We start from the raw sequence: 57,671 nt of genomic DNA on the forward strand, positions 1-57,671 counted from the left end.
ACCGTCCGGACTTCCAGTGGTGGGACGTTCGGTGAACGATCACGCGGACGCGAGCGTGATCGCGGGAAGGGCGGGTACGGCAGGTCAGATTGAGCCACTCGGCCCGGCCTCGCGCTGTGTATGGGGCCCACTGGTTCGGCGTCGTCGGGACGCCTTGATACCAGGTTTCCCAGATTGGTCGGGCGAGCAGTGGGGGGGCGGTCGTCTCCGCCGTCGGTGAGCGTGATGTCGATCAACGTGCCCCCAGCACGGATGGGCGCGCACAGGTGATGCCCAGCCCGACGATGTGGCCTGCCCGGCTCGCCCGGGATTCACCGGCCGGGCGGCCCGGCTCCGGGAGGGGTAGCCGGAGATCGCCGGAACCGGTGGTGGCCGCCGTCCTCGCCGGGTTAGATGAGCGGAAGGACACGGACGGCGGGAGGCCGGCGGGTGGACGGCGAGGTCGGCAGGGCGGAGCTGCAGGGCCGGGCACGTGACGTGCTGGCCTCGGTCGAACGACTCGACGGGCTGGCCGAGGCGCTGCGCCGGTGGCTGCCCCGCCTGGCCGACCCCCGTGACGAGGCCGACTTCCAGGAGGCGGTCGAAGGGCTGGCCGGTTCCCTCGACGAGGCGGCGGTGCGCCGGCTCGGCATGCTGGCGGCCGAGCTGTGGCTGTACCGCGATGCGGCGGCCAGGCAACCGGCACCCCAGCCGCCGCCGGTGGTTCAGCCGGTGCCACCGTCGGTGCCGCTGGAGCCGTCGCCCGCCGCACCTGCCGAGCTGCTCGACATGGTCGTGGACATAGCCTCCTACTTGGCAGCGGCCGCGGCCGGGGGCGTGATCGGCAACCGTACCGACGCCGTGGTCCGCCGCCTGATCGGCAAGGTACGGGTGCGCCTGCGCAAGCGCACCGACGACCGCCAGGCGCCCCTCGACGCCGAGGAGGCGGCCGACGTGGCCAGGGCCGCCGCGCTGGTCCAGGGGTACTCGCTGGACAGGATCACGGAGCTCGGGGCGGAGCCGCTGGCCGACGGCTCGTGGCTGGTCCGGCTGTCCGCCGGCCGCGAGACGTTGCGGGTCACGGTGCCACCGGGCGATCCCGCGCGCGCCCGCATCCTGATCTACTGACCGGTCACTCCCCGATGGTCGGCGTCGCGCTCCATCCACGCTCCTTCGGTAGCGAGCACCAAACAGGAACGATCGGCGTCCAGACCATCGCGTGCCCAGCCGGTGAGGTGCGACGTGCAGATGTGCGATTCCACCCGCAGCCGGGACGCTGTGTCTTCCCGGTCAGCCGTGACGCTCATGAGAGCACAGGTCCGCTTCCGTCCGAATGTCCACATCCGCGAAGCCGGCCGAGCACGGCGAGCACGTCGGTGTCGAGAGCCTGAGGCTCGGTCAGCGTTGACTCGACGAAGGTCCACGTGCCGGGCAGGGCGACGAGGTCGGCCGCTGCCAGTACGGCTCGCAGGCGGCTCTCGGGCTGCTCGGCCGTCTCGTGGCTGATGCTCAACATCGTCGTTCTCCCTCTCTGTACACTGCGCCGTTCACTCGTGCACGTGACGTCCCGGTCATGCTTGGCGGGTGGCGTAGTAGGCGTGCACGCGTGCGGCATGGCCGCCGGCGTCGAGTTCGACCGCGTCGATGACGCGGTTCCCGTTCTCCCTCCGGTAGATGACCGCATATCCGTCCGGCGACAGCAGGATGTCCTCGAGGGCGAACCGCAGGTCTGGGACGAGCGCCAGACCGCGGCTGAAATGTTCGCGCAGCTCGTCTTTGCCGCGGAGCGTCCCGTCGGGGCGGCCCCATCGGGCGACGACGGTGGAGGCGTGGAACTCCACGTCGTCGGCGTAGTGCTCCAGGATCGCGTCGAGGTCGCGACGATTCCACGCCTCGACCCAACGCCGCGCGGCCGCGATCTTGTCAGTGTCGGTGAGCATGTCGGTCGGCCTTTCGCCGGAATCGGACGCCCCCAGCGGATGCCCGTCTCGCCACGGATGTCGCATCGTCGATCATGACAGGTAGAGTCGGGGCTGTGAACGTTGCGGTCGCAGCCGGTGTCACCATCCGCTACGACGACTTCGGTCCGCCCGACGGGATACCGGTGCTGGTGGTCCACGGCCATCCGTTCAACCGCAGCATGTGGGCGCCGCAGGTCGCCGCGCTGGCTCGGGCGGGGTACCGGGTAATCGCCCCGGACCTGCGCGGTTACGGGGACAGCGACGTTGTGCCCGGCAAGACGCTGCTGTCGGACTTCGCGAATGACCTCAGGGCCCTGCTCGACCACCTGGCCCGGCCGCGGGCCGTGGTGGTCGGCCTGTCCATGGGCGGCCAGATCGCCATGGAGTTCCACCGGCTGTACCCGCGGCGGGTGTCGGCGCTGGTGCTGGCCGATACCTCCCCGATCGGCGAGACCGACGAGGGCAAGGCGTTCCGCAGCGCCCTCGCCGACCGGCTGCTCGCCGAGGGGATGGGCGGGTACGCCGCCGAGGTGATCGACAAGATGATCGCGCCCCACCACGTCGGGGGACTGCCAGAGGTCGCCGAGCACGTGCTGGGCATGATGCGGAGCACATCGCCGGAGGGCGCCGCCGCGGCCCTGCGCGGGAGGGCCGAGCGACCGGACTACTGCGAGACGCTGCGCACCGTCCGCGTTCCGACCCTGATCGTGGTCGGCGCGGACGACCTGTACACGCCGGTGGAGCAAGCGGAGCTCATGCATACGCTGGTCGCCGGTTCCGCCCTCGCCGTCATCGACGACGCGGCCCACCTGCCCAACCTGGAACAGCCGGAGCGGTTCAACGCCGCGCTGCTGCGGTTCCTGGACGCCCACCGGTCCACGCTCACACCACCCCATCCGCTGCTCGGTTACCTCCTCGACGCCGTTGACGGGCGCTTCCCACCCGTCAACGGGGGCGTCACCGTGCTGCCGGGTCTGCCCGGCGGCCTGGAATGCTCGGTTGCGTTCACCGGCCACGCGGTCGTCGCCACCACGCTGGCCGCCGTGGACGTGCACGTCCACCAGCCGGACGGCTTCGGCGGATCCCTGGCCCCGGACTTTCTGCGTGCCCTTGCCGGTCCCACCGGGTGGATCGGCGTCATCGACGCCACCCTGGTCCACCGCGGCACTGGCGGAACCCCGCGCCTGCAACCGCTCGCCGACGCCGACGACCACCCGCGAGTACGGCACGCCCGGGAGTTGCGTACCCAGGTGCGGACGTTCGGCGACGACCGCGGACTGGTGACGCTGGCCGCCGGGCTCGCCGGACGTGCCGAGCTGAGCATCGAACTGCGCCGTCCGCAGGACGGCAGCCACGGACACGGCCGCTCACTCATCACCGACGCACTGACCCTGGTCCCCGACGGCGAACCCATCTTCGCTGCCGTCTCCCCGGGCAACGCCCGATCCCTGCGGGCTTTCCTCGCCGCGGGATTCAACCCGGTCGGCGCGGAGGTGATCCTGCGGCCCGATCCGGCCCGGGCATGACGCCGCAGCTGCCCGCCGCCGGCTCGCCGTACTGCCACAGCTCCATCGGCGCTTCGCGTTCCCAACGGACATACGACGAGCGGGGATGGCAACCCTTCCTCCCGCGCGTGTGTCGTGCACTGTGATCATTCACGGCTTGGCCGGGTCGGACTTGAGCGCCGGGTCTGGATTTCCCTGGCAGGTCCATTCGGTCGCTTCGGGGTCCTGGTCCACGGGCCACCAGTCGTCGAGGATCGATGGGCCCAAGCAGACCGGACTTGGCGGCTCTTGTGTGGTCGCAGTCTCGGGCTCCGTATCGGATTCGCCGCCGAGCATCTGTGCGGTGTCGGGCTCGCCGGCAAGCACCTGATCTGACTGTTCGGTCGCCGTGGCCGGGACTTGATCGGTGTTCCTCAACCACTTCACCTTGGTCACGGTGGTGACGGGGTGAGGGGTCTGCGTGCCGGTGGACGGTGGCCTGGCCAATGGTGAGGGGGACGAGGTGCCGATTGGCGCGACCTTGGAAGCGGGCTGACTGGTGGGCGGTGTGAGACCGGCCGACGTGACAGGCCGACTGAAGGTCGCGCCGAGGACCAATCCCGCGGGCGCCGCAATCGCGGTACCACCGATGATGAGGAACTGCCACCAGGCCAACCGGCGGCGGGTGGGCGGCGGTGAGCCGGTGTCCATGCGTTCCTCCGGATGGAGGACTGGACGAATCGGCCCAGCCCTGACAGTCGGCGAGCCGCCAGGAACCGGCGGCGCGGAGCCGCGGAAGACTGGGCTCGCTTCCTCTACCTTGGCGGTCGCGGCGCTCAGTGGCTGCTTGCGACACGCGCAGGACCCGCTTCGCGCGCGATCGGCGATGGCCGTGATCAGCGGCTGCATCAGGCGGGCGGCCGGCGGCCGAACGCTGCGAGGATGCCGCGGCGAGCGCCATCACCAACCGTGTCCGCGAAAGCGGAGCAAGCTCACGTTTCCCGTCCCTGTGTCGGCCTGCGGTGCCATTGAGATGGTTCAGACTTGGTCACGTGAACCATGTTGACCTTCAGGGCGAGTTGCGCTTCGGCCCTGCCTTCAGGCGAACAACACGAGGACCCGTGGGGGGTTGATGTCCTGATGAGCGCTGAACCTGCCTTCGAGGATCGGGCGAACCCGACCGCTGCAGAGATCCGCAGGTGGGCCTTCTCCGCCGACGCGGAGCACCCGATGCAGGACTGGGATCTGATGGTCGCCACCCCTGACTTGGCCCCGCACCTGCTCATCCTTGTCGCCGACCGGAAGTGTCCCCAGCGCACGTTCCTGCTCGGCTGCCTCTACCTCCTGGCGGGGGACGCCGTGCGTACTCAATACCGCACTCTTGCGAAGGACCGTCTGGCCAAGCTCACCCGCGAGGCGGACGAACTCGGCGACTCTTGGACCCGGACCTGGGCACGGCGGACTCGTGCACTCGTTGAAAAGCCTGCGACATTCGACTACGACGCATGGTGCGGTCGCGGCTTGGCAAGAGTCCCGATTGAGAAATCCACCCACTGCTGAGGAACATCGGAGTGCTGTACGGCACCCCGTACAGCGACGTCGCCTCACACGGTCACGCGCCACCGGTCACCATCCGCCGTCCCGTAGGAAGGTGACGGGTGCGGAGATCCCGTCGTCTCAGTTGGATTGGTCGTACCCCGACCCTCGGTGTGGATTCCTCCATATTGTCAGTTCGCCTTGTTCCCGGTGCCCCGTCTCTACGGCGGCGGCATCTACTTCCCCGGTGAGCGGATGGCCGACGTGCTGCGAGCCTGGACCGCCTGGCACCCGGGCACACCGGAGACCATGATCTCGTCGTTCGCCGTGCTGCGGCTGCCACCGTTGCCCGAACTGCCCGAACCACTGCGCGGGGCGTTCGTGGTGCATCTGCGGATCGCCTACAGCGGCACGGCCGCGGACGGCGAGCGGATGATAGCGCCGCTGCGGGCGGTGGCTCCGGCAGTCCTGGACACCGTGGCGGATATGCCGTACACCGAGGCCGGGTCGATCCACAGCGACCCGGCCGGACCGGTGCCCTTCTACGAACGGCACATCATGCTGCGGGAGTTCCCCGCTGAGGCGCTGGACAAGCTGGTCGAGCTCGTCGGCCCGGACTCCGGAAGCACCCTGACGGTCGTCGAGCTGCGTGCCCTGGGCGGGGCGTGGGACCGGGAGCCGGCGGTGCCCAACGCCGTGGCGACCAGAGGCCTGCCGTACGTCGTGTTGGGCGTCGCGGGCGGTCCGGTGTCGGAGGAGCAGCAGCTCAAGGAGTCGGTCGCCGTGCTGCTCGACGGCTTGGAGCCCTGGCGGGGCGACCGGCGGTTGGTGAACTTCCTCGCGCCGGAAGAGGCAGACCGAGGCCGCCGCGGTGTACGGACCGGAGCGCTACGAGCGCCTGGCGGCCGTCAAGAAGACCTACGACCCGGCCAACATGTTCCGGATCAACCACAACGTGGTGCCGGCCGCCTGATCAGCGGCGATTCCATAAACGGCGCGCCGGGCAAGAGTGGTCCTGGCCCCCGCGGGTCCTGCCAACCGGAGTGTGAGGAAGGCACATACTGGATACATGGACCGCCTCGTGGGGTTGGGGGACTTCCTCCGCTCCCGCCGGGCCCGCCTCAATCCTGAAGACGTCGGGATAAAGGGTGGAGGGCATAGACGCGTTCCAGGGCTGCGTCGCGAGGAGCTCGCACGACTCGCCGGCGTCAGCGTCGAGTACTACACCCGGCTGGAACAGGGCCGCAGCAAGAACGCCTCTCCGGTAGTCCTCGACGCGCTCGCCGGCGCACTCCGGCTGGACCAGACCGAACGTGATCACCTGTTTGCGCTGGCCAGCCCCATCATCGTTCTCGGCCATGGTGGCCCCGAGGGCGCCTGGCAGCGGGTATCACCCCTGACCTATGAGCTGCTCGACGCCCTGAAGGCCGACATCCCGGCGTGCGTGTTCAGCTATTGCCTGGACATCCTGGCAGCCAACCAGCCGTTCAGGGCCCTGCACATGTGGCATGACCACAGACCGGCACGGGACGACAGCCTCCCGAGATTCTTCTTCCTGGACCCGAACTCACGCGCGCTGTATCTCGACTGGGAGCGCGTGGCGACCGACGTCACCGCCATGCTCCATTTCGCCCACGGGCGTCATCCCGGCGATCCGAGGCTCAACGAGCTGATCGGGGAGTTACTGGAAAACAAGGACTTCAGGAGACTATGGGCTGCTCACCATGTATATGAGCGTGCCTCGGGAACGATTGCCTTTCACCATCCGATCGTCGGGGACTTCTCGCTCCACTACCAACTTCTGCGGCTCCCCGGAGACCCCGAGCAGTTCCTGTTCGTCTGCACCGCCGCACAGGGATCTCTGTCCGCCTCTGCCCTGGAACGGCTGGCCGAATGGGCCCACAACACAGGTCCATCCTTCCCATGACTGAAAGGGGCGAACTCCGGCAGTGAGCTCCGCTCGTCCGGTCATCCGTCATGAACTTTGGCCAGGACCCGCTGCATCAGCACGGTGTCGACCCAGCGGCCGTGCTTGAATCCCACGCTCGTCAGCCGACCGACGTGGGTGAACCCGAAGCGGCGGTGCAGCGCGGCGGATGCATCGCTGCCGGTATCGGCGATGACCGCGATCATCTGACGTGCACCGGCCTCTGCGCACCGGGTCACCAGCGCGCCCAGCAGTGCGCTGCCCAGCCCCTGGCCGGTCCAGCCCGGGGCGAGATAGATCGAGTCTTCCACGGTGTATCGGTAGGCCGGTTTCGGGCGCCATGGCCCGGCGTAGGCATACCCGGCCACTTCGCCGGCCACCTCGGCGACCAGGAATGGAAGGCCCAGGCTGGATAGGTCGCCGAGCCGCCCCTGCCACTCGGCGACGGTCGGTGGTGCCTCCTCGAATGTGATCACTGTGTCGGTGACGTAGTGCGCGTAGATCTCGGTCACGGCTTTCAGGTCTGCGGACAGCGCTGGGCGGGTGAGCGCATGTGGAGCCGACACGCGACCTCGTTTCTCTATAGTGGAATTTGTCCTATTATAGAGGAATGTTCGATCTTGTGGCATTGGGCAGCCACATCCAGGCATTGCGACACAGCCGGACCCTGACTCTTCAGCAGTTGGCCGGGGCGGCGGACGTGAGCGTGAGCATGCTGTCCTCGGTTGAGCGCGGCCAGAAGGCTCCGACGGTTGTCGTGCTTGCCCGCATCGCGGAGGGGCTCGGTGTACCGCTTGCTCAGCTGGTCGCCCTGCCCGACGACAATCGCGTCATCGTGCGCCGCGCTGCTGACCAGGACAGCGTCGATGAACCCGGAGGATGGCGGCGGGTCATCCTCACGCCGGTCGTGCCCGGAGTGAACTTCGAATGGATCCGCTCCACCTTGCCGCCGGACTGTGACGCGGGCCGGTTTCCGGCTTACGCCCCCGGCTCGCACGAGTATGTCGTCGTCGAGTCCGGAACCCTCCGGCTGACCATCGGAGATGAATCCGTGGACCTGAACGACGGAGACTCGGCGTACTTCGCTGCCGACGTCACCCACGGTTATGCCAACGTCGGCCCCGGGCCGTGCACGTACTACGTCGCGGCGCTCATCATGCGGTCCCGCGCGGTCCAACCACGCGCCTGACAAGTCACAGCCGGATGGACAGTTGGTTGCGGCGCATTGTCGCCTGTGCCTCCGGCGTCAGAGATCGTCCTGCCCGAGGCCGACACGGCCGTCGAGGAGCTCACGAGCCACGTCGAGGTGGCCGAGGTGGCGGGCCGTCTCCTCGATCATGTGCATCACGATGAAGCGGAGGTCGGTGACTTGGTCGGCACTTCCTTGGTTGTGCCGTCCCCTGGGTGGAGTCGACAGTGGTGTCGAGGCCAGAACGGCGTTCGCTCGCTCGATCTGATCGCGGTAGAACGCGAACACCACATCGGCCTGCCGAGTGGTCGTGAACGGCCCGTCATCTGCCTCGTCCGGGTCGTCAGGCCAGGGCAGCGGCACCGCGGACCCTAAGGCGACTTCCTGGAACCAATGCCGCTCGGCATGTCCAAGGTGTTCGATCATCCCAAGCGGCGTCCACCCCGACGGCACCACCGGCGTTGCCAGCCGGTCGGAATCGAGATCGGCGACGATGGCCAACGCTCTGGCCCGTTGGGCGTCTAGGAAGGCGACCAGCGTCTTGTCCACTACATCCGCAGGCATGGCCTGATTCTGCCGCCCACGCCACGATCCCGCTACACGTCACGTGCGGGGCGGACGTCGTCAACGGCCGGGGACAGATCCGACGGTGCACGACTGATGAGGCGGCGGCTTGGTTCGGCGCTGTGGCCGCGGTCCTTGGCCTACGCGGAGTCGGCCCTCAGGCCCACATGGCCGGCCAGGGCCGTACCGTCTGCGCGCGGCACTGCCTGGCATCCTCGGATCAGGCAGGGGCCTTTCGGGTGCGGCGCGGTGGCGTGGAGATGTACAGGGCGAGGATGTCGGGCGGTTCGGCCAGGCCCGGGCCTCCGGCGCGGATCCAGGTGGCGATGTCGTCGATCGCTTCAGGCTGGTTGACGAGGCCGAGCCAGACGGGGCGACCGCCTGCGGCGCGTCCGGCGGGTGAGGGCTGGACGACGATGACGTTGGCCTGTTCGCACACGTCGAGGCAGTCGGTGATGCGGACCTCGGTGATTCGGGCCAGCCGGCGGACCTGCTCGTCGTGATCCAGCGTCGGGACTTTTCTGCTTGTGCCACAACAGCAGCCGCGGCACACGATGATCCTGGTCATTGGTGGGCGAGGCCCTTTCCCGTACGGTCTAGCGGATCCGGTTCCAGACTGAGGTAAGCGGCGCACAGTTCGTCCCAGACGGCCAGACGGCCAGACGGGTGAAGTCGGGCGGTGCGAGGACGTGTTGCCGATCGGTGAGGAACGGGTTGGGCGGCCGCTTCAAGATCATCAGTCTGAATGTTACCTCTCCGCGTACAGAGACGGCTGTACGCAGAGATGTAACTGAGGCTCGGGACCGACGCGCGGAGTCATACCCGGACGAGTGACGGTGACCGCAAGGGGCTATGCGTCGACGAGGTCGCCGGGACCTTTGCTCATCGTGACGGCGGCGGCCGCTGCGGTCCGACTCCGGGCGATGCGCCCGGACACACGGTAGCCGCCGACCATGACGACGATGACGGCGAGGGTCTCGGCGGTGCCCCAGGTCCAGGTGGATGCGCTGACCTGCTTGGCGGGAATCTTCGGTAGCTCCGCTGACGGCGAGGTGGCGTGCTTGGCGGCCTCGGCCTGGTATGCCTGGTTACGGGCGGAGCCGTGGAGGAAGGGCGCGACGAACAGTACCGTCATGCCGAGGAGCAACTCGACTGCGAGCAGGGCGGGGAACTGCCGGAGGAGGATGGTCCGCAGGCTCCGCTGGTCACCGCCGGCACGCAGAGCGTCGATGCGGGGATGCAGCCAGAACTGGTTGAAGACGCCGAGCAACAGCATGGTGCCGAAGATGAGGATCTTCACGCCGAGCACCCGGCCGTACATGGTGGTGAACAGCTGCGCGGGGCCGTCGACATGCTCCCAGTACAGGAACAGGCCGGACAGCGTGATCGCTGCCACACAGCTCATCGCCAGTACGGAGAATCGGCGGATGGCCGCAGACCAGAACGCAGCCCGCGCTGTCTCGGGGACGGCGCCGGGCAGGGCGAGGAGCAGCAGCCCTGCCAGCCCGCCGATCCAGACCGAGCCGCCGAGCAGGTGCACCATCCAGATCACTGTCTCGAAACCGGTCCGGCCCCAGTCGTCGGGTGCTTCGGTCGGAAACTTGGTCGTGCCGAGCGCCACTGCGCCCGCCGCCAGGCCGATGCCGAGCAGCCACGATCTCGCACGGCCGCCGGCCACGGCCCGGTACGCGAGCGGGGCGACCGATGCGGCGCCCACCAATGCGAGGGTGACCTCCAGCCCGGACAACCGTCCGGCGTTGCTGCCGTCATACAGCGAGTTCCAGGCCGCGGCGTAGTCGTATCCACCGGACTCGGAGGCTCCGTGCGCGAGGTCGGTCAGCACCGCGGGCACCGCCAGCACACCGAGGACGAGGGCGGCTCGCGCCAGGCGTGCGGTGACGGAGGCGAGCGCGTCGGAGCCGATCCGCCGGACCGCGGGCCCTGCGGCGAAAAGCGCCAGCGCGGTCAGACCGACGAATCCCATGAGGGTGGTCCATGTCGTCCATGCCACCGCGGAGTCAGAGAAGGGACCCAGCGGCGTTGAGGGCGGCGGAGCCGCCGCGACGGTGGGGAAAGGCACGGTTCACCTCGGGCGATAGGCCAAGTAAATAGAGATTTACTTAGGTTAGGCATAGCTAAGTTCCTGGACAACGTGATGAAGTTCACCGCCCGATCAGTGAGCCGATGGCCGCCTTCTTACGTACGGCCCGGATCGCCGAGCAGGGGGGCGACCGCTGAGTCCGGGCGCCAGGCCTGTTTTCGGGAGGACGACGGCCAGGACGACCACGATGCGGACGACGTCAGGCGAGCGACGGTGACAGGACCCGGTCGGAGCCGATGATGTCGGCGACGCTCGACATGTGGTGGTCGTAGGTGTCGATCCGCCAGCGGGCTCGCAAGAGGTCCTCGACCGCCGGATGAGGGCCGGGCAGGCAGAGCCGTACCGTCGGGGCGTCGAAGACGGTGAGGGCGCTCCGCAGGGCGGCGGCGGGGTCGTGGCTGCCGGCGGTGGTCAGGTGGATCAGGTTGTCGGGCCCGGCCACTCCCGCGGCGGCGACCGCGCCGTCGTCGTCGTGCACGAGCACTCCGGTCGTCCCCGGTGTGACGGCCCAGTAGGCGTAGTCGGCCGTGCGGTCCACACCGGTGAGCAGCGACTCGGCGGCGCCCGCGTCGACGACGTCGACTCTGCGCGCGGACGTCTCCGCGCCCCGGCCGGGCGGGCCGCTGAGATAGAGCAGCGGCCATCGCGGCCGCATGCCGTGACGCACGTACAGGGGCATCGCCCGAGGGTCCTGCGAGGCGAAGGTGAACCTCGCTCCTGAGCCGGGAAATGCCGACTCGAGCAGCCTGCGGCCCACGCCGCCGCCGTGCCGGGCGGGGTCGACGAACAGGTCGCACAACATCGTCGCCCCGGCGAACCGGCGGGTGGCGCAGTATCCGGCCACCTCGCCCCCGGTCACCGCGACCAGGAACCCGCCGTTACCGCGGAGATGGGCGACATACTGCGGATTCGCGCCGTCGCGGTCTCCGTTGGCGGTCGCGATGCGGGCGATTTCGGCGAGGTCACCGTCACCGGCCGGGCGTATCTCCATCCTCCGGACGCTATCGCGGGCCACGCCGTCACCCTCCGCGGGGCCGAACGTGCGCAACCTTGTGGCGGGGGGAGAGCGGGTGGGACCCGCCGGTTGACCGTGCGTTCGATCAAGCCCAGTGGCCGTGGTGGGCCGATCACCTGCGGGCGGGCCCGTTGGGCTCGCCCGTACGGCGAGCCGGGGTCAGCGGAAGGAGCGGAAGAAGGTGCGCACGTCCTGGACGAGCAGGTCGGGTGCTTCCATGGCGGCGAAGTGTCCGCCTCGGTCGAACTCTGACCAGTGCACGATGGTGTTGCCGCGTTCGGCATAGTGGCGGATGGCGATGTCCTCGGCGAACACCGCGACGCCGGTGGGCACGTCGCTGGGGGTGGGCCAGTTGCGGGTGTGCATGCTCTCGTAGTAGAGGTTCGCGGCGGAGCCGGCAGTGCCGGTCAGCCAGTACAGCATGACGTTGGTGAGCATCTGGTCCCGGTCGACCGATCGCTCGGGCAGGTCGCCGTGGGTCCATTCCTTGAACTTCTCGACGATCCAGGCCAGTTGCCCGGCCGGCGAGTCGACCAGTGCGTGTGCGAGGGTCTGCGGACGGGTCGCCTGGATCTGGAAGTATCCGTTGCCTTCCCCGAGGAATGCCCGCATCCGCGCCACGCGGGCCCGCTCGGCGTCGGTGAGGGCGGCCAGTTCGTCCTCGCCGAGCTCGCCGAACGGGATGAAGCCCATGGTGGCGGCGTTGACGTGCACGCCGACGACGTGCTGCGGGTCGACCCGGCCGAGGTCGGGCGCGACGAACGCGCCGAAGTCGCCACCCTGCGCGCCGTACCGGTGGTAGCCGAGGCGGTGCATCAGCTCGGCGAACGCGGACGCGATCCGTCGGCTGTCCCAGCCCGGCCCGGACAGCGGCCCGGAGAACCCGAACCCGGGCAGTGACGGGATCACCAGGTCGAACGCGTCGGCCGGGTCGCCGCCATGCGCCCTCGGGTCACTCAGCGGGCCGATCACGTCGAGGAATTCCACGATCGAGCCCGGCCATCCGTGCACGAGCACCAGCGGCAGCGCGTCGGGTTCGGGGGATTTCACGTGTAGGAAATGCAGTCGCTGTCCGTCGATGTCGGTGACGTACTGCGGGTAGGCGTTGAGCTCGGCCTCGTGCACGCGCCAGTCGTACTTGGCGGCCCAGTATTCGGTCAGCTCCTTGAGGTAACCGACCGGCACGCCCCGCTCCCACTCGGCACCCGGCAGTTGTGCCCCCCACCGGGTGTGGGCGAGCCGCCGGCGCAGGTCGTCGAGGTCGCTCTGAGGAATGTCGATACGGAACTCGTTGATCGCTGTCATGGACCCTACGCTAGGGACCATTGCGGACAGGTTCTGTCCGCAGTGCCGGACGATGTTTCGGAAATCGTGGCGGCGGGCCGTACAAGCCGACGAGCCCGCCATCGTCCATGGGGGACGGTGGCGGGCTCGGCCAGGGAGCTTGTCGGCGGTCAGGACTTGTCCTCGATCTCCCAGACGTGATCGAGGACGTGCCAGGCGAACCGGCGGGCGGCGTAGGCCAGTGGCCATCCGTCGCGGCTGAGCGGTGCGCCATCGGCCGGGCTGCCCAGGACGTCGAGGATCGCGGTGCGCAGTGCGGTCAGCGCGGTCCGGTCGTGGGCCGCGAACGGCCGGTGCCGGATGCCGATTTTGCGGGCATAGGCGCGTTCGGTGTCGACGACGTGGGTGACAATCTCGTCGCGGTCGCGTCCGCCGCCGCGGGGCCCTTTCCGGAGAGTCTCCGGGGCGGTCGTGGCGAGGTCGTCGAGGGCCCGCCATGCGGTCCGCAGAATCGCGGCGGTGCGCTCCGCCGCCGCGGCGCCGTACGGCCGGCTGTCCTCGGCGACGGGTACGCCGGGCGCACCCCAGTCGGTGGTGTTGACGCCGGTCACCGTCTCGACGATCTCGATCGGGCCGGGGTCGAAGGACAGCCCGGCACCGGCGGTTATGAGCCGGTACCGGTCGGCGTAAGTCGTCAGCGCGGCCAGGGCGCGGTCCTCGGTGGTGCCGATGCGCGCCCAGCCGGGCCAGTCCAGCGCGCAGGCGACGATTTTCGTTCGGCCCTTTTCCAGGTAGACGCGGGTCATCTCTCGGTTGCTCCTCGACGCGGGACGGTGGTTGGGGACTAGAACGCGGCGGCGTGGTCGAGGACCCAGTCGTGGTAGCTCCGCGCGGGACGACCGGTGACCTTCTCGATGTCGATGGTGGTGGGTGCGGTGCGGCCGACGGAGGCGGCCCAGGTGGTGAAGATGTTGTCCAGGATGGGGCCCGGCACGTGGGCGCTCATCGCCTGACGCACGGCCTCGGCGGGTAGTTCGGCGTAGCGGATGGGCCGGCCGAGCGCGCGGCCGAGGATGGCTGCCTGGTCGGCATGGCTGAGCGACTGCGGCCCGGTCAGCCGGTAGACCTGGCCGGCATGCCCGTCCTCGGTGAGGGCGGCCACGGCGACCGCGGCGATGTCAGCCTCGTGCACCGGCGCGGACGCCGCCTCGGCGTAGGCACCGCGGATCACGTCGCCGGACCTGGTCTGCCCGGCCCACATCAGGCTGTTGGCGGCGAACACGTCCGGGCGCAGGAACGTCCACGCCAGGCCGGAGCCGCGCAGGGCTTGCTCAATCTCGGCGTGGTAGGTGGCGATCGGCCCGTCCTGGACCTCCGCTTCGTCGTCGACCCCGCCGGAGGACAGCAGCACGACCCGACGCACGCCGGCCCGCTGGGCGGCGGCGACGAAGGCGGGCCCGCTGCCCGGGACGGCGAACAGGAACACCGACTCCACGCCGGCCAGGGCCGCGTCCAGCGACGCCGGGGCGGCCAGGTCGCCGGCGACGACATCGATCTCGGCCGGCCACACCGTCTCCAGCGGAGACCGGCTCAGGGCACGCACGGCGTGGCCGCCGGCGACCAGCAGGCCGAGCACGTGGCGGCCGACGTTTCCAGTGGCGCCGGTGACGAGGATCATGACGTTCTCCTTGGCTTCGAGGGGTTCCCGGGGTGACCCGGTACGAGCCACACTAGAAACGCTTGAGGACAGGTACGGTCCTCAAGCTGAAGGGAGCGCGCGCGGATGCTGGAAACCTCGGCACGGTTGTTGCGGCTGCTGTCCCTGCTCCAATCCCGCCGCGACTGGCCCGGCGCCGAACTGGCTGAGCGCCTTGGCGTCACCACCCGCACCGTCCGCCGCGACGTCGACCGGCTCCGCGACCTCGGCTACCCCGTCGAGTCCGCCACCGGCACCACCGGCGGGTACCGGCTCGGGGTCGGGGCCGCCCTGCCGCCACTGCTGCTCGACGACGACGAAGCCGTCGCGGTGGCCATCGGCCTGCGCGCCGCCGCCACGGGCACGGTCACCGGGATCGAGGAGACCTCGCTGCGTGCTCTCGCCAAGCTCGAGCAGGTCCTGCCCTCCCGGCTGCGCCACCGTGTGGGCGCGATGCAGTCGGCCATCCTGCCGCTGACCGGCCCCGGCCCCACCGTGGACCCCGACCTGCTCACCGCCCTGGCCGCCGCCTGCCGCGCCCACGAAGGCATCCGCTTCGGCTATCAGCAACGCACCCGGCGCGTCGAGCCGTACCGGCTCATCCACACCAGCCGTCGCTGGTACCTGCTCGCCTTCGACCTCGACCGCGACGACTGGCGCACCTTCCGCCTCGACCGCATGGACCGGGCCCCGCAACCCGGGCCGCGCTTCACGCCCCGGCCCGAACCCGCCGAGGGGGTGCGCACCTACGTCTCCAACGCCCTTACCGCTTCCCCATACCGGTACCGCGCGACCATCCTGTTCCACGCGCCGCTCGACATCGTCGCCGAACACACGTCGCCCACCGCGGGCCGTCTCGAACACCGCGACGCCGACAGTTGCCTCTTCCACGCCGGCGGCGACTCCCTCGACAAAATCGCCCTCTTCGTCGCGCTCAAGGGCATCGACTTCGAGGTCCTCGATCCACCCGAACTCAAACACCACATCCGAGCGCTCGCCCATCGGCTCACCCACGCGAGCCGTGACGACTGATCGGCACGAAACCGTCTCGGGTCCGTTGAGCCGCCGAGGTCACCGGGCCTTTGGCGGATTCGGAGGCAGCCAGACGGCGACGGCCGTGAGGAAGTCGTCGAAGCCCGGACTGAGGCCGCCGGTGTTGACAGTCGGGCCTCCGGTCCGTCGTACGAACGCTCTCCACCGCGAGTGCACGTTCCGCTCCTGCGCCTCGGGGGTCATGAGCAACCTCAGAATCCGCTGGTGCTGGATGCGCTGGACGTAGTAGCCGTCGATGTCGTCCCAGGGGATCGGGTCGCGTGACAGGCGCCGATCGTGGAGACCGAGAGGTCCCACGCGGATGACGACCGGGTCGCGGCTCAGGATCTGCCGGACCCCCAGGATCCCGGCGAAGGAGAAGCAGACCATCGCCACCCAGCCGACGACTTCGACCGTGATGCTGTCGTCGTCACCTAGCGGGCCGAACGCCATGGCGGCTCCCACGGCGACGAACGCCGCGGCCCCGAGCACCATCAGCGACGTCTTCGGCACGGACCTGCGCCATTCCCGCACACTGTCGTCCGACGGCTCCATCGCGGCCTCCCGTTCGCTACCCAGAAGACGCCGGTCCCCGCGGTGTCCGTCTGGTGCCTTGTGGACCGATCGTGTGTTGGGTGCGGCGGTTCGTCAACAGCGCGTGGGGCGGCCGTTCCCCCGGCTGGGTACGGGGAGGGCCGCCCGCGACATCGGGCCGGCGGGCCCCGAGGCGGTGCTGTTCGACTCGCTCCAGCAATTGCTCAGTATCGTGTAGATCGTGTCATTCATGTTCGACCATGTGACTTTGGGGCAGCGCGTCCTGTTCGGCACGGGCGCAGCCGCCGACAACGCGGTCGCGGCGGTGGAGGAACTCGGGGCGCGGCGGATCCTGCTCGTCCATGATGCCTTCGCCGTCGCGCTCGCCGACGCCGTCGCCGAGCGTGCCCCGGTGGTGTGGCGCATCGATGAGATCGTGCAGCACGTCCCGGTCGAGAACGCCGAGAGGGCGACGGAGGCTGCGGTCGCCGCCGACATCGACGCGATCGTCGTCATCGGCGGGGGCTCGGCGACCGGTCTGGCGAAGGCGGTGGCGCTGAGGACCGGAGCCCCGATCGTGGCGATACCGACGACGTTCGCCGGGTCCGAGGCCACCGACGTGTGGGGGATGACCGAGGGACGGCGCAAGACGACGGGAACGGACCCCAGGGTGCTGCCGAAGGTCGTCGTCTACGACGCCGCGCTGAGCGCCGGCCTGCCGGCGACCCTGGCGGTGGCGTCCGGCCTCAATGCGGTGGCGCACGCCGTCGACGGGTTCTGGGCGCCGCGCGCCGACCCGATCAACCGCGCGCTGGGCACCGAGGGGCTGCGGGCGCTCTTCCCCGGACTGCGCGGCCTGATCGCCGACCCCGGTGACCTCGGCGCGCGCGAGCAGACCCTGTACGGTGCCTACCTCGCCGCGGTCGCATTCGCCTCGGCCGGCTCCGGGCTGCACCACAAGATCTGCCACACCCTCGGCGGGGCGTACAACCTGCCGCACGCCGAGACGCACGCGATCGTGCTGCCGTACGTCACCGCGTTCAACGCCCCCTTCGCGCCGGATGCCGCCGAGCGCGTCCAGGAGTCGCTCGGCGTGCGGAACGCCGCGGCCGGGCTCGACGCGCTGCGCGCTGAGCTCGGCGCACCGGCTTCACTCGCCGCCGTCGGGCTGGAGAAGTCCGATATCCGCCGGGCGGCGGAGCTGGCCATGCCCGCGGTGCCGCCGTCCAACCCCCGGCCGGTGACGGTGTCCGACCTGGAAGGCATTTTGCGTGCCGCATGGGTCGGCGAGCAGATCGTATGAAGGAAGCTGGAGACCATGGCCGACCAGATTTCGCCCGAGCAGACCGCTCGCGAAGAAGACCTCATCGCCCAAGTCGTGCAGTCGTTCGAGAACACCCCCGACGAGCGCATGAAATATCTGCTGCAGGAGCTTGTGAAGCACGTCCACTCGTACGTGCGCACGGTGCGGCTCACCGAGGCCGAGTGGAACACCGCCATTGAGTTCCTCACCCGCGTCGGCCACGCCACCACCCGGCACCGGCAGGAGTTCGTGCTGCTCAGCGACGTGCTAGGTGTCTCCATGCAGACCGTTGCCGTCAACAACGAGGTTTACGGGAACGCCACCGAGGCCACCGTCTTCGGCCCCTTCTTCGTCAACGGCGCCCCGCTCATCGAGAACGGCGGCGACATGTCCGGCGGCGCCCCCGGTGAGCCGGCCTGGGTCGAGGGCACCATCAGGGGCGCCGATGGCGAGCCCGTCCCCGGTGCCCGCATCGAGGTGTGGGAGGCCGACGCCGAAGGCTTCTACGACGTGCAGCACGAGGGCGGCCGCGTCTACGGCCGCGCCCACCTGTTCGCCGACGAGGAAGGCGAGTTCCGCTTCTGGGGGATCTTCCCGACTCCGTATGCCATCGCGGACGACGGGCCGGTCGGCGACCTGCTCACGGCCACGGAGCGCAGCCCGTACCGGCCGGCACACCTGCACTTCATGGTCACCGCGCCCGGCTACCGCACCCTCGTCACGCACGTCTTCGTCCGCGGCGATGAGCATCTCGGCAAGGCGACCAAGGACGCGGTCTTCGGCGTCAAGGACTCCCTGATCTACGACTGGTCCCGCCACTCCGCCGATGAGCCCACCCCGGACGGACGCGACCTGCAGGGCAAGCCGTGGGCCGGCCTCCACTTCGACGTCGTCCTCGCCCCCGGCCAGGCCGTCGACTACGCCGCCCTCATGGAATAGCGCGACCCGCACCGCCGTTCACCTTGCGCCCCCGCGAGGGGCGCTCACGGCCGTGTGGCTGATCGGCATCGGGCGCACGCCCGCGTGTCATGACATCCACCAGGATGTGCGCATGAATTCCGCCCGTGCCTTCTGGGAGCAGCACGCCTGCCTGCCCCTCACGCTCGACGCCGACGTGACCGACCTGCTGCGCTACCGCCGTGCCGGCGGGGCATACGTGTGTGTCAACGTCGGCTACGCGCCGCATTCCCGCGCGGACGCGCTCTCCTACATCGGCCACTTCACCCGCGCGATCGAGGCGCACCCCGACCTGACGCTCGCGACGAGCGTCGCCGACGTCGACGCGGCGGTGCCGGACGACCGGATCGTCGTCGCGTTCGACCTGGAGGACTCCGCCCCGCTGGAGGGGGACCTCGACATGGTGCGCGTCTTCTCCGACCTGGGCGTGAAGTCGCTGCTGCCGAGCTACAACAACGGCAACGCCGCCGGCGGCGGCTGCCTGGACGCCGTCGACACCGGCCTGACGGCCTACGGCCGCGACCTGGTCCGGCGGATGAACGAGGTCGGCATGCTGGTCGACGGGTCGCACTGCGGCACCCGTACGGGGCTGGACCTGTCGGCCGCCACCGAGCAGCCGATGATCTACTCGCATTCGGCGATGCGCGGCCTGTGGGAGCACGCCCGCAACATCACCGACGAGCAGGCCCGTGAGTGCGCCGCGACCGGCGGCGTCATCGGCATCCCCGGTGTCGGCATCTTCCTGGGGCCCAACACCGCGACCCTCGACGCGTTCATCGCGCACATCGACTACGCCGTCGAGCTGGTCGGCCCCGAGCACGTCGGCATCGGCAGCGACCATTCCTTCGACGCCGAGGACCTGACGGCGGAGCTGGCGGCCAACCCCGACCTGTTCCCCGAGGAGTACACGCGCTGGGGCGTCATCGGGTTCGTCGAGCCGGAGACGACGCTGCTGGTCGAGCGCGAGCTGGTGGGACGCGGTTACCCGGAGGAGGCGGTCTGCGGCATCCTCGGCGGCAACTTCCGGCGGGTGGCCGCCCAGGTCTGGAAGTGACCCTTGTCCGATCGCACAACCCCAACCGCCTGGGGTTGTGCGATCGGCTGAGTACGGGCTCCCCGGTGGCCATCTAGCCTCTGCGCATGACGTCGCGCTGTTGAGCGGCCGTACCAGAAAAGGAACCGCATGAGTCCCTTCCGCACGAGGGCCCTCACGGCCCTCGCCCTGGCCGGTTCGGTCGGCCTGACCGCCTGCGGCGGCGCGAGCTCCCCCTCCCCGAGCGCGGGCACGGCCGCCGCCTACGCCGGCGGCAAGACCTTCACCCTGGACCTGGCGTCGGATCCCGGCGCCCTCGACCCGCAGGGGTCGGCGGTCAGCGCCCTGTTCGGCATGACCCAGTACGCCTACGACAACCTGGTCGCCGTCGCCAAGGACGGCACGATCAAGCCGCAGCTGGCCACCGCGTGGACCGTCGAAGGCGCCACTCTCACCTTCGCCATCAAGCCGGGCGTCACCTGCTCCGACGGCACCCCGTTCACGGCGCAGACCGTGGTCGACAACATCGCCTACGTGGAGGATCCGGACAACAAGAGCCCGTTCCTGGGCGCCTTCATCCCGGCCGGCGCCACCGCCTCCGCATCCGGCTCGAAGGTCACCGTCAAGCTGGCGGCCCCCGCGCCGTTCGCGCTGAACGCGTTCGCGAACCTGCCGATGGTGTGCGACGCCGGCATGAAGGATCGGTCGAGCCTGAAGGCCGCCACGAACGGCACCGGCCCGTACGTGCTGAAGGAAGCGGTCCCCTCCGACCACTACACGTACGAGTTGCGTCAGGGCTACACCTGGGGACCCGGCGGCGCCACCACGGCCGAGAAGGGCATGCCGGCCAAGGTCATCGTCAAGATCGTCGCGAACGAGACCACCGCCGCCAACGAGCTGCTCGCGGGCACGGTCAACGCGGCCCTGATCAACGGCCCCGACGCCGCCCGCCTGGCGGCCGCGGGCCTGAAGTCCGTCGGCACACAGGCGCTGACCGGCGAGCAGTGGTACAACCACGCCGAGGGTCACCCCACCTCGGACCCGGCCGTGCGCATGGCGCTGACCCAGGCGCTCGACCTCAAGCAGCTTCAGACCGCCCTCACCTCCGGCAAGGGCGCGGCCGCGACCCAGCTGGCCGCCCTCCAGCCCACCGGCTGCAGCGGCGACTCCGTCACCGGTCACCTGCCGGCCTTCGACGCCGCCGCGGCCGGGGCCGCGCTCGACGCCGCCGGCTGGACCAAGGGCGCCGACGGCGTCCGTGTCAAGGACGGCAAGCCGCTCACGGTCTCCTTCGTCTACGACGCCGCGCTCGGCACCGGCGGCAGCGCGGCCGCCGAACTGGCCGCCGCGGCCTGGAAGGCGATCGGCGTCGAGGTCAAGGCCACCGCGCAGAACGCGACGCAGATCTCGGGCGCCCTCTTCGGCACCGGCGACTGGGACATCGCCTGGGAGGCCCTCAACCTCAGCACTCCCGACCAGGTCATGCCGTTCGTCTCCGGCCCCGCAGCGCCGGAGGGCACGAACTTCGCCGCCATCGACAACGCCGACTACGTGGCCCTGACCACCAAGGCGAAGGCCGCGACCGGCAACGCCGGGTGCGCGGACTGGTTCGCCGCCGAGCAGGCGCTGTACAAGGCCGCGGACCTGGTGCCGTTCGCCAACAACGTCATCCCCACCTTCCTCAAGGACGCGGAGCTGGACATCGTCGGCAGCATCATCCCCACCAGCATCCGGATGCTCGGCTGACGATGAAGATCCCGACCAGCGGCCGGTGGCCGCGCTTCGCGCTCCGGCGCGCGGCGCGGCTGCTGGTGTCGCTCTGGGTGCTGGTGACCGCCGCGTTCCTGATGATCCACCTGGTCCCTGGCGATCCCGTACGCGCAGCGCTCGGCCCGACCGCCCCGGCCGACCTCGTGCTGGCCCGCAAACAGGAGCTCGGCCTGCTGGAACCCCTCTGGCGGCAGTACGTCACCTTCCTGCGCCACCTGCTGAACGGTGAGCTGGGAGTGTCGATCTCCAGCCGGCTCCCGGTGGGCGAGACGATCGCCCAGCGGCTGCCCGCCACGGCCCAGCTCGCCGTGGCCGCGTTCCTGCTCGCGGTGGCCGTCGCGGTCCCCGTGGGCGTGGTGATGGCGATGCTCACCCGCCGCGGCCGCGGCAGACGCACGGAGCTGGCCTTCACCGGCACGAACGTCGTCGTCGGCGCGATCCCCGACTTCCTGCTCGGTGTCGGCCTGGTCTACCTGCTGGCGGTGCAGACGCACCTGTTCCCGGTGGCCGGACGCGACGGGCTCGACTCCTACGTGCTGCCGGTGCTCGCCCTGGCGATCGGCCCGGCGGCGGTGCTGTCGCGCATCGTCCGGGTGGAGATGCTCGCGGTGCTGGAGACCGACTACGTCCGTACGGCGCGGGCCAAGCGGCTCACGTCGCTGCGGGTGCACCTCGTGCACGCCCTGCCGAACGCGGTGACGGCGAGCCTGACGCTCGGCGGGCTGCTGCTGAGTTCGCTGGTGGCCGGGACGGTGCTGGTGGAGAACGTCTTCGCGTGGCCGGGGCTCGGCTCCTCGATCGTCTCCTCGATCGTCGCCAAGGACTACCCGATGGTCCAGGGCACCGTCCTGGTGTACGGCGCCGGCGTCCTGCTGGTCAACACCCTCGTCGACGTGGTGCTCGCGCTGCTCGACCCCCGTTCGGCGATCGGAGAGAGCTGACATGCGGGCGGCACGTGTTCTGCTCAGGCCGGTCGGCTTCGCCGGGTTCGGGCTGCTGACCCTGGTACTGCTGGCCGCAGCGTTCGGGCCCGTCCTGTGGGGCGGGCGGGCCGCGGCCGTCGACACCGGCAACCTGCTGGCCGGGCCGTCGGCCGAGCACTGGATCGGCACCGACAACCTCGGCCGCGACCTGTTCGCCCGGGTGCTGGTGGCCGCCCGGCTCTCGATCGTGCTCGCGGTGGCGGCGACGGCGATCAGCTTGGTGCTGGGCATCCTCCTGGGGGCCGCGCCGATGCTGCTCGGACGGCGGCTGGGCCGCCTGGTCACCTCGGCCGTCAACGTGCTGGTGGCCTTCCCCGGCCTGCTGCTCGTCCTGTTCTTCGCCGTCGTCTTCGGCGTCGGCGCCCGGGGGGCCGCGCTCGCGGTCGGCGTGGCCGGGGCACCCGCGTTCGCCCGGCTGTGCCACACCCTCATGGCCGCCGTCTCCGAGCGGGACTACATCGCGGTGGCGCGCATCGCCGGGGTGAGCCGCATCCGGGTGCTGCTTCGCCATGTGCTGCCGAACGTCGCCGAGCCGCTCATCGTGAACGCGACGATGGCGGCCGGCGGGGTGCTGCTGACCTTCGCCGGGCTGTCCTTCCTGGGGCTGGGCGTGCAGTCGCCGTCCTACGACTGGGGCAAGCTCATGCAGGACGGGCTCAACGGAATCTACGTCCACCCGCTGGCCGCGCTCGCCCCCGGCATCGCCGTCGTCCTGGCCGGCCTGGCGTTCAACCTCACCGGTGAGGCGTTCGCGGCGGTCTTCGGCCTCGGCGACCTGCCCGGCGGGGCCCGCTCCCTGGAGGAGCCCCGCGAACCGGTCGCCGCCACGCCTGCCGTCCCCGGGACGGTCCTGTCGGTGGAGGGCCTGCGGGTGACCATCCCCGGCCCGGCCGGTCCGATCCGTGCGGTGCGCGGGGTCACGTTCGCCCTCTCCGACGGCGAGGCCGTCGGAGTGGTCGGCGAGTCCGGCTCCGGCAAGTCGCTGACGGCGCTGGCGGTGGCCGGGCTCATCGAGCCGCCGGTACGCGTCGAGGCCGACCACCTCCTCGTCGCGGGCGAGGATCTCATGGCCGCCGGCGCCCACCGGCGCCTGGGCACCTCGCTGGCGATCGTCTTCCAGGACCCGATGACGTCGTTCAACCCGGCGCACCGGGTGGGGCCGCAACTGGCCGAGGTGAGCCGCTTCCACCAGCGCATGGGCCGCAAGGCCGCCCTCGCGCGCGCGGTCGACCGCCTGCGCGCGGTACGGATCCGCGAGCCCGAACGGCGCGCGCGCCAGTACCCCTTCGAGTTCTCCGGCGGCATGCGGCAGCGGGCGATGATCGGAATGGGCCTCATGGGCGACCCCCGGCTCATCATCGCCGACGAGCCGACCACCGCCCTGGACGTCACCGTGCAGCGGCAGGTCCTGGAACTGCTCGCCGAGGTACGCCGCGACACCGGCGCCGCCCTCCTGCTCATCAGCCACGACGTCTCGGTCGTGACCGACGTGTGCGACCGGGTGCTGGTGATGTACGCCGGCCGGGTCGTCGAGGAGTTGCCCGCCAAGGACCTGCGCACGCTCGCGCGGCACCCGTACACGCGGGCGCTGGTGGCGGCCGTGCCGGACATGGACACCGACCTGAGCCGGCCGCTCGCCGTCATCCCCGGGCTGCCCGCCGACCCCGTCCATGTTCCGGCCGGGTGCGCGTTCGCGCCCCGCTGCCCGCTCGCCGACGACCACTGCCGGGCGGTCGCCCCCGCGCTGGTGGCCGGCGTGGCGTGCCACAAGAGCACGGAGGTCCCGGTATGAGCACGCTCAGCTTCCATGACGTCCGCGTCCGGTACGGCTCGCACACCGTGCTGGACGACGTCAGCCTCGAGGTGGCCGACGGGCAGACCGTCGGCCTGGTCGGCGAGTCGGGCTGCGGCAAGTCGACCCTCGCCCGGGCCGCCGTCGGGCTGGCGCCCCTGACCGGCGGGCAGATCCTGCTCGACGGCAGACCCGTCCCGAACAGAGGCCGCCGCCCGGTGCAGATGGTCTTCCAGGACCCGTACTCCTCCCTGGACCCCCGCATGACCGTGGGGGAGAGCCTGGCGGAGGCCATGCCGGAGCGCCTGGGCAGGACGGCCCGCCAGGCGGAGATCACGCGCCTGCTCGCGCTGGTCCACCTGGACGCGGCCCGGGCCGCCGACCTGCCCGTGCGCCTGTCGGGCGGGCAGCGGCAGCGGGTCGCGCTGGCCCGGGCGCTGGCCGCCCGGCCGCAGGTGATCCTCGCCGACGAGATCACCTCGGCGCTGGACGTGTCCGTGCAGGGCGCCGTGCTCAACCTGATCCGTGACATGCGCCGCGACCTGGGCCTGTCGATGCTGTTCATCTCCCACAACCTGGCCGTAGTCCGGTACGTCGCCGACCACGTGGCGGTGCTCCACAACGGGCAGATCGTCGAATTCGGCCCCACCGCCCAGGTGCTCGGCGCGCCCCGCCACGACTACACCCGCCACCTCCTCGCCGCCATCCCCGGCGCAGTTCCCCTGAAGGAGCAGACGTGACCCTCGACCAGGCCCACTGGCAGAACCGCCTCGACGAACTCGCCGCCAAGCACGGCGTCCCCGGCGCCCAGCTCGGCATCCTCCGCCTCGGCGCCGACGGCGCGGACGACGAACTGCTCACCGCCGCCACCGGCCTGCTGCACGCCGGCACCGGCCAGCCCGCCACCACCGACTCCGTCTGGCAGATCGGCTCGATCTCCAAGGTGTGGACGGCGACCGTCATCATGCAACTGGTCGACGAGGGCGCACTCACCCTCCAGACCCCGGTCGCCGAGGTCCTGCCGGAGTTCCGGCTGCGCGACCCGGAGACCACCGCCGGGGTCACCGTCTGGCACCTGCTCACCCACACCAGCGGCATCGACGGCGACCTGTTCACCGACACCGGCCGGGGCGACGACGCCCTGGAGAAGTACGTCGCCCTGCTGGCCGACGTGGCGCACAACCACCCCACCGGCGCCACCTGGTCCTACTGCAACGCCGGCTACTCGGTACTCGGCCGGATCATCGAGGTCCTCACCGGCCAGACCTGGGACCAGGCGATCAAGGCCAAGCTGTTCGCGCCGCTCGGCCTGACCCACACGACGACGCTGCCCGAGGAGGCGATGGTCTTCGCCCACTCGATGGGTCACGTCAAGGGCGGCGACGACCCGGTGGTCGCCCCGGTGTGGGGGCTGCCCCGCGCGGTCGGCCCGGCCGGGCTGATCACGTCCACCGTCTCCGACGTGCTCGCCTTCGCCCGCATGCACCTGCTGGGCGGGCTCGCCTCCGACGGCACTCGCGTCCTGTCGGCCGACAGTGCCGAGGCGATGTCCGCGTACCAGACCGACTGCCCGGAAAAGCTCCTGCTCGGCGACTCGTGGGGGCTGGGCTGGTTCCGCTGCGACTGGCACGGCCACCGCGCCTACGGCCACGACGGCAACACCATCGGCCAGGCGGCGTTCCTGAGGATCCTGCCGGAAGCCGGTGTCGCGGTCGCGCTCACGACCAACGGCGGCCACACCCACGACCTGTTCGTCGATCTGTACGACGAGATCTTCTCCGACCTCACCGGGGTCCGGCTGCCCGAGCCGTTCGAGCCCCCGGCCGAGCCGGTGACCACCGACCTGGCCCCGTACGCCGGCACGTACGTTCGGGAATCGGTCCGCATGGAGGTGCTGGAGGAGGACGGCAAGCCGACCCTGCGCATCACGGTGACCGGGCCGATCGCCGAGCTGGAGGGCACCCCCGTCCAGATCTACGAGATGACCCCCGTCGCCCCCGCCCTGTACGCGGTCCGCCCCGAAGGCATGGAGTCGTGGGTCCCCGTGACGTTCTACTCGCTGCCCACCGGCGAGGAGTACGTGCACTACGGCGCCCGCGCGACCCCGAAGAAGCACGGCTGACCGTGCCCGTCAGCATCGAGACGTTCCTCGCCGACCTCAGGGCGCTCGTCGAGTGCGAGTCGCCCTCCGCCGACCGGGCCGCGGTCGCCCGGTCGGCGGACCTGGTCGCCCGCGTCGGCGCCGCGCGACTCGGCGTGGTGCCCGAGCGCATCACCCTGGACGGGTGGTCGCACCTGCGGTGGCGGTTCGGGGACGGCGACCGCCAGGTCCTGCTCCTGGCCCATCACGACACGGTCTGGCCCATCGGCACGCTGGCGGCCCGGCCGTACCGGCTGACCGGCGGGGTGGTGCGCGGCCCCGGCTGTTTCGACATGCTCGCCGGCCTGGTGATGGCGATCCACGCCGTCGCCGGCCTGCCCGAGCGCACCGGCGTCACCCTGCTCGTGACCGGGGACGAGGAGCTCGGCTCGCCGAGCTCGGCCGCCCTGATCGAGAAGGAGGCCCGCCGGTCCAAGGCGGCGCTCGTCCTGGAGGCCTCGGCCGACGGCGGCGCCCTCAAGACGGCCCGCAAGGGCGTGTCCCTGTACGACGTGCGTGTCACCGGCCGGGCCGCCCACGCCGGGCTGGAACCGGACAAGGGCGTCAACGCCACTCTCGAACTGGCCCGCCTGGCCCTGGCGGCGAGCGCCCTGTCGGACCCGGCGGCCGGGACGACGGTCACCCCGACGGTGTTCGCCGCGGGCACCACGGCGAACACGGTGCCCGCCCACGGCTCGTTCGCGGTCGACGTGCGCGCGTGGACCCACCGCGAGCAACTGCGCGTCGACCACGCGCTGCGCGCGCTGGCGCCGCTCGACCCCGCTGCCGTGATCGAGATCGGGGGAGGCGTCAACCGGCCCCCGCTGGAGGAGTCGTCCAGCCGGGAGCTGTTCGGCCGGGCCGCCGCCGTCGCGGCCCGGCTCGGCCTGCCGACCCTGTCCGGCACGGCCGTCGGCGGCGCCTCCGACGGCAACCTCACCGCCGGCGTCGGCACCCCGACCCTCGACGGCCTGGGCGCGGTCGGCGCCGGAGCCCACGCCGACCATGAGCATGTCGTCGTCGACCTGCTGGCCGGCCGCACCGCGCTGTTGCGCGAACTGGTCGCCGAACTTCTGGAGGACGAGTCGTGAGCATGCTCGACCTGGCGGCGCGGGACGCGGGCAGACGGGCCGAGAACGCGGGCGTGGCGATCAGGGAACTCCAGGACCTGGACGAAGCCCAGGCCATGATCGACCTGCTGCTGGAGATCTGGGGCCGCCCGCTGATCACGATGGAGTTCCTGCGCGCGCTGACCAAGGCGGGCAACTACGCCGCGGGCGCCTACGACGGTGACCGGCTCGTCGGCGTCTGCATCGGCTTCCACGAGGAACCGGCGGCCCGTACCCTGCACAGTCACGTCGCCGGGGTCGCCCCCGGCATGGAGGGCCGCAGCGTCGGCATGGCGCTCAAGCTGCACCAGCGCGCCTGGGCCCTGACCCGCGGCATCACGACGATCGAGTGGACGTACGACCCGCTGGTCGGCCGCAACGCCTACTTCAACATCGTCAAACTGGGCGCGCTGCCGGTGGAGTACCTGCCGAACTTCTACGGCGCGATGCACGACGCGATCAACGGCGCCGACGACTCCGACCGGCTGCTGGTGCGCTGGAGCCTGCTCGCGCCGAGGGTCGTCGCCGCCAGCGCGGGGACGCCCTTCGACCGCCCCACGGGCGGCCCGTCGAGCCGCCGTGTCGCCACCCCGCCCGACATCGAGGCCCTGCGCGCCGCGGACTCGGCCGCCGCCGCGGCCTGGCGCCGCGGGCTCCGCGCCGAACTGGAGCCGCTGATGGCCTCCGGGGGGCGCGTCGTCGACTTCGACCTCGGCCTCGGTTACCTCGTCGATCTGGAGTACTGATGAAGCTGCTCGGAATCGAACTCCGCCGTGTCTCGATGCCGCTGGTGTCGCCGTTCCGTACCTCGTTCGGCACGCAGACCGAGCGCGACATCCTGCTGATCAAGGTGGTGACCGACGACGCCGAAGGCTGGGGCGAATGCGTCGCGCTGGCCGACCCGCTCTACTCGGCCGAGTACGTCGACTCCCAGCAGGACGTCCTGCGCCGGTTCCTGCTGCCGCGACTGGCCACGCAGGAGAGTCAGGCCGCGCTCGCCCGGTTCGGCGCCGCCGCCGTCGCCGGCCTGCTGCACGCGGTCAAGGGGCATCGGATGGCCAAGGCCGCGGTGGAGATGGCGATCCTCGACGCGGAACTGCGCGCCCTCGGCCGTTCCTTCGGCCGCGAGCTCGGCGCCGTCGCCGACCGGGTCCCCAGCGGTGTGTCGGTCGGCATCCACGACTCGATCCCTCAATTGCTGGCCGCCGTCGAGGGTTATCTGGACGAGGGGTACGCCCGGATCAAGCTCAAGATCGAACCGGGCTGGGACCTGGTTCCGGTGGCCGCTGTACGCGACCGGTTCGGCGGGGACGTGCCGCTACAGGTCGACGCCAACACCGCCTACACCCTGCGCGACGCCCGTCACCTGGCCAAGCTCGACGCGTACGACCTGCTGCTGATCGAGCAGCCGCTGGAGGAGGAGGACGTCCTCGGGCACGCCGCGCTCGCGCGGGAGCTGGCGACGCCGATCTGCCTGGACGAATCCGTCGTGTCCGCGCAGACGGCCGCCGCGGCCATCACGCTCGGCGCGTGCCAGATCATCAACATCAAGCCCGGCCGGGTCGGCGGATACCTGGAGGCCAGGAGGATCCACGACCTGGCCGCCGCCCACGGGATCGCGGTCTGGTGCGGCGGCATGCTGGAGACGGGCCTCGGCCGCTCCGCCAACATCGCCTTGTCCGCCCTGCCCGGCTTCACGCTGCCCGGCGACGTCTCGGCGTCGGACCGCTTCTACCGGACCGACATCACCGAGCCGATCGTCCTGGTGGACGGACACGTCCCGGTGCCCGCAGGCCCCGGTCTCGGCGTCACCCCCGTACCGGAACTGCTGGAGCGGGTGACGACCTCGGTGGAGTTGATCGACTTCTGAGTAGCGCGCCTAAACTGCCGGGCGTGAGTCAGCGACCGCGTGCCAGCCTCGGCCGGGTCCTGGACGACCTGGGCTCCACCCTCCTCGAACTCGTCGCCGGCGACGTCGACCAGCCGGAGGGCATCAGCGCCCTGGCCATCTTCGACCCGCTCGACGAACCCGTACTCGCCCCCCGCTCGCTGGTGCTGGGTGTAGGGGTCGACCCGGCGAGCGGCACCCTGGCGCCGCTGCTGCGTGCACTCGGTGACCACGGCACGGCGGGCCTGGTCGTACGGGCGCCGGTCGCCCTGACCCCGGAGGTGCGCGCGGCCGTCCAGGACAGCGGCGTGGCCCTGATCGGACTGCGCCGGGGCGCCACCTGGGCGCAGCTCACCGCCCTCATCCGCGCGATGCTCGCCGAAGGCGACATCGGGGTCACCGGCCACGAGTCCCTCGGCGGCCTGCCGTCCGGTGACCTGTTCGCGGTGGCCAACGCCGTGGCCGCCCTCCTCGACGCCCCCATCACCATCGAGGACCGCAACTCGCGGGTGCTCGCCTTCTCCGGCCGCCAGGACGAGACGGACCCCTCCCGGGTGGAGACCGTCATCGGCCGCCAGGTGCCCGAACGGTACGCCACCCGGCTCACCGAGATGGGGGTCTTCCGCGACCTCTACCGCTACCACGCCCCGGTCGTCGTCAGCCCCCTGGACCTGGGCTACGAGGGCATGACGGTGCAACGCGTCGCCATCGCGGTCCGCGCCGGTGACGAGGTCCTGGGTTCGATCTGGGCCGCCATGGACGGCGAGGTCGACGGTGAACGGATCCAGGCCCTGCTGGACGCGTCGAAACTGGTCGCGCTGCACCTGCTGCGGCTGCGGGGCGGCGCCGACGTCCAGCGCAGACTGCGGACCGACCTCATCGGCACCGTCCTGGAAGGCGGCGCCGGGGCGCGGGACGCGCTGGGCCGGCTCGGCCTGTCCGGCCGCCGCCTGGTCATCGTGAGCGCCTGCCTGCTCGTCGACGACGACCACGCGCACGCCGACCTCGAACGCCTGGCCGACGCCCTGTCGGTGCACCTGTCGGCGACCGTGCCCTCCTCCGCCGTCGCCGCCGTCGGCGGCACGGTCTACGGCCTGCTGCCGGTGGTCACGCCGGCGGCCGACCCCGAGCAACGGGTCGCCCGGCTGGCCGCCGACTTCGTCGACCGCGTAGACGGCAATCTGCACGCGATCGTGGCGGTCGCCCCGGCGGGTTCGGACATCAGCGCCATCGTCCACGGCAAGGCGCAGGCCGACCGCGTGCTGCGGGTGATGCGTGAGGGCCACACCGGCCTTCGGGTGGCCCGCCTCGACGACGTCCAGACGCTCGCTCTGATGTTGGAACTGCGCGACCTCGCCGCCGCCCGCGACGAACGCCCCGGCGGCGCGATCGCCCGCCTGATGGAGTACGACGAGCGCAACAACGCGGGCCTGGTCGAATCCCTCGAGGCCTGGCTGGACGCGCTCGGCGACGTGGGCAAAGCGGCGGCCGCCCTGTTCATCCACCCGAACACGCTGCGTTACCGTCTGCGCCGGGTCGTCGAGGTGGGCGAGCTCGACCTGAACGACCCGGAGCAGCGGTTCGCGGCGATGCTGCAACTGCGCATCCTGGGGCCGCGCTGAACGTCCTTGGCGGGGCCGCCGCTAGGAATCTACAACGTAAAAGGCGGCGGGCCGTTTCCGGCTGCGAGGCCCGCCGAGGCAGGCGCGGACGGCGAAGTGGCGGCGCATGCCCATCACGCCGAAGAAGGCGGAGCCCCGACGCCGCCGACAGTCACGAGACGGCCCGTGGCCCTGTATACGCGGCCCCACCCAGTGCGGCGCCCGGAGGTCCGCTTGACACGGGAAACGGCTGGCCACAGGCTTGATTGGAAGGCGAAGCAATGACCCGTCAATCTCGCGGCTCGCCGTGGGAAGCCCTAGGGGCCGCATTCGACACGGGGGTCACTGATGAGTTTGCTCACGACTTCTGCGGCATCCATCCATCAACTGGGGGCTGCCGCTGCTCTCGCTGGTAGTCCGCAGCGACCGCGCCCCAGCACGACAGGTCCCGCTGAAGCCAAAGGGCTGTGGACCAGGTACGACGTCGCGGCGAACACCATGCTCGCCGGGGGCTGGCTGATCGAGCAGCACACCCTGAGGACGCAACACCACCTCGATCAAGCGACCGACGACGCGGTCAGCCTGAAGGATCTCGCCGTCATCGGATCCGCGCTCACGAACATCGCCACCATCGCCGCGGGTCAACTCGTCAAGCGTGAGTTCCCGCAGGGGCTGCCGCTGGACGCGGAGGGCAATCTCACGTCCGACGCCTCCCGGCGCGGGAAGCGTTACTACCGTTGCCTCACGGTGATGAAGATGCTGAACCGCGCCTTTGCGGCCGGTGCGATCGGGCTCACTCCCCGCGTGAACTTCAACATATTGCGCGATTACCGGCCCGGAACGATCTTCCGGCTGTTCACCTGAGGGAACCGGCGGGGACGATTATGACGATCGTGCAGACCACGGCCGCTTCGATCGGCCGCCTCGGCTTGGCCGCCGCCGCGTTCGGCAGACCTACGGTCGGCCGTGCCGGGGGGCCCGGAGCCGGCGGCAGGTCCGCGGAGACGGCCACCGGCGCTCGGCTCAGCATGAGCGACTCCTTGTACGAACTGCTCGTCAACGCCGCCATCGCGACCGGCTGGCTGAGTGAGCGGAGAACTCTGTACGGCCGGTCCCTCGGCAAAGACGCGAAGGTCATGGTGACCGCCAAGGACGTGCTTGTCGCCGCCACGGTTGTCACCGGCGCCGCGGCCCTGGTCGGCAAGGTGGCCGCACGACGCGAATCCCCGGCCGACTGGCTCGTCTCCGAGGAGGAGCCCTCCCCGGACGGAGCCGTCGACGCCGGGGGCGACGGCGGTTACGTGCAGACGATGACCAAGCTCAACCGCACCTTCGCGCTGCTCGGAGTGGCCGCCACCCCCTTCATCAACTTCGCGCTGTTCGACTCCTACCATCCCCACCCGCTGCGCAGCTTCTTCTCGCTCTGGTAGGAGGGCGACGCACGCGCACGGCAGCGCGTGGCCGCGCGGGCCGATCCGGCCCCTGTCATGGCCGCAGGACGGCAACGCCACGACCGCATCCGTGCTCTGCGTGCGGCGGGCGCCTTCGAAGCCGACCGGCATGCGCCCTCCCCTGACTATGTGAATGAGTAGTTAGACGCTAGCCTCTGACTACTGAATCATCAAGTCAGCAGTGAGTCACACGCAGGCGCGCGCCCTGCGCCCGGGAGGAAGCCGCCATGAATGGCGTTGATGACGCTTATCGCACAGTGACCGAACTGACCTCCCTCCTCGACCGAGGCGAGGTGTCGGCGGTCGATCTCGCCGAGGAGGCGATCGATCGGATCGAGCGCCTCGACCCGGACATCAACGCGATCGTCGTGCGCGACTTCGACCGCGCGCTCCAGGCGGCCCGTGCCGCGGACGCCGCCCGTGCCCGCGGCGAGAGCGGCCGGCTGCTCGGCATCCCGATGACCGTCAAGGAGTCCTTCAACGTCGCCGGCCTGCCGACCACGTGGGGGATCCCGCCGTTCGCCGGCTTCGTGCCGGCCGAGGACGCCGTCGCGGTCGCGCGGCTGAAGGCGGCCGGCGCGGTGATCCTGGGAAAGACGAACGTGCCCGTCGCCCTTGGAGACCTGCAGACCTACAACCCGATCTACGGCACCACCAACAATCCCTGGGATCTCAGCCGGACGCCGGGAGGATCATCGGGAGGATCGGCGGCCGCGCTCGCCGCCGGATTCGGAGCCGCTTCCATCGGCTCCGACATCGCCGGGTCGCTCCGGGTGCCCGCGCACTTCACCGGTGTCTACGCGCACAAGTCCACCTTCGGGCTCCTGCCGTCCCGAGGGCACACCGCGCCGCCGAGCGCGCCGCTGGAGTACGGCCGCGACCTCAGCGTGATCGGCCCGATGGCACGCAGCGCTCAGGACCTCGCCCTGCTGCTCGGCGTCCTGTCTGAGACCGGCGAGACGGGAATCGGCATCGCGCGCCGAACGGCCATGAGGCCGGCACGGCATGACGACCTGGCCGGCTTCCGGGTGCTCGTCGTCGACGATCACCCGCTCATTCCGACCTCGACCGACGTGCGCGTGGCACTGGGCGAGCTCGCCGGGAATCTTCGGGCCGCCGGCGCCCAGGTGAGCCGGGACGGAGTTCTGCTCCCCGACCCGATCGAAGCGGCCCGGGTGTACATGCGTCTGCTGCTCGCCTCGATCGCGGCGTTCTATCCGCCTCCGGCGTACGAACAGGCTCGCGTCGCCGCGGCGGGTGTCGATCCCGACGACACGAGCCTCGCAGCGGAGCGGGTACGCGGTGCCGTCCTGAGCCATCGCGAATGGATCGAGACGGACGCGATCCGCGTCCGTCATCGAGATGCGTGGGCCACGCTCTTCACCGAATTCGACATCGTCATCTGCCCACCCTCCCCGACGGCCGCGTTCGCGCACGACCAGAGCGCCGACCAGTGGGCGCGCACCATCTCGATCGACGGCACGAGCTACGACTACCCCGACCAACTCGTCTGGGCCGGAATCGCCAGCGCCCCCGGGCTGCCCTCCACGGTCGCGCCGATCGCGCACTCAAGCGACGGCGTCCCGATCGGCGCTCAGATCATCGGGCCGATGTACGAAGACCTCACCCCCATCCGCTTCGCCGAACTCCTCGAGCAGAACTACGGCGGATTCATTCAGCCGGCGCTGGGCCACTCTCACGCAGACGACCAGTGCCCGGCTCACAGCGATCGCCGGCTGTAGGGCGGCGTCCAACCTCCACGGTGTTGCGCACCCTCATCGTGGTGGTCGGCACCGTGGCCGTCGTTCAGCTGCTGTACCGGTAACTCGTGTGTGGATGGCCGTCGGACACACGAGGCGGCGGCGCAACGAGACTCCACCGATCTCGGGACGGTTCAGCCCGATAGCCACTTCCCTGGCGATCTCACTTACCGGAGAATCCTCGGCGTATACATGCCGTTGAAAGGTCCTCACCGCACGAGTGAGCCGTTCACCTGCTCATCCGCGGCCCACGCCTGGTGGATCTCGCCGCCGAGTCAAGGGAGGCGCGATCCAGTGGGATCCAGGGAGAGGTATCGAACGCGATGAGTCTGACGACACGAGCCGCTCGCACTGAGGACATCGCGGCGTTGGTCGCGCTGGCAAAGGCGGCGCACGCCGGTGGCTCGCCGACGGCGCTGCCGCTGCTCGGCGACGCTGTCGCCCGCGGACTGGTGCGGGTGGCGGAGGTCGACGGGGAGGTCGCAGGTTATGTGGCCGTCGAAAAACCCCTGCCGAACCACGTGCGGATCGCGTCCGTCGCCGTCCGTCACGAGCGGCGCCGACAGGGGATCGGCACGATGCTCATCGGGGAGGTGCTGCAGGAAGCAGGGAAGATCGAGGCCGTAGGTGGGACCGTCGCCACAGTCATCGATGTGACGGACCTCGAGGTCGCGGGCCTGTTGCTCTCCTGCGGCTTCATAGCGACGAGGGTGATGAGGTCCAGCACCCCCGAGCAGGCTATGCAGCTCTACTACCAGCACAAGATCAAGGTGGAGTACGTCGACCCGGATGCACGGCATCTGGTGCCGCTCTCTCGTCCTGACCAGTTGGTCGAATCGCTGTCTCCGAGCGACCACGCGGTGACGGCGCTCGCCACGCTCTCCAGTGAACCCGCCTTCGAGATATCCCGGTTCGAGCAGGACGATCCGGCGTCCCTGCAGTCGGGAGAGGCAGCAGCGGGCATCGCCTTCTCGGGATCCATACTTGCCGCGATCACCTTCCTCCTCGGGTTCTCCTTCGTATCGTCGCGCTATCCCGACGACGTGCGCCTGCTGCTGATCGGAGCGACCTTCGCCACCACGATGTCGCTGATCATCTATGCGAGCGCGTCGGGAGAGCTCGCCCGCATCCGCTCCAACTCCTTCGGGAGGGTCATGAAGTGGGGGAACGTCCTGTCCGAGTACGGGGGCGTCCTTCCCTTCCTCGTATCGTTACCCATCACCTATGCGCAGGGCCCCGGGGTGCGCTGGTCCGCGGTCGTCGTCGGCGTGGTGAGCAGCACGGCCCTCGTCCTTTATGAGCGGTCTCAGTTCTCGATCGCACATCGATTCCGGTGGACCCGCACCACGGTGGCCCTCACAGCCTTCACGAGCATGGCGCCGACCGTCTGCGTCGTCATGCTTGCGGCCGGAATCACCAGTTGGCCGTTGACGGCTGCCCTGGCGATGGCCCTCACCGGCCGAACCCTGGTTTACCTCTACCGCCGTGGGCCGGAGGCCGGGGTCTCCGAGTTCCGGCGCACCTGGCAGATCAGGCGTTGAGGGCGATTTCCATCGCAGCAGGATAAGGACGACTCGTGGCGCAGCGCGGCTCCGCCGTTACGGCGGAACGGTCAGGCTCTGCGTGCCGCTTGGCGCGTCGCGCTGAGCCTTCGATCGGTCATGGTCCTGCCGAAGTGGGGGCCGTTCTCCACTTCATCGCCAGGGCGTGAGCCGAACTCTTGACGAACATCGGAGAGCTGGTCCGTTAAATCACTCTGATCCTCATTGTCGCCACATATGGTGACCAAAGATCAGATATGGCTCATTGCCATGCGGATTCCAGGGACATTCACAGGGGGCGTCGCGCGCGTGGACTGGTTGACCCCCGAGAACGTCGTCGCCGTGGTGGCGGCGCTGCTCGGCCTCGTGGCCCCCGCCGCCGGCGCCGTGTACCAACTCCGGACCCGCCGAGGAAAACACATCGGCCACCGCGTGCAGATGGACACCTCCATCGGTGGCAACGCCGGCGACGGACAGGCCCAGCCGGACGCGCCGCTCGGGCTCTTCACCGATCAACCCGGCATGTCCAATCCCACCCTTGCGCTCGTCCGCATCGAGAACACCGGCACGAGCAGCATCTCCGACGCCGACTACACCAACCCCGACAAGAATCACGGCCTCACCGTGGTCTTCGCCGAGCGCACCGTACGAAGCGTCGAGGTCATCCCCGACGCCAAGGCAGAGCATCTGCTGGGCCACTTCGTCCCGGTCGAGGGCAAGGGAGGGATGCAGTACAACGGCAACACGATCCGGCTGCCCCGCGTGCCGCTCAATGAAGACCAGCACTTCAAGCTGCTCGTGCTGCTGAGCGGAGGCCGCGCCGGCGACAAGATCGACGTCACCGGGGGCATCCAGGACGGCAAGGTGGAACGCACCCGCAGCATGTCGGTCGACGACAAGCCACCCCTGTTCAGCAAGCCCGCTTTGGGGACCACCATCGTGCTCGCCGTCTGCCTCCTCACGCTCGCGGGCATCATCGTCTTCCGGCAGCCGGCGCCCCCCATCGGTTGCGCAACGGGAAGACTCAGGGTGGTCGGCTCCACGGCCTTCGCCCCCGCCATGAAGGAACTGGCCAGTCGGTACGGCGCGGAGTGCCCGGGTTCAGAGATCACCGTGGACGCGCACGGCAGCAACGAGGGCGTGCGGGAAGTCGTGGAAGCGGGAGGCGCGGGCAACGGTTCGCCGGCCCTGCTCGCGCTCTCGGACGGCCCCAAGCCGGCAAGCTTCACGCAACTGAGGGAGGACCGGGTCGCCATCGCGGCCTTCGCCCTGGTGGTCAACGACAAGGTGAACGTCAAGAATCTGACGGTCGACGAAATACGCCGGGTCTATCGGGGCGATGTCGTCAACTGGAAGGACCTCGGCGGCCCCGACCTCCCCATCCGGCTCGTCAGCCGGGACGCCAACTCCGGTACCCGCGACCTGCTCCGCCGGCGCATCCTCGACGGTCAGGGCGAGCCCGCCTTCACCTCCCGGGACTGCGAGAACAAGAACTCCCCTCAGGACAAGGTCGTCCGCTGCGAACTCGGCAGCACCGGTGAGGTGCTCAAGACCGTCGCCCGGCTGGAGGGCGCCATCGGCTACAGCGAACTCGGGGCCGCCGCCACCACCAAGGGCCTGCACACGGTGAACATCGACGGCCACGAGCCATCGATCAAGGCCATCGGAGACGACACCTACCGCTTCACCGAGATCGAGTACGCCTACACCGACGGCGCACCGGCCTTCGACTCCCTGACCTCGAGCTTCCTCCATTACGTGATCAGAGGCAACGGCCAGGAGGTGCTGAAGGCCTTCGGGCACCTGCCGTGCTTCACGCCGGACGGCCTCAAGCGCTGCCAGTCGTGAGCCTGGTGCTCCACGGTCGGCGTTCCCGGCCGCTGCCGCGCGGGGTCACCCTGCTTCGTACGCGGGCGGCGTAGCCGGGCGACAAACCCGGCTTTCGGCGCCCAGAAACCCGGCTTTCGGCCGGTGGGTGACCGGCAGCGGAAGGGTCGGTGAATTGGGCCGTCTCGAGTTGCCGGGTGCGGAGCGAGCACTGCAGGGTTGGGAAACGACCGCCGTTCCCCCCACGACGGAAGTGCCTGCCTGTGCGTCTCCTGGCGTTCCTCACCGCCCTTGTCGCCGTGCTCCTCGTCGCCGCTCCGGCGCAGGCGCACGTCCGCGCGACCTCGGTCTCGGTCGACCTGCGCGGCCAGGGCGACGGCGTCGCGGCCGTCGTCGACGTGGAGTACGACGTCCTCGCCCGGCTGCTGAGTCTCGACGGTGCCCTGAGCCCGGACGCGGTCGGCGTGGACGGCGCGGCCCCCGAGGTGCCGACCGAGGTGCGGCGCCGTTCGCTGGACGCGCACACGAGCGACGTGGCGGCGTACGTCGGCGGGCGGCTGCGGCTGAGCCGCGGCGCGATCGGGTGCACCGCTGAGGACGACGCCCGCGTCGAACTCGCCGACTCCGGCGCGGCGCGGGTCGCGCTCGCCTACGACTGCCCGGCGTCCGGCATGCTCACCGTCCGCAGCGACATCTTCCGCGCCTCCGACGGCGTCGTCGACGAGACCACCACGCTGGTGGCCTACGACATCGATGGCCGCCGCGGTTCGACGTTGCTCGACACCGCCCACACCAGCGTCACAGTGGGGCGCACCGACCTGCTCAGCGAGATCCCGCGGTTCGTCCGGCTCGGGGCGGAGCACCTGCTGTTCGGGCTCGACCACGTGCTGTTCCTGCTGGCCCTGCTGCTGGGCGCGAAGCGGCTGCGCGACGTCGTCGAGGTCGCCACGGCCTTCACGGTCGCGCACTCGGTGACCCTGGTGCTGGCCGCGATCGGCTGGGTCAGCGTGCCCGGGTGGATCGTCGAGCCGCTCATCGCGCTGTCGATCGCCTTCGTCGCGCTCGACAACCTGCTCTCGCCGAAGACGAGCCACCGGCTGCCCGTGGTCCTCGGCTTCGGGCTGCTGCACGGGCTCGGCTTCGCGGGCGCGCTCAGCGTCGACGGCCCGCTGTCGGCCTCGACACTGGCCGACCTGGTCTCCTTCAACGTCGGCATCGAACTCGTCCAGTTGACGATCATCGCGCTCGCCTTCCCGGCGCTGCTGTTCCTGCGCAGGGTCGCTACCACGCCGGTCGCCGCCCGCGCCCTCATGCTCGGCACCGTCGCGGCGACCGTCGCCGTCGCCGGTGCCGGTCTGGTCTGGTTCGTCGAACGCTCGCCGCTCCTGACCTGACAGCCCCTCTCCCCACCCCGAAGGATCCCGATGTCCGCGTTCACCTGGACGCGCGCGCGCCTGCGCGTCGTCCTGTACGCCACCACGCTGGGGCTTGCCGCCAGCGTGGTGGCGGGCCCGCTCGCGTCTTACGCGGCGGCCGCCATCGACCCGCCGGAGGCCACCGTCAGCGGTGTCGCGTACGTCGACGCCAACGGCGACGGCCGGCGCGACCCCGACGAGGTCGGCCTGGCCGGCGTCCGCGTCTCCGACGGCAAGGTCGCCACCACGACCGCCGCCGACGGCTCCTACTCGCTGACGATCTCCACCGACCGTCGCAAGACGGACATCGTGTGGGCCGGCCAGCCGCGGGGCTACCGGTTCGGCCTGGACGAGTACAAGGAGCCGAGGTTCTGGGCCAACCTGGGCCAGCTCGCCGACGACGCCACGCCGACCGCGGACTTCGCGCTCGTCCGTGACGGCCTCTCAGACGGCGACACCTTCTCCTGGGCCAACATCGCCGACCCGCACGTCAACGCACAGCTGCCCGACCAGATCCGCGAGATCAACTCCACGGGCACCGATCTGCGCTTCATCGCGGTCAGCGGCGACCTCACCAACGACGCCAGCCAGGGGCAGTTCGACACGTATCGTCGCGGCGCCCAGCAGTCGGCCGTCGGCGTGTGGCCGGCCGTCGGCAACCACGAGTACGCGAGCGGGTCGGCGTACGCGGACAAGATCGACAACTATCGCAAGAACGTCGGTCCGGAGTGGTACTCGTTCAGCTACGGCAACCGGCACTTCGTGGTGCTCGAGAACAACGGCTCGGCGCCGTTCGACGAGGAGCTTGACTGGCTCAAGGCCGACCTCGCCGCGAGCGTCCCGCTCGACGACAACCCGAGGAACGACATCGAGCTCGTCGTCCTCACCCATCAGCCGATGAACGTCCCGTTCGGTTCGCCGTCGGAGTACGACGCCTTCGGTGACGTGCTCGAGAAGTACAAGGCGCAGCTGATCCTGGTCGGCCACGAGCACTCCAACCACGTCGAGAACAACTCGGCGTTCGCCTCGACCGCCAAGCACATCCAGACCGTGTCGAGCTCGTACACGATCGACAACGCGCCCCGCGGCTTCCGCTACATCCACATGGCGGGCCGGGGCTTCGACAACCCGTTCCGGATGTACGGCGAGAACGAGCACCTCACCATCGTCAGCCCCGCGCCCGGCTCGAAGGTGCCGGCCGAGAAGTTCCCGGGCATCCAGATCAACGCGTACGACACCGGCGACGAGGTCGTCTCGGCGCGTTACCGGATCGACGGCGACAAGAACTGGATGCCGCTGCACCACAGCGGCGAGTTCACCTGGCAGGGCGACCTGCCCCACAACCGGCAGAAGGCCGGCAAGCACAGCGTCGACGTGCAGGTGGTCGACGCGGCAGGCAAGACCTGGACCAAGTCGGCGGACTTCACTCTCACCCACGAGCCGGCGCTCAAGCCGGTCGCCGGGGGTGACTGGGACCAGCACCACGGCAACGTGGCCCACTCCGGTGTCGCGCCGGCGCAGGAGGCCGGCCGCCGCCTGGCCTGGAGTTTCCGTACCGAGGGCACCTTCCTCACCGGGTCGCCGGTCATCCACGACGGCGTCGTCTACGCGGGCACCCGCGACGAGAACGGCGACGGCAACAGCCGGATCTACGCCGTCCGGCTGAAGGACGGCAAGGAGCTGTGGAACGTCAAGGTGCCGCAGTCGATCCACGGCAGCCTCGCGTATGGTGACGGCCTGGTCTTCGCGCCGACCCTCGGCTCGGAGCTCTACGCCGTCGACGCGAAGAGCGGCGAGCTGCGCTGGAAGGCCGTGCCCGAGCAGGCGCCGGCCCCGAACAACCAGCGCACCTACGGCTACTACTCGCCGGCCGTCTCCGGCCACACGGTGCTCTGGCCCTACCAGACCCGCTTCGGCATCGGCAGCCAGGGCGTCCTCAAGGCGCTCGACACCCGCACCGGGCGGCAGATCTGGGCCTCCCCGATGTCCGGAGCGACCATGAGCGACGGCACGCCCGCCGTCATGGACGGCACCGTGTACGTCGGCAACGAGACCGCCGACCGCGTGCTCGCCTACGACCTGGCCACCGGCGCCCGCAAGTGGACCGGAACCGAGTCGCTCGGCAGCTGGCAGGACGGCGTGCCGACCGCGGCCGAGGGAAAGGTCTTCATCGGCGCCAACAACGGCATCGTCGCGCGTGACGGCAAGACCGGCGCAACGCTGTGGACGTACAACAGTTCGCGCTCCTCGCTCGTCTCGAGCGGCTCGACCCCGAGCGCCGCGGCCGTCAAGGACGGCGTCGTCTACATGGGCTTCCCGAGCGGCGCCGTCGTCGCCCTCGACGCACAGACCGGCAACGTCATCTGGGAGCGGGCGCTGCCCGGCGACATCTACCACGGTGGCGTCATGTCCAGCCCGGTCGTGGCCGGCGACACGCTCTTCGTCGGCGCCAACAACGGCAAGTTCTACGCCCTGGCCTCCGACACCGGCCAGATCCTGTGGAGCCACGAGATCGGCACCTGGGTGGGCGCCGGCCCGGCCGTCAGCGGCAACACCGTCGTGGCGGGCGCCTGGGACGGCAACCTCTACGCCTACGTGCCCGGCGGCGAGTCCGCACGGCGCTGGGCGACCGTGACCGGCACGGTCAGCGACCCGGAGACGGGCGCTCCGATCGCCGGAGCGAAGGTCACCGCCGTCGCCGACGGTCAGGACACCGCGGTGACCACCACCGACGCCCGGGGCCACTACCGGATCGGTCTGCCGGCGTCGACCTGGACCGTCACGGCGGCCAAGCGCGGCCTGATCGCCGACGGCCGCTCAACCGCCGGTGTCACGGTCCGCACCACCGGCAACGCGACGGCCGACCTGAAACTGATCAAGGTGGTCCACCCGGTCGCCGGCAAGTCGACGTACGCGCCGGACTACGGCAGCGGCAGCACGCGCACGGACGTCGTCACGGGCAAGGAGTACTACTACCTGGCCAACGACAAGATCCGGGCGTCCGTGACGCCGTACGCCGCCGGCGACAACGGCGTCGGCGGCAACAACCTCGCCGGTGGTCTGGGCCAGGGCGCGCTGACGGACCTCATGCTCAACGACGCCAACGGCGCCGAGACCCTCGACTGGGGCGAAATGCTGCTGCGTCCGAGCCTCACGCCGCCCGACTCGTGGGACCGGCCGAACGACCAGCTCGACCTGTCCGACCTCGCGGTCGACGGCGCCGCGGTGGTCGGCAACGGTCAGTACCGGGCGAACCCGGCCATCAAGGCGCAGGTCCGCTACGAAACCCTGCCCGATTCTCCGATCGTGAAGATGACGGTCAAGCTGACCAACACCGGCACGACGGGCTACCAGGGCTACTTCAACTACATGATCGACCCCGACAGCTCGGCCGACAACGGCCGGATCCCGGGGTTCAGCGGCGTCAACCCGGGTCTGAAGACCTCGGGCTGGACCGGGAACTACGTCTACGTCGGTGCTGACGCGGCCACCACGAACGGCCAGGCCGCCAACGGTCTCGCGTGGGCACTGGACACGCCGGCCGCGGTCGGCGCGTACGGCTACATCGAGGGTCTCTACTACGACGCCACGATGGCGCCCGGTGCCACCAAGCAGTTCAGCTTCTACCACCTGACCGACTACGCGACGGCCGGCGGCGACCCCACCGGCAACATCGCGAAGTGGGCCGACGAGATCGACCTGCACGACGCGGCCGTCCCGGACGCCGCTCGCGCGGCCGGCACGATCACCGCGGGCGGCGCCGCCGTCTCCGGTGCCCGGGTCACCCTCGAGCAGGCCGGCACGGCGGTCGCGACCGCCGGCACCGACGCCCAGGGCAAGTACCTCGTCAAGGCCCCGGCCGGTCGGTACGACGTCCGGGTGTCCAAGCTGGGCTACCAGACGGCCACCGGCACGGTCACCGTACCGGCGGCGGGCAGCGGCGTCGCCGACGTGGCGTTGAGCCCGGTCACGGTCGAGGCGAGCTACGGCAAGCAGATCGGCTCGGGTCTGGTCGAGGCGGGCTACGGCGACGTCATGCTCGAGAACGACAAGCTCTCGATGGCGATCGCCGACGCCTACAACGACTCGCAGCTCTCCGGCGGCACCCGCGGCAAGCCGGTTGACGTCGCCGTCCGCGGCATGGCCGACCAGTTCGACTGGATCAACCTGCCCTACGTCTCGGCGACCCAGCCGACCGGCAGTAGCGCGTGGGACATCCGGTCGGTGGCGGCGACCGACGTCCAGATCGTCCAGGCGACCGGTGACAAGGCCGTCGTCCGGGTATCCGGGCCGGTCAAGGGCTTCACGGGTCTGACGGCGGCGACGACGTACACGCTGAAGCGGGGAGACGACTTCGCCACGGTCTCGACGGAGCTGAGCAACTCCGGCTCGGCTCCACTCAGCGTGTGGACCGGTGACGCGATGGACCACGACGCGGCCGGCCAGGCCAGCGTCATCCCGGGCGCCGGCATCGTGACGCCGGGTGCGACGGCGGCGTACGCCCCGACCAAGCCGTACATCGGCATGACCGGGACCGACCCGCAGGTCTTCGGCCTCGTCTACGGCACGCCGGCCGGCGCCTTCGACGTCTACGCCGCGGGCAACTGGGTGATGAGCCGGTTCAACGTCGACGTGCCGGCGGGTGGCTCCTACACCCTCACCCGCAAGCTCGTCGTCACCCCGGGCACCGACGCGGTGGGCATCCTCGACGGCGTCCCCGCGCCGTAACGCACACCCGCCCCACCACACGGGGCCGGCCCGGACTCCAACCGGGCCGGCCCCGTGCGCCGAGCCGCCAGAACAACGCGGAGGTCGCGTCAAGTGGACGTGGCCGGCGTGCCGTTCGGGTCAGCCTCTGACCGGAGCGGCTGTCCGTCTGACCGATCCTGCCCGCGGTTGTCCCGTCGGGGGCCGTCCGGCGTTCAATCGACGTGTCGCGGATGTCGCGGCTGATGGAGCGTCAGGAAGGTACGGCAGATGACCGAGTTCGTGACTCTCGACGGCGGGCGGATCGCCTGCGATGTGATCGGTGACGGGCCATTGGTGGTGCTCTCGCATGGCATCGGGAGCGGGCGGCACGACTATCGCCATCTCGTGCCGTTGCTGGCCGACGCGGGCTATCGCGTGGTGAACACGGACATGCGCGGGCACGGTGAATCCAGCCTCGACTGGCCGTCGGTGACCGGGAAGGCTGCCATCAGCCGCACCGATGTCGCCGGTGACCTGCTCGGGGTCATCCGGCACTTCGGCGGGCCCGCGGTGATCGTCGGGCACTCGCTGTCCGGCGGCGCCGCCACCATCGCCGCGGCTCAGGCGCCGGAACTCGTCACCGCGATCGTGGAGATCAACCCGATCACCAAGTCCCAGCGACTGGATGTCGGCGCGTTGTTCACTGTCCGGAGGTACCGCCGGGGTATACCGCGGTTGATGGGGGCGCTGCTGTTGAAGTCCCCGAGGTTGTGGCGCAGCTACCTCGATGTCGCCTATCCCGGCAAGCCGGATGAGTGCCGTCGTCACATCGACGGCCTGATGGCGGCACTCCGACGGCCCGGCCGATGGGAGGAGTTCATGAAGACCGGCAAGACCGGTCCGGCCGACGCCGAGGCGCATCTGCCCGGGGTACGGTGTCCCGCGCTGGTGATCATGGGCTCCGAGGACCCGGACTTCTCCGACCCGGTGGCCGAAGGCGAGGCGATCGTCGCGGCCATGCCTTCCGGCATCGGGCGGGTCGCCGTCGTCGACGGCGGGCACTACCCGCACTCGCAGTTCGGCGATCGAGTCGCCGAACTGATCGTTCCCTTCCTGCGGAAGCATGCCGGCAAGCCGGTGCGGCAGGTGGGTGGTCGGCCCGGCCGGCCGGTCGCGTGATTGGCGGGGAGAGCTGTTCCGCCACGAGCACACGCGTGCGACGGTCATGCCGGATTACGGCAAAGCCCTTATAACCGCCAATATAGGGACATGCCAGTGCTTCGCACCGTTCTCCTCGTGGTCTACGACGGCATTCAGCTGATCGAGCTGGCCGGCCCGATGGACATCCTCGGTGCGGCGAACACCGCGACCGAAACCGCGGTCTACCGTCTGGTGACGGCGTCGCCACGCGCCGGTGTCGTCACCGTCGACAACGGGCTGACGATGCAGGTCGAGCACTCGCTGGGGGAGATGGCGTCCGGCGACGACGAGATCGACACGATGATCGTGATCGGCGGCAACGGGGTCTTCGACCCGGCGGTGTCCGCCGAGGTGGTCCGGGAGCTTCCGGCACTCGCTCGGCGGTCGCGCCGCGTGGCCTCGGTCTGCGCGGGCTCGCTGCTGCTGGCCGCGGCCGGGTTGCTCGACGGCTACCGTGCGACGACACATTGGGGGTCGACCCGGCTGCTCGCCGAGCGTTTCCCGCGCGTGCTCGTCGAACCGGACCGGATCTATGTGCGCGACCGGAGCCGGTGGACCTCGGCGGGGGTGACCGCCGGCATCGATCTCGCGCTGGCCCTGGTCGAGGACGACCACGGCACCGAGGTGGCGCAGTTGATCGCCCGCTGGTTCGTCGTCTTCACCCGAAGGCCCGGGGGCCAGGCACAGTTCAGTACCCAACTGCGTGCGCAGCCCGCACGGACCCCGGCGATCCGGGCTGTACAGCAATGGCTGCCCGACCATCTGGGAGAAGATCTGAGCGTGGCCGTGCTGGCACGGCGGGCGGGGATGAGCGAGCGGAGCTTCGCCCGTGCCTTCCGCGCCGAAACCGGCAGCACCCCGGGCGCCTTCGTGGAAAGCCTGCGTGTCGAGGCGGCCCGCCGCCTGCTGGAGACGACGGACCTGACCGTCGGCGCCATCGCCAGGATGGTCGGCTACAAACACGGCGAGACACTGCACCGGGTCTTCGCCCGGCACCTGACCACCACCCCGGAGCGATATCGGCAACACTTCTCGGCCGGCGCCTCAACCTGACCACCGCTGCCAACCACTCGGTCCAGGATCCGTTTACGGAAACGCGAAGAGGCTGCTGAAGCTCTGACGGTTACGCGCCGGCCGGTGCCTGGACAAGCAGTCGGCGGCACGCCTTCCGGCGGCTGACCGCGTGACGAGATCGCGAGCCCAGGCCGAGCGCACACGTCCGATTCGTTCAAGACGGGCCGCGGCACCCAGCGATACCGTCGCGTTCATGAACGATCGGTTCGCCGCTGGACGGAAGTTCCTCTTACACCAGGGCAGGCTTCTTGAACGGCGCCTGTTCGCCACCTGCTTCGAGGGCGCTCCCGGCAACGGAGTCGTCGACGTCCTGAGAGGTTACGTCAACGACGACGGCGGTTTCGGTCACGGACTTGAGCCCGACAAGCGCTGTCCTGCCAGCTTGCCCATCGACGTCGAGGTCGCTCTTCAGGCGATGACCGCGGCTCAGACCGTCGATCCGTCGCTGGTCCACGGTGCGTGCGAGTATCTCGCCAAGGTCGCCGCCGACGCGGACTGCCGCGCAGCCGTGCCCCTCGCGTTCCCGGTGATCGAGGCGTACCCGAGGGCGGCGCATTGGACGGAGTGGACCTATCAGCCGGGCCTCAACCCCACCGCGGGGATCGTCGGCCTGCTCTACCGGCTACGGGTGAACCACCCCTGGATCCCCGCAGCGGCGCGGTATTGCTGGGAACAGCTCGACAAGGCGGACCTGCCCACCGACGCTCACGCTTTGAGCGAGGTCCTGGTCTTCTTGGAGCACACCCCGGAGCGCGACCGCGCCGGTTCGATGGCAGCCAAGGTGCGCGAAAGCCTCGTCGAGGCGTCATGGTTCCGTTTGGATCCGGACGACACCGGCTATGGGCTTTCCCCGCTGACCGTCGCGCCTTTCGCCGACAGCCTGTGGCGCAGCCTGTTCGCCGACGAGGTCATCCAGGCGCACCTCGACCGCATGGAGCGCGACCAGCAAGCCGATGGCGGGTGGCCGATCGCGTGGGAGCCCCCCAGCCAGGCGGCGCTTCTCGAATGGCGAGGCATCGTCACGCTACAGAGCTTGCGCACCCTGGTGTCCTTCGGCCGACTCGATCCTCGGCGTTGACCGTGCCGACGCCACAACGGTCGACGTTGTGCCGGCACGCGTTCACGCGGGGCGCAGAAGGGCGGCCCAGCCGTCTGGGCCGCCCTTCCCGCGTGATGGGGTCGACGGGTCAGTGGGAGAACGCCTGGAACTCGGCGGCCCGGATCTGACCGGCGAACGCGCTGGCGGTGGCGCAGTCGGTAGTGGAGTTGGGGTCCTTGTCCTGCTCGCCCGCGTACAGCGGGTTTCCGGTGCACTGGCTGGACACCGTGCGCAGCATCAGGTGGGTCGCCTTGGTCTTGCGGACGTCGAACGACTTGATGATCAGATCGCCGCCGCGGGGACGCGGGACGCTGGTGTCGAAGGCTCCCTTGGGACTGGTGTAGATCCTGGTGTAGTTCGCCGGGTCGGCGCAGTCGGTCCCGTGAGTCGAGTCACATGCCAGGACCTCGAAGGCCCGCAGCGCGCTGAACCGGTTCTGGCCGCCAGGGTCGGAGAGGTCGCCGGTGTCCGGACGGAGCATGGCGCTGACCGCGACCTTGCGGATCTGGACGGCCTGAGTGCCCGCCAGGTCGACGACGACGGACCGGCCGGCCACCGGGGCGGTGAGCGATGCCCAGTTCGTCGCCTCGGTCTCGTCGATCAGCTTGGCCTGGTTGACTCCGTCGCCTGTCGCCGCCGCTCCTGCCGCGGCTGAGGCGTAGTTGCGGGACATCTCCACGCGCAAGTCCCTGACCTGGTTCTTCTTCACCGTGGACGTGAACCGCTTGTGGCCGAAGCCGGGACCCGCCGCGACGAAGGAGTAGGAGCCGGGCACGATCTGGAAGGTCGCGCCGAGGGCGGTGACCGGATCCGTGTCCGCGATCGGGACCGCGCGGCCCTCGTAGTCGCCCACGTACAGCCGGACGGGCGCGTCAGCGGCTTCCCCCGCCGGGTCCAGGGTCAGCGTCGCGTTGCCGCCGTCCGGGGAGGCGAAGCTGGGCGTGGGGTCGGGGTCGGCCGTCCCGTTGCTGGCCGCGCCATCGCCGAGGCCGTGCTCCGCGAACGCCTTCCACATGATGTCCTGGTTGGCGCCGCCGAAGCGGATCCTGTCCGCGGCGAGCATCGCGTCCCGCATGTCGACCATGCTGAGGTTGCCGGCGGCCGTGAGCAGGAACGCGTCGAAGTGCAACTGGACCCATCGCCGGTTGCCCGGGCACTTCTCGAGTGACTTCCTGCCTTCGGCGCAGGCCTGCTGGTCCTTGGACGAGCCCTTGCCGTACCTGTCGATGAACGCGTCGCGCACGTCGAACTGGGTGGCCGACCAGATCTCACCGTCCGCGTGCACCTGCTGGCCGACCAGGTCGTAGGCGATGTCGCTGTAGTTCAGCGGTGACTTCGACATGTCGTAGTTGCGGATGCCCCGCTCGGGGTCGCCGGTGACGTAGCCGCCCGTCACGTACGGCGTGTCGCCGCGCGGCCGGAAGCCGTTCTCGAAGAGGTACTCCATGGCGAACAGGTCGGAGATGCTTTCGCCCATCGCTCCGGCCTGGGCTCCGCTGAGTCCCGCGTTCGGCCCGGCCACCATGCGGTTGGAGATGGCGTGGGTGAACTCGTGCCCGATGACGGACATGTCGTAGTCGCCGTCGACGCACGGCGCGTAGAACGCACCGGCCTGCGGCTGCCACAGGTACATGTTGGTGATCGGGGCGACGCCGTCCACCGGGGTGATCTGGTTGGCGTTGTTCCTGACCGACAGGACCCTGGCGCCCGCCTGGGCGTTCCCGCGCTCGGGGTCGCCGCCGAGGCCGCCGCGTTCACCATTGCTCGCCTGCATGTTCCAGGCGGTCTCGGTGAAGCCCAGGCGGTACGACCAGTCGTGCATGCGGTTGTGCATCGCGTTGAGGTTGCTGATCGCGGCCTCGAGATCCGCCTCGCCGGGCTGGTCGAACGCGGCCGGGTCGCACTTCGCCTTGAACCACTGGTTCTGCCAGGGGAAGTCGTAGTTCCGGCTCGGGGTGAGGATGTTGGTGCGGGTGCCGACCGACGAGGAGGACCCGTTGGCGCGGTTCTCGAAGGTGCGTGCCGCGTTGCCGAGGCTGGTGTTCGTCGGCGTGTCCGTGCTGTGGTCGACGTCCCAGGCCTTGCCGGTGGCGGGATCCCCGCCGACGACGTAGTCGCACCCTCGCCCGGGGCTGACGCACCAGGTCTGGCGCGTGTCCTTGGAGGAGTAGTCCGCCGGCGGGTTGGCCGGGAAAACCGACCATGACGGACCATCGGGATCGAAGTGATCGACCAGGTTCTCCCTGAGCAGGATCTCGCCGGTGGCGGCGTCGACGTAGGTGGTGTACGCGGTGGGCTCGTCCTCGGCGTCGTGCCCCTCGTCGATCAGCGTGACCTGGTAGGCGCGGTGCACGCCGTCGGCGGCGGGGACGGCCACCTCTTCGACCTGCTTGGTCGAGGCGGCGCTCAGGTCGATCTCGCCGTCCGCGGCCGCGGCCTCAAGTGCCTGCTGCTCGGTGATGGCCGCGGCGGGAGGCGTCTGTGTGGCTCTCGACAGTGTCGATGAGGCGTACACGACCTTGCCTTCGTTCACGCCGATGGACGCGAGGCCGTCGTAGCCGGCGGGCAGATCGCCGAATCTCTGCCGCAGGAGCACGACATGTCCCTCGCCGATCGGGTTGACCGCGACCGTCTCCAGTGCGTCGACGGCTTCGGCCTGCAGGCCGAAAAGGCTGGTGTTGGCCTTCAGGTAGTCGCGTGCGGCCTGTGCGGGGTCGGCGGGGAGCCCTTCGGCGAGGGGCGCTTGCGAGGTGACGAGAGCGGGTGTGCCGAGGTTGTTCCATCGCACGGTCGCATTAGAGGGCTTCTTCGGCGAGGGCGGGGGCGCCACTCGGCCCCTCCTGTTGTCCTTATCCGGCTTGCCGTGCCCATCTCCGTGGACGGCCGGGAGTTTCCGCTGCTCCTGCTTCGATTCGCCTTGCGCGGTCCCGGCAAGGGGAACGGCGAGTGAGGCTGCGGCTAACGCGGCGATGACGATGCGTAATCGATGAGACGGCGACACACATGCCTCCAGAATGGGACGTGACGGGTCATTGGCAGCGTCCAACTTGATATTGGTAACACTCAAAAGAAATATTGACAAGATCGCTCACATCATGAAAAGTGAGCAGAAAATAGTCAGACACCCAAGGTGATATCGATCCGCCTGAAAAGGTCCGCCGCCGAATGGAACGCCACCTTGATTGGGCCGGACCGTCTTGCCCGTCTTGATGAGATCACGGAGGCACCAGTCATTCCAGCTAGCAGGATGACGGGAGGTCATGCTTGCGGGGTCGGTGATGGACGCTGCCTTCACCATGGGATTCCGTGCTGCCCTCGGCGACGGGGAGCCTGTGCGGCGGAATCCTGATAGGGACCGTATCCGCAGGAAGGGGCAAGCCGGGATCGCGACGATCCCTTCTGCCGGCCGGTTCGAGATCGCGGCTCAGTCCTGATCTCGGTGGCGGCGATCAGCGGAGACGTTGCGGTGGTGGATGATCATCCGGGGAGTAAGTCAGAGTCGCTTCCCTTCCCCCAGAGCTTCGCGCGGTAGGAGGACGACATGTGCACGAAGAGTCCGTTCGGAGAGTTCCTCAGGGCGAGACGACGGCTCATGACCCCGGCCGAGGCCGGAATGTCCTGCATGAATTCCCGGCGCCGGACGCCGGGCCTGCGCCGCGAGGAGGTGGCGTTGCTGGCCGGAGTCAGCAGCGATTACTACACGCGACTGGAGCAGGGCAGACAGCGCCATCCGTCGGAGCAGGTCATCGACGCCCTGGCACGAGTCTTCCGCCTCGACGCGGCCGCTACCGCGCATCTCCACGATCTCGCGCGCCCCCGAGCGTGCCATCAAGAGCGCACTCATCGGCCCGTCGCCCCGGACGTGGTCCGGTTGATGGAGCATTGGACGCACGCACCGGCATTAGTGGTGAACCACCGCTTGGATGTCCTCGTCCGCAACCGGCTGTCCACCGCCTTATGGAGAGGGTACGAGTACATCGACAACCTGGTTCGGTTCACCTTCCTCAATCCGCAGTCCCGTGAGCTCTTCGTGAATTGGGAGGGGGAGGCCGCCTTCAAGGTCGCTCATTTGCGCACCATGACGGTAGTGGTCCCGGACCCCTCTGTGCACAAGCTCATCGAGGAACTGGCAGACAACAGCGAGGACTTCCGCCGACTCTGGGCACGCCATGATGCGGGCGTCACAACGCAGGCATCATGGCCCTTGCGCCACAGAGAATTCGGCGACCTGCGTCTCTGGCGCCAGAAATTCCCCATCGAGGATGCTTCCGGCTACCTCCTCTTCGTGGCCCAGGCCAAGCTCGGCTCCCCATCGGAGAGCACACTCGCCAGCATGGCCGATGCCGCATAAGCGGGCCCTGGGCAGCTACTGATGTGTCGACTCGCGGCCACCGGGCTCGCCCGCGACCATGGAATCTCCGCACGGTACACACCGGAATACAATGGGTTAGTGCAAGCGAGGCTGCCGTCGCTGCTGCTGCGCCAGACTCCATCCCGGACGGTCGGTGTCTTGGCCGGCGCCGCATGCGTCGCCGCGGTGACCCTGCTGCTCTTCCCGCTCCGGCAGTTTGTGCCCTCGAATTCGCTCGGCGTCGTTTATCTGCTCGCGGTGCTGCTGATCTCGACCGTATTCGGCCGGGGGCCTGGACTGGCGACGGCTGTGGCCAGCGCCGTTGCCTATGAGTACTTTCACCTGCCGCCCTTCTATCGGTGGACGCTGACCGGTAGCGGGGAATTGGTGACGATCTTGGTCTTTCTCGCCGCCGCGCTGCTGGCCGGCTTCGTCGGGGACCTGGCCCGGTCACGGGCGGTGGAGGCCGAAGAGCAGCGCCGCACGGCCGACCTCGCCGCCGACCTCGCCCACCTGCTGCTGCGTGCGGAGGACCTGCGTACGGCACTGCCGGCAGCCGCCCAGTGCCTGGCTCGGGCGCTCGAACTGCGCTACGCGGCGATCGAGCAGGCGGTAGTCGCCGCCGACGCGCGCTATGCGGCGCTCCCGCTGCGCGACGGAGCCACTCAGATCGCCACCCTCCTGATCCCCACCGATCTGCCGAAGCCGACGATGCTGCGGCTGCGCCGGCAGGTGGTGCCGTCGCTGCGGGCCCTGCTGGCCGCGGCACGCGACCGCGAGGCCGTCGCAGAGGAACAGGCCGCGCTCCGGCGCATCGCGACGCTGGTCGCCGGCGGCACCAACCCATCCGAGGTGTTCAACGCGGTCACCCGGGAGATGGGCCGCATCATGGGCACGCGATACACCGACATGAATCGGTTCGAGGCCGACGGCACGCTGACCATGCTCAGCCACTGGGATGATCATGGCGGCCGGGACCATTTCGTGCCGCTTGGCTCGCGCTGGCCGATCGAAGACATGCCTGTGGCGAGGATGGTGTGGCAAACCGGGAAACCGGCGCGGCTCACTACCTGCGACGAGGATGCCGGCGAGTTCCTCAGGCGCGCCCGCGACTGGGCGCTGGGGTCAGTGGTCGGTAGCCCGATCATGGTGGAGAACCAGCTGTGGGGCGTGATGATCGTCTTTTCGCGCGCAGAGGATCCGCAACCCGAGGCGATCGAGGAGCGCATGATGAAGTTCACCGAACTCCTCGGGACCGCGATCGCCAATGCGGAGAGCAGAGCCGAGCTCACCGCCTCCCGTGCCCGCATCATCGCGGCCGCTGATGAGTCCCGCCGCCGTATCGAGCGTGACCTGCACGACGGAGCACAGCAACGTCTTGTCACGCTCGGGCTGGAGCTGCGAAAGGCCGAAGCCATGGCGCCGCCCTACCTCAAGGCCCTCCTGTCTCACACGGTTGAAGGTCTGGCCGGCGCTGCCGACGATCTTCAGGAGCTCTCCCGTGGCCTGCACCCGGCGATGCTGTCCAAAGGGGGCCTCTGCCCGGCCCTCAAGATGCTCGCGCGCCGCTCCTCCGTGCCGGTCGAGCTGAACGTAAGCGATGTCGGCCCGCAACCCGAGCGCGTCGAAGCCGGTGTCTATTACGTCGTTTCGGAAGCACTCACGAACGCGGCCAAGCATGCAAAGGCCTCAATAGTTCACATTGACCTCACCGTCGACGACACGGCCGTACGGCTATGCATCCGTGACGACGGAATCGGCGGAGCCGACCCCCGCAACGGCTCGGGGCTCATCGGCCTCAAGGACCGCGTAGCGGTGATCGGCGGCGAAATGGAGATCACCAGCCCGGTGGGAAGCGGGACATCCCTGGTCGTCACAATTCCCTGCTGAGGATGGGAACCTGCGCGGTCCCTCGACTGAACCGCCCCGACGGCGATGGGAAGATCCGGTGGGTGAAGTGTGTGCGTCCGCGCGGGATGCGCTCACTCATTGCCAGATGGCCTGCGCCAGTGCGGCGCCGATGAATGCCGCTCCGAGGCCGGCGACCACGCTGGCGATGACATTGGCGGCGGCGAAGAAACGCGCACCGGTCTCGGCCAGCCGCAGCGTCTCATAGGAGAACGTCGAGTATGTGGTCAGGGCTCCGCACAGCCCTGTGCCCAGCAACAGGTTCAGAGAGGACGAGGCGGCTCCCGCGGCAACCGCGCCGGTCAGTACGCCGAGGATCATGCAGCCGATGACGTTGACGGTGAAGGTTCCCCAGGGAAAGACGGTGTCGTGCCTGGCTTGAATCGCCCGGTCGGTCAGATACCGCAAAGGTGCGCCCACGATGGCGCCGGCGATGACCAGCAGCCAGCTCACCTAGCGGCCTCTCTGCCCACGTGGCGGACGACCTCGACCTCGTCCAGGATCGCCAGGCCCTCACCGACCAACTCGTCGAGTTGCGGCAGGAACGCACGGATCGGTTCGGCGGCGTCCACGATCACAATGACAACGGGGAGATCCTCGCTCAGCGACAGCAGCCGTGTGGTGTGGATCCGAGAGGAGGCTCCATAGCCCTCCACGCCCCGAAACACACTCACTCCCGCGAGGCCGGCCTTGTGTGCCCGGTGCACGATCTCACTCGACAGCGGCTTGTGGTGCCACAGGTCGCTTTCGCCGATGAAGATCGTCAGCCGTAGTGCCGTCCCGGTCAGACTGGTCATCTTGCTCTCCATCCGATGAACCGGCGCGTCATCCTGGCAGCCGCCCAGACCGCCGCCAGAGCCGTGAGCAATGTCAGTGCCAGATAGGCGAGCCCCGTCCCGGCGTGCCCGGACGCCACGAGACGCTGGATATCGACGGCGTATGTGGAAAAGGTGGTGTAGCCGCCCAGGATCCCGGTGCCGAAGAAGGGACGCACCAGGCGGTGTGCCGCCCACAACTCGGTGATCACCACCATGAACACCCCGATGACCGCGCAACCGGTGAGGTTGACGAGCAGCGTCGTCCAGGGAAACGCGCCTGGCAGAGGCGGCCACAACAGCGACGCCCCGTAACGGGCACACGCCCCGATGGCACCACCGGCCGCGACCACGGCGACCACCGGCCCCTGACCGTGCCACAGTTCCCGCCGCCATACCGGGACCGAGAATTCGACATCGGAATCGATGGGCTCACCCGCCAACTCCGGCTGGGGTGCATCCATCCGTCCACCTCCTACCCGTGTGCGCGCGCAGGCGCATTCGACACCAGGTAGGGACCGTTGGCGGCATCACCTGCCGCGGTTCGGGTACGGCGGGCCCCACCGCCGCGCGGCACCCACAGAGGGGGTGACCGCTGTCTATCAGACTACCGGGGTCACGAACGGCTGCTGTCCTCGCGGGCCGTGCGCAGGAGGCGACCGATCACCACCGATCGGCGCTCGACCTCGCACCCTCCGAAGCGGAGCGTCGGTTTCCGTGCAACCGGCTGCGGCTGCACTGACGAAAATCATCCGGCGGTCGGCGCTGGTCTGGACGGGTGCGCCGGGGCGTCGAGCACGGTGTGCAGCAACCGGTTGAGCGTGACATCGTCGCCGGGCGCCAGCCCGACAGTCGCGGCGTCGATTCCGGCGACCACCGGCCAGGCGCGGGCGAGCAGCGCGTGCCCCTCGTCGGCGAGCTGCATCCCCGAGCGCCGTCCGCGACCCTCGGGACCGGTGCGGTGGAGCAGCCCTCGGTCGATCATCGCGGTGACCGCGTCGCGCGCGCTCTGCGGGCGGATCTGGAGCGCCCGAGCTAGTTCGGACTGGTTCATGCCGGGCCGGGCACCCAGATAGGCCAGCATCCCGAACTGCACCGGGGTCAGTCCATGGACGGCCAGGCGGTCCGTGACCATCCGTTCCACCCGCCGGCCCACGCGGATCACGGTCCAGACGAGTATGTCGTCGATGTCACCCTCGCTGGGCGCTGGTCGTCGGTCGAACGCTGAGTCCGGCACGGCACTCCTCTCCTCTTGCAGAAGCAGGTAACTGCATCTTACAGTTACAGGTACCTGTAATTCTGCTGCTCCCTCGGCGCAACGCAGGGCCTGATCGCACCGGCCACGGGGTCATCGTGCTCGACGAGCGTGGCGGACCTTCACAGGCCCGGGCCGGCGGCTACCGATTGCGACTCGGCTCGCGCGCGCTGGGCCCTGGCGCAGTTGCCGCCGGCACCGGGTGACTCTCGTCTATGCCGGTGATGCCGGAAACGAAAGACGGATTGGATCTGACCGGAATGAGAAGACTCGCGAGGACTTTGGCAGCGACAGTCGGCATTGGTTTGTGCCTCACGACTGGAACAGCCTGTGCCGCCGAGCGTTCGGCGCCACCGGCAGAGCTGCGAATCGACAGCGGGCCGCTGCGGGGAACTGACCAAGACAACATGCGTGCCTACCTCGGCATCCCCTATGCGGCGCCACCCGTCGGGAACCTCCGCTGGAAACCGCCCCAGCGGCCCCGGCCATGGACGACGACGTTGGATGCGACGAAGTACGGCAACTATTGCCCGCAGAACGCGGATCTCGGTGTCTTCGGACGGCCGGGCGGAGCCGAAGACTGCCTCAACCTCAATGTCTTCGTGAGCAAGAAGGCGTCACAAAGCAAGAAGAAGCTGCCCGTGCTCGTGTGGATTCACGGCGGATCCATGTGGGTGGGGGCGAACCGCGACTACGACGCACGCAAGCTCGCCATGGACGGTGAGACCGTCGTAGTGACCATCAACTATCGCCTGGGTCTGCTCGGTTACTTCGCCCATCCGTCACTCGATGGCGAGGGGCACCCGTTCGCCAATTACGGGCTGATGGATCAGCAGTTGGCCCTGGACTGGGTGCAGCGCAACATCTCAGCCTTCGGGGGCGATCCTGGCGACGTCACGGTCGCCGGCGAGTCGTCCGGCGGCGCCAACGTGCTCGCTCACGTCGTGTCGCCGCAGTCGGCGGGTAAGTTCCAGCACGCGATCGCCATGAGCGGCGCCGTGATCGCGACGAAGTTCCCGGCCTTCGCGGCACCGAGGCCACTCGACTTCGCGGAGCGGAAGGGAACTGATTTCGCGAAGGCGGCCGGTTGTGAGAACGGCGGCGCGGAGTGCCTGCGCAACCTTCCTCTCGACAAGGTCCTCGCGCTGCAGACTCCCTACTTGCACAAGCAGGTCATCATCGACGGGAACATCATTCCCATGCAGCCGAGCGAATCCCTGAAATCCGGGAAGTTCAACCGGGTCACCTTGATCGATGGAAATACCCGCGACGAAGGGTCCTTCTTCGCGGCGTTCCCCGAGAACGTGAGCGGTGCGCCACTGACCGCCGAGGATTATCCCCGCAGACTGGAGACGTTGATCGGAAGCCCGGCCCTGACTCAACAGGCCCTCAAGGAGTATCCGCTCGATGAGTACAGCAATCCCAGCGAGGCATTCAGTGCGGCACTGACCGACATGGCCTTCGCCTGTCCCGGACGGGCGATCAACCGTTGGGTATTCGATAAAACCCCTACCTACGCCTATGAATTCGCCGACCGAACGGCACCGTCTTATCTGGAACCCACAACGTTCGCAATGGGGGCGGCTCACACGTTCGAGCTCGCGTACCTCTTCCCTGGATTCCACGGCGGAGCCGGTGAACCCGTCGAACTGAATCGGCTCCAGGCCAAGCTCTCCGCGAAAATGGTGAACTACTGGTCCACGGCGGGACTCGCCGCCGAACGGGAAGCAGAATGGCCGCGGTACACGCCAGAACAGGACGACTACATGTCTCTGACGCTTCCTGAGCCCAGGATGACATCGAAAAGCTTTGATGACGTCCATGACTGTGGCTTCTGGGACAAGACCGGGATCTACTGACCAACCGGTAACCGTCGCGACCCCGCAGAGGCCGGCCGCGCACAGCCGTTGCCTGGTTGCCTCTTTGGTACCCGCCGCGGCGGCGGATCAGACCGTGATCAAGCCGTCAGAAGCAGGACGAAAGAGCTCTTTGTCGTCGTAGCCCAGGGCCTCAGTTCATGCCCCTGGCCAGCGGGGCGCGCCAGCCGTACCGCATCGCGAGAATGCGGAACGCGAAGGCGAGCACGGCCGAGGACAGGGTGGCGACGAACCCCCGCACGCCCAGCGTGTACAGCACGGCCATAGCCGTCGAGCCGAGCATCGCCGGCACGGCGTAAAGCTGGCGGTCGTAGAGCAGGGTCGGCATCTCGCCGGACAGGATGTCGCGGATGACGCCGCCGCCGACCGCCGTGCAGACCCCGAGGAACACGGCGTGCACCGGCGCGAGGCCGAAGTACATGGCCTTGGTGGTCCCGACCGCGCAGAACAGGCCGAGGCCCGCCGCGTCGAAGACCAGCACCCCGGGCATCGCCCGCTCGACCTGCGGATGCCAGAAGAAGGCGATCACGG

50 protein-coding genes (1 of these 50 running past the window's edge) are annotated in these 57,671 nt (G+C 69.6%); 32 read left to right on the top strand and 18 right to left on the bottom strand.

Annotated elements, in window-relative coordinates; all coding sequences use genetic code 11:
- Window positions 1-429 precede the first annotated feature (429 nt).
- Window positions 430-1,107, top strand: a complete 678-nt coding sequence (locus tag Pmi06nite_RS36050; RefSeq protein ID WP_203957698.1) for a hypothetical protein — start codon at window positions 430-432, stop codon at window positions 1,105-1,107.
- Window positions 1,108-1,282: 175 nt separating this feature from the next.
- Here Pmi06nite_RS36050 and Pmi06nite_RS36055 read toward each other — a convergent pair whose 3' ends face one another.
- The gene (locus tag Pmi06nite_RS36055) at window positions 1,283-1,495 is read right to left on the bottom strand and encodes a DUF6196 family protein (protein ID WP_203957699.1); all 213 of its coding nucleotides are present in this window, start codon (window positions 1,493-1,495) and stop codon (window positions 1,283-1,285) included.
- Window positions 1,496-1,550: 55 nt separating this feature from the next.
- A complete protein-coding gene (locus Pmi06nite_RS36060) occupies window positions 1,551-1,919 on the bottom strand; it encodes a nuclear transport factor 2 family protein (protein ID WP_203957700.1) in 369 nt (122 codons plus the stop codon).
- A gap of 95 nt (window positions 1,920-2,014) precedes the next feature.
- Here Pmi06nite_RS36060 and Pmi06nite_RS42895 point away from each other — a divergent pair, with 95 nt between their 5' ends.
- Entirely contained in the window at window positions 2,015-3,466 is a 1,452-nt protein-coding gene (locus Pmi06nite_RS42895; RefSeq protein WP_308442556.1) for an alpha/beta fold hydrolase, read from the top strand.
- 129 nt (window positions 3,467-3,595) lie between these two features.
- Here the strand turns inward: Pmi06nite_RS42895 and Pmi06nite_RS36070 are convergent, their stop codons facing one another.
- Window positions 3,596-4,135 (bottom strand): hypothetical protein, encoded by a 540-nt coding sequence (locus tag Pmi06nite_RS36070; RefSeq protein WP_203957702.1) that lies wholly within the window; start codon window positions 4,133-4,135, stop codon window positions 3,596-3,598.
- Between the two features lie 429 nt (window positions 4,136-4,564).
- On the opposite strand from Pmi06nite_RS36070, the gene Pmi06nite_RS36075 reads away from it, so the two are divergent.
- The 3 genes from Pmi06nite_RS36075 (at window position 4,565) to Pmi06nite_RS36085 (ending at window position 6,887) form a co-directional block, all read left to right on the top strand.
- Complete coding sequence (locus Pmi06nite_RS36075) at window positions 4,565-4,984, top strand: hypothetical protein (protein WP_203957703.1); 420 nt, start codon at window positions 4,565-4,567, stop codon at window positions 4,982-4,984.
- A 186-nt stretch (window positions 4,985-5,170) separates the two neighbouring features.
- A complete protein-coding gene (locus Pmi06nite_RS43185) occupies window positions 5,171-6,091 on the top strand; it encodes a hypothetical protein (RefSeq protein ID WP_239114437.1) in 921 nt (306 codons plus the stop codon).
- A complete protein-coding gene (locus Pmi06nite_RS36085; protein WP_203957705.1) occupies window positions 6,030-6,887 on the top strand; it encodes a helix-turn-helix transcriptional regulator in 858 nt (285 codons plus the stop codon). Before Pmi06nite_RS43185 ends, Pmi06nite_RS36085 begins: the two co-directional genes overlap by 62 nt.
- A gap of 41 nt (window positions 6,888-6,928) precedes the next feature.
- On the opposite strand, the gene Pmi06nite_RS36090 is transcribed toward Pmi06nite_RS36085, so the two are convergent.
- Window positions 6,929-7,516, bottom strand: coding sequence for a GNAT family N-acetyltransferase (locus tag Pmi06nite_RS36090; RefSeq protein ID WP_203957706.1), 588 nt, complete (start codon window positions 7,514-7,516; stop codon window positions 6,929-6,931).
- On the opposite strand from Pmi06nite_RS36090, the gene Pmi06nite_RS36095 reads away from it, so the two are divergent.
- Entirely contained in the window at window positions 7,498-8,076 is a 579-nt protein-coding gene (locus Pmi06nite_RS36095; protein WP_203957707.1) for a helix-turn-helix domain-containing protein, read from the top strand. The genes Pmi06nite_RS36090 and Pmi06nite_RS36095 overlap by 19 nt on opposite strands.
- A 57-nt stretch (window positions 8,077-8,133) precedes the next feature.
- Here the strand turns inward: Pmi06nite_RS36095 and Pmi06nite_RS36100 are convergent, their stop codons facing one another.
- The 7 genes from Pmi06nite_RS36100 to Pmi06nite_RS36130 form a co-directional block, all read right to left on the bottom strand.
- A complete protein-coding gene (locus Pmi06nite_RS36100) occupies window positions 8,134-8,625 on the bottom strand; it encodes a DinB family protein (protein ID WP_239114439.1) in 492 nt (163 codons plus the stop codon).
- Window positions 8,626-8,860: 235 nt separating this feature from the next.
- Complete coding sequence (locus tag Pmi06nite_RS36105) at window positions 8,861-9,208, bottom strand: hypothetical protein (RefSeq protein ID WP_239114440.1); 348 nt, start codon at window positions 9,206-9,208, stop codon at window positions 8,861-8,863.
- 282 nt (window positions 9,209-9,490) lie between these two features.
- Complete coding sequence (locus Pmi06nite_RS36110; protein WP_203957709.1) at window positions 9,491-10,624, bottom strand: CopD family protein; 1,134 nt, start codon at window positions 10,622-10,624, stop codon at window positions 9,491-9,493.
- 316 nt (window positions 10,625-10,940) lie between these two features.
- The gene (locus Pmi06nite_RS36115) at window positions 10,941-11,732 is read right to left on the bottom strand and encodes a GNAT family N-acetyltransferase (protein ID WP_203957710.1); all 792 of its coding nucleotides are present in this window, start codon (window positions 11,730-11,732) and stop codon (window positions 10,941-10,943) included.
- A 183-nt stretch (window positions 11,733-11,915) separates the two neighbouring features.
- Window positions 11,916-13,061 carry an epoxide hydrolase family protein gene (locus Pmi06nite_RS36120; RefSeq protein ID WP_203957711.1) on the bottom strand — a complete coding sequence of 382 codons (1,146 nt, stop codon included), beginning with the start codon at window positions 13,059-13,061 and terminating at the stop codon, window positions 11,916-11,918.
- A gap of 149 nt (window positions 13,062-13,210) precedes the next feature.
- Window positions 13,211-13,846 carry a hypothetical protein gene (locus Pmi06nite_RS36125; protein ID WP_203957712.1) on the bottom strand — a complete coding sequence of 212 codons (636 nt, stop codon included), beginning with the start codon at window positions 13,844-13,846 and terminating at the stop codon, window positions 13,211-13,213.
- Between the two features lie 38 nt (window positions 13,847-13,884).
- Window positions 13,885-14,718: an NAD(P)H-binding protein gene (locus Pmi06nite_RS36130; RefSeq protein ID WP_203957713.1), complete on the bottom strand. Its 834-nt coding sequence runs from the start codon at window positions 14,716-14,718 to the stop codon at window positions 13,885-13,887.
- A gap of 105 nt (window positions 14,719-14,823) precedes the next feature.
- Between Pmi06nite_RS36130 and Pmi06nite_RS36135 the strand changes: the two genes are divergently transcribed.
- The gene (locus Pmi06nite_RS36135; RefSeq protein ID WP_203957714.1) at window positions 14,824-15,768 is read left to right on the top strand and encodes a helix-turn-helix transcriptional regulator; all 945 of its coding nucleotides are present in this window, start codon (window positions 14,824-14,826) and stop codon (window positions 15,766-15,768) included.
- Window positions 15,769-15,807: 39 nt separating this feature from the next.
- On the opposite strand, the gene Pmi06nite_RS36140 is transcribed toward Pmi06nite_RS36135, so the two are convergent.
- On the bottom strand, window positions 15,808-16,323 hold the full coding sequence (locus Pmi06nite_RS36140; protein ID WP_203957715.1) for an STM3941 family protein: 516 nt from the start codon (window positions 16,321-16,323) through the stop codon (window positions 15,808-15,810).
- Window positions 16,324-16,552: 229 nt separating this feature from the next.
- On the opposite strand from Pmi06nite_RS36140, the gene Pmi06nite_RS36145 reads away from it, so the two are divergent.
- The 22 genes from Pmi06nite_RS36145 to Pmi06nite_RS36250 all read left to right on the top strand — a co-directional run bounded on the left by Pmi06nite_RS36145 (window position 16,553) and on the right by Pmi06nite_RS36250 (window position 46,913).
- Complete coding sequence (locus Pmi06nite_RS36145) at window positions 16,553-17,605, top strand: maleylacetate reductase (protein WP_203957716.1); 1,053 nt, start codon at window positions 16,553-16,555, stop codon at window positions 17,603-17,605.
- A gap of 15 nt (window positions 17,606-17,620) precedes the next feature.
- On the top strand, window positions 17,621-18,544 hold the full coding sequence (locus tag Pmi06nite_RS36150) for a hydroxyquinol 1,2-dioxygenase (protein ID WP_203957717.1): 924 nt from the start codon (window positions 17,621-17,623) through the stop codon (window positions 18,542-18,544).
- A gap of 112 nt (window positions 18,545-18,656) precedes the next feature.
- The gene (locus Pmi06nite_RS36155) at window positions 18,657-19,616 is read left to right on the top strand and encodes a membrane dipeptidase (protein WP_203957718.1); all 960 of its coding nucleotides are present in this window, start codon (window positions 18,657-18,659) and stop codon (window positions 19,614-19,616) included.
- 129 nt (window positions 19,617-19,745) lie between these two features.
- Window positions 19,746-21,341 carry an ABC transporter substrate-binding protein gene (locus Pmi06nite_RS36160; RefSeq protein ID WP_203957719.1) on the top strand — a complete coding sequence of 532 codons (1,596 nt, stop codon included), beginning with the start codon at window positions 19,746-19,748 and terminating at the stop codon, window positions 21,339-21,341.
- A gap of 2 nt (window positions 21,342-21,343) precedes the next feature.
- On the top strand, window positions 21,344-22,306 hold the full coding sequence (locus Pmi06nite_RS36165) for an ABC transporter permease (protein ID WP_203957720.1): 963 nt from the start codon (window positions 21,344-21,346) through the stop codon (window positions 22,304-22,306).
- A gap of 1 nt (window position 22,307) precedes the next feature.
- Entirely contained in the window at window positions 22,308-24,140 is a 1,833-nt protein-coding gene (locus tag Pmi06nite_RS36170) for a dipeptide/oligopeptide/nickel ABC transporter permease/ATP-binding protein (protein WP_203957721.1), read from the top strand.
- Window positions 24,137-24,880, top strand: a complete 744-nt coding sequence (locus Pmi06nite_RS36175; protein ID WP_203957722.1) for an ABC transporter ATP-binding protein — start codon at window positions 24,137-24,139, stop codon at window positions 24,878-24,880. Before Pmi06nite_RS36170 ends, Pmi06nite_RS36175 begins: the two co-directional genes overlap by 4 nt.
- Entirely contained in the window at window positions 24,877-26,262 is a 1,386-nt protein-coding gene (locus Pmi06nite_RS36180) for a serine hydrolase domain-containing protein (protein ID WP_203957723.1), read from the top strand. The genes Pmi06nite_RS36175 and Pmi06nite_RS36180 overlap by 4 nt, the downstream gene beginning before the upstream one ends.
- 2 nt (window positions 26,263-26,264) lie before the next feature.
- Window positions 26,265-27,371 carry a M20/M25/M40 family metallo-hydrolase gene (locus Pmi06nite_RS36185; protein WP_239114441.1) on the top strand — a complete coding sequence of 369 codons (1,107 nt, stop codon included), beginning with the start codon at window positions 26,265-26,267 and terminating at the stop codon, window positions 27,369-27,371.
- A gap of 2 nt (window positions 27,372-27,373) precedes the next feature.
- Window positions 27,374-28,135 (top strand): GNAT family N-acetyltransferase, encoded by a 762-nt coding sequence (locus Pmi06nite_RS36190; RefSeq protein ID WP_203957749.1) that lies wholly within the window; start codon window positions 27,374-27,376, stop codon window positions 28,133-28,135.
- Complete coding sequence (gene menC, locus Pmi06nite_RS36195) at window positions 28,135-29,259, top strand: o-succinylbenzoate synthase (protein ID WP_203957724.1); 1,125 nt, start codon at window positions 28,135-28,137, stop codon at window positions 29,257-29,259. Before Pmi06nite_RS36190 ends, menC begins: the two co-directional genes overlap by 1 nt.
- A gap of 23 nt (window positions 29,260-29,282) precedes the next feature.
- Complete coding sequence (locus Pmi06nite_RS36200; RefSeq protein ID WP_203957725.1) at window positions 29,283-30,899, top strand: PucR family transcriptional regulator; 1,617 nt, start codon at window positions 29,283-29,285, stop codon at window positions 30,897-30,899.
- Between the two features lie 327 nt (window positions 30,900-31,226).
- Complete coding sequence (locus Pmi06nite_RS36205) at window positions 31,227-31,742, top strand: hypothetical protein (protein ID WP_203957726.1); 516 nt, start codon at window positions 31,227-31,229, stop codon at window positions 31,740-31,742.
- Between the two features lie 20 nt (window positions 31,743-31,762).
- Window positions 31,763-32,308, top strand: a complete 546-nt coding sequence (locus Pmi06nite_RS36210) for a hypothetical protein (RefSeq protein ID WP_203957727.1) — start codon at window positions 31,763-31,765, stop codon at window positions 32,306-32,308.
- A 248-nt stretch (window positions 32,309-32,556) separates the two neighbouring features.
- On the top strand, window positions 32,557-34,071 hold the full coding sequence (locus Pmi06nite_RS36215) for an amidase (protein WP_203957728.1): 1,515 nt from the start codon (window positions 32,557-32,559) through the stop codon (window positions 34,069-34,071).
- 341 nt (window positions 34,072-34,412) lie between these two features.
- Window positions 34,413-35,630, top strand: coding sequence for a GNAT family N-acetyltransferase (locus Pmi06nite_RS36220; protein WP_203957729.1), 1,218 nt, complete (start codon window positions 34,413-34,415; stop codon window positions 35,628-35,630).
- Between the two features lie 309 nt (window positions 35,631-35,939).
- Window positions 35,940-37,478, top strand: a complete 1,539-nt coding sequence (locus tag Pmi06nite_RS36225; protein WP_203957730.1) for a PstS family phosphate ABC transporter substrate-binding protein — start codon at window positions 35,940-35,942, stop codon at window positions 37,476-37,478.
- A gap of 242 nt (window positions 37,479-37,720) precedes the next feature.
- The gene (locus Pmi06nite_RS36230; protein ID WP_203957731.1) at window positions 37,721-38,851 is read left to right on the top strand and encodes a HupE/UreJ family protein; all 1,131 of its coding nucleotides are present in this window, start codon (window positions 37,721-37,723) and stop codon (window positions 38,849-38,851) included.
- A 30-nt stretch (window positions 38,852-38,881) separates the two neighbouring features.
- The gene (locus tag Pmi06nite_RS36235; protein WP_203957732.1) at window positions 38,882-43,600 is read left to right on the top strand and encodes an outer membrane protein assembly factor BamB family protein; all 4,719 of its coding nucleotides are present in this window, start codon (window positions 38,882-38,884) and stop codon (window positions 43,598-43,600) included.
- Between the two features lie 249 nt (window positions 43,601-43,849).
- A complete protein-coding gene (locus Pmi06nite_RS36240; protein WP_203957733.1) occupies window positions 43,850-44,740 on the top strand; it encodes an alpha/beta fold hydrolase in 891 nt (296 codons plus the stop codon).
- Window positions 44,741-44,830: 90 nt separating this feature from the next.
- Window positions 44,831-45,814: a GlxA family transcriptional regulator gene (locus Pmi06nite_RS36245; RefSeq protein WP_203957734.1), complete on the top strand. Its 984-nt coding sequence runs from the start codon at window positions 44,831-44,833 to the stop codon at window positions 45,812-45,814.
- Between the two features lie 214 nt (window positions 45,815-46,028).
- Complete coding sequence (locus tag Pmi06nite_RS36250) at window positions 46,029-46,913, top strand: hypothetical protein (RefSeq protein ID WP_203957735.1); 885 nt, start codon at window positions 46,029-46,031, stop codon at window positions 46,911-46,913.
- Between the two features lie 109 nt (window positions 46,914-47,022).
- Here Pmi06nite_RS36250 and Pmi06nite_RS36255 read toward each other — a convergent pair whose 3' ends face one another.
- Window positions 47,023-49,722 (bottom strand): M36 family metallopeptidase, encoded by a 2,700-nt coding sequence (locus Pmi06nite_RS36255; protein WP_239114443.1) that lies wholly within the window; start codon window positions 49,720-49,722, stop codon window positions 47,023-47,025.
- A gap of 753 nt (window positions 49,723-50,475) precedes the next feature.
- Here Pmi06nite_RS36255 and Pmi06nite_RS36260 point away from each other — a divergent pair.
- Both Pmi06nite_RS36260 and Pmi06nite_RS36265 read left to right on the top strand, forming a co-directional pair.
- Window positions 50,476-51,285: a helix-turn-helix transcriptional regulator gene (locus Pmi06nite_RS36260; RefSeq protein WP_275409644.1), complete on the top strand. Its 810-nt coding sequence runs from the start codon at window positions 50,476-50,478 to the stop codon at window positions 51,283-51,285.
- A gap of 99 nt (window positions 51,286-51,384) precedes the next feature.
- Entirely contained in the window at window positions 51,385-53,175 is a 1,791-nt protein-coding gene (locus Pmi06nite_RS36265; RefSeq protein WP_203957737.1) for a sensor histidine kinase, read from the top strand.
- A gap of 96 nt (window positions 53,176-53,271) precedes the next feature.
- Here the strand turns inward: Pmi06nite_RS36265 and crcB (Pmi06nite_RS36270) are convergent, their stop codons facing one another.
- The 4 genes from crcB (Pmi06nite_RS36270) to Pmi06nite_RS36285 form a co-directional block, all read right to left on the bottom strand.
- On the bottom strand, window positions 53,272-53,646 hold the full coding sequence (gene crcB, locus Pmi06nite_RS36270; protein ID WP_203957738.1) for a fluoride efflux transporter CrcB: 375 nt from the start codon (window positions 53,644-53,646) through the stop codon (window positions 53,272-53,274).
- Complete coding sequence (locus Pmi06nite_RS36275; protein WP_203957739.1) at window positions 53,643-53,990, bottom strand: DUF190 domain-containing protein; 348 nt, start codon at window positions 53,988-53,990, stop codon at window positions 53,643-53,645. The genes crcB (Pmi06nite_RS36270) and Pmi06nite_RS36275 overlap by 4 nt, the downstream gene beginning before the upstream one ends.
- On the bottom strand, window positions 53,987-54,472 hold the full coding sequence (gene crcB / locus Pmi06nite_RS36280) for a fluoride efflux transporter CrcB (RefSeq protein WP_203957740.1): 486 nt from the start codon (window positions 54,470-54,472) through the stop codon (window positions 53,987-53,989). Before crcB (Pmi06nite_RS36280) ends, Pmi06nite_RS36275 begins: the two co-directional genes overlap by 4 nt.
- A gap of 284 nt (window positions 54,473-54,756) precedes the next feature.
- A complete protein-coding gene (locus Pmi06nite_RS36285; protein ID WP_203957741.1) occupies window positions 54,757-55,245 on the bottom strand; it encodes a MarR family winged helix-turn-helix transcriptional regulator in 489 nt (162 codons plus the stop codon).
- A 233-nt stretch (window positions 55,246-55,478) separates the two neighbouring features.
- Here Pmi06nite_RS36285 and Pmi06nite_RS36290 point away from each other — a divergent pair, with 233 nt between their 5' ends.
- Entirely contained in the window at window positions 55,479-57,122 is a 1,644-nt protein-coding gene (locus Pmi06nite_RS36290) for a carboxylesterase/lipase family protein (protein ID WP_203957742.1), read from the top strand.
- A gap of 151 nt (window positions 57,123-57,273) precedes the next feature.
- On the opposite strand, the gene Pmi06nite_RS36295 is transcribed toward Pmi06nite_RS36290, so the two are convergent.
- A protein-coding gene (locus tag Pmi06nite_RS36295; protein ID WP_239114444.1) for a trimeric intracellular cation channel family protein crosses the window boundary here: on the bottom strand, window positions 57,274-57,671 show its 3' portion. 208 nt of this gene lie beyond the right edge of the window; the window shows 398 of its 606 coding nt (coding positions 209-606); the start codon falls outside the window, past its right edge; the stop codon is at window positions 57,274-57,276.

Source organism: Planotetraspora mira, assembly GCF_016863275.1.
GTDB lineage: Bacteria > Actinomycetota > Actinomycetes > Streptosporangiales > Streptosporangiaceae > Planotetraspora > Planotetraspora mira.

Excerpts from the sequence above, each read along its gene's own strand:
- Pmi06nite_RS36290 (WP_203957742.1), top strand. The coding sequence starts at position 55,479 with ATGCCGGTGATGCCGGAAACGAAAGACGGATTGGATCTGACCGGAATG.
- Pmi06nite_RS36150 (WP_203957717.1), top strand. The coding sequence starts at position 17,621 with ATGGCCGACCAGATTTCGCCCGAGCAGACCGCTCGCGAAGAAGACCTC.
- Pmi06nite_RS36135 (WP_203957714.1), top strand. The coding sequence starts at position 14,824 with ATGCTGGAAACCTCGGCACGGTTGTTGCGGCTGCTGTCCCTGCTCCAA.
- Pmi06nite_RS36155 (WP_203957718.1), top strand. The coding sequence starts at position 18,657 with ATGAATTCCGCCCGTGCCTTCTGGGAGCAGCACGCCTGCCTGCCCCTC.
- Pmi06nite_RS36215 (WP_203957728.1), top strand. The coding sequence starts at position 32,557 with ATGAATGGCGTTGATGACGCTTATCGCACAGTGACCGAACTGACCTCC.
- Pmi06nite_RS36125 (WP_203957712.1), bottom strand. The coding sequence starts at position 13,846 with ATGACCCGCGTCTACCTGGAAAAGGGCCGAACGAAAATCGTCGCCTGC.
- Pmi06nite_RS36275 (WP_203957739.1), bottom strand. The coding sequence starts at position 53,990 with ATGACCAGTCTGACCGGGACGGCACTACGGCTGACGATCTTCATCGGC.
- Pmi06nite_RS36090 (WP_203957706.1), bottom strand. The coding sequence starts at position 7,516 with ATGCCACAAGATCGAACATTCCTCTATAATAGGACAAATTCCACTATA.
- Pmi06nite_RS36110 (WP_203957709.1), bottom strand. The coding sequence starts at position 10,624 with ATGGGATTCGTCGGTCTGACCGCGCTGGCGCTTTTCGCCGCAGGGCCC.
- Pmi06nite_RS36165 (WP_203957720.1), top strand. The coding sequence starts at position 21,344 with ATGAAGATCCCGACCAGCGGCCGGTGGCCGCGCTTCGCGCTCCGGCGC.
- Pmi06nite_RS36095 (WP_203957707.1), top strand. The coding sequence starts at position 7,498 with ATGTTCGATCTTGTGGCATTGGGCAGCCACATCCAGGCATTGCGACAC.
- Pmi06nite_RS36115 (WP_203957710.1), bottom strand. The coding sequence starts at position 11,732 with ATGGAGATACGCCCGGCCGGTGACGGTGACCTCGCCGAAATCGCCCGC.
- Pmi06nite_RS36075 (WP_203957703.1), top strand. The coding sequence starts at position 4,565 with ATGAGCGCTGAACCTGCCTTCGAGGATCGGGCGAACCCGACCGCTGCA.
- Pmi06nite_RS36210 (WP_203957727.1), top strand. The coding sequence starts at position 31,763 with ATGACGATCGTGCAGACCACGGCCGCTTCGATCGGCCGCCTCGGCTTG.
- Pmi06nite_RS36130 (WP_203957713.1), bottom strand. The coding sequence starts at position 14,718 with ATGATCCTCGTCACCGGCGCCACTGGAAACGTCGGCCGCCACGTGCTC.
- crcB (WP_203957740.1), bottom strand. The coding sequence starts at position 54,472 with ATGGATGCACCCCAGCCGGAGTTGGCGGGTGAGCCCATCGATTCCGAT.
- Pmi06nite_RS36055 (WP_203957699.1), bottom strand. The coding sequence starts at position 1,495 with ATGTTGAGCATCAGCCACGAGACGGCCGAGCAGCCCGAGAGCCGCCTG.
- Pmi06nite_RS36245 (WP_203957734.1), top strand. The coding sequence starts at position 44,831 with ATGCCAGTGCTTCGCACCGTTCTCCTCGTGGTCTACGACGGCATTCAG.
- Pmi06nite_RS36175 (WP_203957722.1), top strand. The coding sequence starts at position 24,137 with ATGAGCACGCTCAGCTTCCATGACGTCCGCGTCCGGTACGGCTCGCAC.
- Pmi06nite_RS36235 (WP_203957732.1), top strand. The coding sequence starts at position 38,882 with ATGTCCGCGTTCACCTGGACGCGCGCGCGCCTGCGCGTCGTCCTGTAC.
- menC (WP_203957724.1), top strand. The coding sequence starts at position 28,135 with ATGAAGCTGCTCGGAATCGAACTCCGCCGTGTCTCGATGCCGCTGGTG.
- Pmi06nite_RS36170 (WP_203957721.1), top strand. The coding sequence starts at position 22,308 with ATGCGGGCGGCACGTGTTCTGCTCAGGCCGGTCGGCTTCGCCGGGTTC.
- Pmi06nite_RS36205 (WP_203957726.1), top strand. The coding sequence starts at position 31,227 with ATGAGTTTGCTCACGACTTCTGCGGCATCCATCCATCAACTGGGGGCT.
- Pmi06nite_RS36250 (WP_203957735.1), top strand. The coding sequence starts at position 46,029 with ATGAACGATCGGTTCGCCGCTGGACGGAAGTTCCTCTTACACCAGGGC.
- Pmi06nite_RS36160 (WP_203957719.1), top strand. The coding sequence starts at position 19,746 with ATGAGTCCCTTCCGCACGAGGGCCCTCACGGCCCTCGCCCTGGCCGGT.
- Pmi06nite_RS36145 (WP_203957716.1), top strand. The coding sequence starts at position 16,553 with ATGTTCGACCATGTGACTTTGGGGCAGCGCGTCCTGTTCGGCACGGGC.
- Pmi06nite_RS36105 (WP_239114440.1), bottom strand. The coding sequence starts at position 9,208 with ATGACCAGGATCATCGTGTGCCGCGGCTGCTGTTGTGGCACAAGCAGA.
- Pmi06nite_RS36085 (WP_203957705.1), top strand. The coding sequence starts at position 6,030 with ATGGACCGCCTCGTGGGGTTGGGGGACTTCCTCCGCTCCCGCCGGGCC.
- Pmi06nite_RS36140 (WP_203957715.1), bottom strand. The coding sequence starts at position 16,323 with ATGGAGCCGTCGGACGACAGTGTGCGGGAATGGCGCAGGTCCGTGCCG.
- Pmi06nite_RS36260 (WP_275409644.1), top strand. The coding sequence starts at position 50,476 with ATGTGCACGAAGAGTCCGTTCGGAGAGTTCCTCAGGGCGAGACGACGG.
- Pmi06nite_RS36220 (WP_203957729.1), top strand. The coding sequence starts at position 34,413 with ATGAGTCTGACGACACGAGCCGCTCGCACTGAGGACATCGCGGCGTTG.
- Pmi06nite_RS36190 (WP_203957749.1), top strand. The coding sequence starts at position 27,374 with ATGCTCGACCTGGCGGCGCGGGACGCGGGCAGACGGGCCGAGAACGCG.
- Pmi06nite_RS36070 (WP_203957702.1), bottom strand. The coding sequence starts at position 4,135 with ATGGACACCGGCTCACCGCCGCCCACCCGCCGCCGGTTGGCCTGGTGG.
- Pmi06nite_RS36060 (WP_203957700.1), bottom strand. The coding sequence starts at position 1,919 with ATGCTCACCGACACTGACAAGATCGCGGCCGCGCGGCGTTGGGTCGAG.
- Pmi06nite_RS36240 (WP_203957733.1), top strand. The coding sequence starts at position 43,850 with ATGACCGAGTTCGTGACTCTCGACGGCGGGCGGATCGCCTGCGATGTG.
- Pmi06nite_RS36120 (WP_203957711.1), bottom strand. The coding sequence starts at position 13,061 with ATGACAGCGATCAACGAGTTCCGTATCGACATTCCTCAGAGCGACCTC.